General features: G+C 65.2%; 50 protein-coding genes (2 of these 50 only partly in view). 25 read left to right on the top strand and 25 right to left on the bottom strand.

The window, feature by feature from the left end:
- On the bottom strand, positions 1-3,158 hold the 5' portion of the coding sequence (locus P6U31_RS02910; protein ID WP_407186776.1) for a helicase-related protein. Its footprint begins 226 nt before the window's first position; only the first 3,158 of its 3,384 coding nucleotides appear in the window; it begins with the start codon at positions 3,156-3,158; its stop codon lies off the left edge, out of view.
- Between the two features lie 752 nt (positions 3,159-3,910).
- Complete coding sequence (locus tag P6U31_RS02905; protein ID WP_407186775.1) at positions 3,911-4,723, bottom strand: DUF3108 domain-containing protein; 813 nt, start codon at positions 4,721-4,723, stop codon at positions 3,911-3,913.
- A gap of 555 nt (positions 4,724-5,278) precedes the next feature.
- Between P6U31_RS02905 and rpmB the strand changes: the two genes are divergently transcribed.
- The 5 genes from rpmB (at position 5,279) to P6U31_RS02880 (ending at position 10,259) form a co-directional block, all read left to right on the top strand.
- Positions 5,279-5,587, top strand: coding sequence for a 50S ribosomal protein L28 (rpmB, locus tag P6U31_RS02900; protein ID WP_407186774.1), 309 nt, complete (start codon positions 5,279-5,281; stop codon positions 5,585-5,587).
- 557 nt (positions 5,588-6,144) lie between these two features.
- Positions 6,145-7,209, top strand: coding sequence for a glycosyltransferase (locus P6U31_RS02895; protein WP_407186773.1), 1,065 nt, complete (start codon positions 6,145-6,147; stop codon positions 7,207-7,209).
- Positions 7,161-8,186 carry a glycosyltransferase family 2 protein gene (locus P6U31_RS02890; RefSeq protein ID WP_407186772.1) on the top strand — a complete coding sequence of 342 codons (1,026 nt, stop codon included), beginning with the start codon at positions 7,161-7,163 and terminating at the stop codon, positions 8,184-8,186. Before P6U31_RS02895 ends, P6U31_RS02890 begins: the two co-directional genes overlap by 49 nt.
- A gap of 151 nt (positions 8,187-8,337) precedes the next feature.
- Entirely contained in the window at positions 8,338-9,669 is a 1,332-nt protein-coding gene (locus tag P6U31_RS02885) for a DUF2235 domain-containing protein (protein ID WP_407186771.1), read from the top strand.
- Positions 9,670-9,962: 293 nt separating this feature from the next.
- The gene (locus P6U31_RS02880) at positions 9,963-10,259 is read left to right on the top strand and encodes a PilZ domain-containing protein (RefSeq protein WP_164938080.1); all 297 of its coding nucleotides are present in this window, start codon (positions 9,963-9,965) and stop codon (positions 10,257-10,259) included.
- A gap of 229 nt (positions 10,260-10,488) precedes the next feature.
- Here the strand turns inward: P6U31_RS02880 and P6U31_RS02875 are convergent, their stop codons facing one another.
- The 5 genes from P6U31_RS02875 to cobS form a co-directional block, all read right to left on the bottom strand.
- Positions 10,489-10,896 (bottom strand): hypothetical protein, encoded by a 408-nt coding sequence (locus P6U31_RS02875; protein ID WP_407186770.1) that lies wholly within the window; start codon positions 10,894-10,896, stop codon positions 10,489-10,491.
- Positions 10,897-11,036: 140 nt separating this feature from the next.
- Positions 11,037-12,149: an NADH:flavin oxidoreductase/NADH oxidase gene (locus P6U31_RS02870; RefSeq protein ID WP_407186769.1), complete on the bottom strand. Its 1,113-nt coding sequence runs from the start codon at positions 12,147-12,149 to the stop codon at positions 11,037-11,039.
- Between the two features lie 279 nt (positions 12,150-12,428).
- Positions 12,429-13,514 carry an esterase-like activity of phytase family protein gene (locus P6U31_RS02865; RefSeq protein WP_407186768.1) on the bottom strand — a complete coding sequence of 362 codons (1,086 nt, stop codon included), beginning with the start codon at positions 13,512-13,514 and terminating at the stop codon, positions 12,429-12,431.
- Entirely contained in the window at positions 13,511-15,412 is a 1,902-nt protein-coding gene (cobT, locus tag P6U31_RS02860) for a cobaltochelatase subunit CobT (protein ID WP_407186767.1), read from the bottom strand. Before cobT ends, P6U31_RS02865 begins: the two co-directional genes overlap by 4 nt.
- Before the next feature lie 48 nt (positions 15,413-15,460).
- Positions 15,461-16,444, bottom strand: a complete 984-nt coding sequence (gene cobS / locus P6U31_RS02855) for a cobaltochelatase subunit CobS (protein ID WP_407186766.1) — start codon at positions 16,442-16,444, stop codon at positions 15,461-15,463.
- Positions 16,445-16,754: 310 nt separating this feature from the next.
- Here cobS and P6U31_RS02850 point away from each other — a divergent pair, with 310 nt between their 5' ends.
- Positions 16,755-17,417, top strand: coding sequence for a DedA family protein (locus P6U31_RS02850; RefSeq protein ID WP_407186765.1), 663 nt, complete (start codon positions 16,755-16,757; stop codon positions 17,415-17,417).
- 147 nt (positions 17,418-17,564) lie between these two features.
- On the opposite strand, the gene P6U31_RS02845 is transcribed toward P6U31_RS02850, so the two are convergent.
- Positions 17,565-18,785: a citrate/2-methylcitrate synthase gene (locus P6U31_RS02845; protein WP_407186764.1), complete on the bottom strand. Its 1,221-nt coding sequence runs from the start codon at positions 18,783-18,785 to the stop codon at positions 17,565-17,567.
- Between the two features lie 76 nt (positions 18,786-18,861).
- Between P6U31_RS02845 and P6U31_RS02840 the strand changes: the two genes are divergently transcribed.
- Positions 18,862-19,956, top strand: a complete 1,095-nt coding sequence (locus P6U31_RS02840) for a citrate synthase/methylcitrate synthase (protein ID WP_407186763.1) — start codon at positions 18,862-18,864, stop codon at positions 19,954-19,956.
- A 220-nt stretch (positions 19,957-20,176) separates the two neighbouring features.
- Here the strand turns inward: P6U31_RS02840 and P6U31_RS02835 are convergent, their stop codons facing one another.
- A complete protein-coding gene (locus P6U31_RS02835) occupies positions 20,177-20,806 on the bottom strand; it encodes a J domain-containing protein (RefSeq protein ID WP_407186762.1) in 630 nt (209 codons plus the stop codon).
- A 105-nt stretch (positions 20,807-20,911) separates the two neighbouring features.
- Here P6U31_RS02835 and P6U31_RS02830 point away from each other — a divergent pair, with 105 nt between their 5' ends.
- Positions 20,912-21,187 carry a BolA family protein gene (locus P6U31_RS02830; RefSeq protein WP_407186761.1) on the top strand — a complete coding sequence of 92 codons (276 nt, stop codon included), beginning with the start codon at positions 20,912-20,914 and terminating at the stop codon, positions 21,185-21,187.
- A 148-nt stretch (positions 21,188-21,335) separates the two neighbouring features.
- On the opposite strand, the gene P6U31_RS02825 is transcribed toward P6U31_RS02830, so the two are convergent.
- The 3 genes from P6U31_RS02825 to P6U31_RS02815 all read right to left on the bottom strand — a co-directional run bounded on the left by P6U31_RS02825 (position 21,336) and on the right by P6U31_RS02815 (position 24,498).
- A complete protein-coding gene (locus P6U31_RS02825) occupies positions 21,336-22,640 on the bottom strand; it encodes an HlyC/CorC family transporter (RefSeq protein WP_407186760.1) in 1,305 nt (434 codons plus the stop codon).
- 89 nt (positions 22,641-22,729) lie between these two features.
- A complete protein-coding gene (aroB, locus tag P6U31_RS02820) occupies positions 22,730-23,878 on the bottom strand; it encodes a 3-dehydroquinate synthase (RefSeq protein ID WP_407186759.1) in 1,149 nt (382 codons plus the stop codon).
- Positions 23,875-24,498: a shikimate kinase gene (locus P6U31_RS02815; protein WP_407186758.1), complete on the bottom strand. Its 624-nt coding sequence runs from the start codon at positions 24,496-24,498 to the stop codon at positions 23,875-23,877. Before P6U31_RS02815 ends, aroB begins: the two co-directional genes overlap by 4 nt.
- Positions 24,499-24,700: 202 nt before the next feature.
- On the opposite strand from P6U31_RS02815, the gene P6U31_RS02810 reads away from it, so the two are divergent.
- The 4 genes from P6U31_RS02810 (at position 24,701) to P6U31_RS02795 (ending at position 28,990) form a co-directional block, all read left to right on the top strand.
- On the top strand, positions 24,701-24,847 hold the full coding sequence (locus tag P6U31_RS02810; protein WP_014439243.1) for a hypothetical protein: 147 nt from the start codon (positions 24,701-24,703) through the stop codon (positions 24,845-24,847).
- A 17-nt stretch (positions 24,848-24,864) separates the two neighbouring features.
- Positions 24,865-25,824: a site-specific tyrosine recombinase XerD gene (gene xerD / locus P6U31_RS02805; protein WP_407186757.1), complete on the top strand. Its 960-nt coding sequence runs from the start codon at positions 24,865-24,867 to the stop codon at positions 25,822-25,824.
- Between the two features lie 212 nt (positions 25,825-26,036).
- Positions 26,037-26,999, top strand: a complete 963-nt coding sequence (locus tag P6U31_RS02800; protein ID WP_407186756.1) for an acetyl-CoA carboxylase carboxyltransferase subunit alpha — start codon at positions 26,037-26,039, stop codon at positions 26,997-26,999.
- A gap of 470 nt (positions 27,000-27,469) precedes the next feature.
- Positions 27,470-28,990 carry a L,D-transpeptidase family protein gene (locus P6U31_RS02795; protein ID WP_407186755.1) on the top strand — a complete coding sequence of 507 codons (1,521 nt, stop codon included), beginning with the start codon at positions 27,470-27,472 and terminating at the stop codon, positions 28,988-28,990.
- A 176-nt stretch (positions 28,991-29,166) separates the two neighbouring features.
- Here the strand turns inward: P6U31_RS02795 and P6U31_RS02790 are convergent, their stop codons facing one another.
- From P6U31_RS02790 to P6U31_RS02760, 7 genes are all read right to left on the bottom strand, one after another.
- Positions 29,167-29,862, bottom strand: coding sequence for an ABC transporter ATP-binding protein (locus P6U31_RS02790; protein ID WP_407186754.1), 696 nt, complete (start codon positions 29,860-29,862; stop codon positions 29,167-29,169).
- A complete protein-coding gene (locus P6U31_RS02785; protein WP_407186753.1) occupies positions 29,855-30,586 on the bottom strand; it encodes an ABC transporter ATP-binding protein in 732 nt (243 codons plus the stop codon). Before P6U31_RS02785 ends, P6U31_RS02790 begins: the two co-directional genes overlap by 8 nt.
- On the bottom strand, positions 30,576-31,631 hold the full coding sequence (locus P6U31_RS02780; protein WP_407190072.1) for a branched-chain amino acid ABC transporter permease: 1,056 nt from the start codon (positions 31,629-31,631) through the stop codon (positions 30,576-30,578). The genes P6U31_RS02785 and P6U31_RS02780 overlap by 11 nt, the downstream gene beginning before the upstream one ends.
- 114 nt (positions 31,632-31,745) lie before the next feature.
- Complete coding sequence (locus P6U31_RS02775; protein WP_407186752.1) at positions 31,746-32,963, bottom strand: substrate-binding protein; 1,218 nt, start codon at positions 32,961-32,963, stop codon at positions 31,746-31,748.
- Between the two features lie 2 nt (positions 32,964-32,965).
- Positions 32,966-33,823: a branched-chain amino acid ABC transporter permease gene (locus P6U31_RS02770; RefSeq protein ID WP_407186751.1), complete on the bottom strand. Its 858-nt coding sequence runs from the start codon at positions 33,821-33,823 to the stop codon at positions 32,966-32,968.
- A 36-nt stretch (positions 33,824-33,859) separates the two neighbouring features.
- Complete coding sequence (locus P6U31_RS02765) at positions 33,860-35,374, bottom strand: amidase (RefSeq protein WP_407186750.1); 1,515 nt, start codon at positions 35,372-35,374, stop codon at positions 33,860-33,862.
- A 189-nt stretch (positions 35,375-35,563) separates the two neighbouring features.
- Positions 35,564-36,748, bottom strand: coding sequence for a substrate-binding domain-containing protein (locus tag P6U31_RS02760; protein ID WP_407186749.1), 1,185 nt, complete (start codon positions 36,746-36,748; stop codon positions 35,564-35,566).
- A gap of 179 nt (positions 36,749-36,927) precedes the next feature.
- On the opposite strand from P6U31_RS02760, the gene P6U31_RS02755 reads away from it, so the two are divergent.
- Positions 36,928-37,362 carry a MarR family winged helix-turn-helix transcriptional regulator gene (locus P6U31_RS02755; RefSeq protein WP_128923076.1) on the top strand — a complete coding sequence of 145 codons (435 nt, stop codon included), beginning with the start codon at positions 36,928-36,930 and terminating at the stop codon, positions 37,360-37,362.
- 524 nt (positions 37,363-37,886) lie between these two features.
- On the opposite strand, the gene secA is transcribed toward P6U31_RS02755, so the two are convergent.
- Positions 37,887-40,727 carry a preprotein translocase subunit SecA gene (secA, locus tag P6U31_RS02750; RefSeq protein WP_407186748.1) on the bottom strand — a complete coding sequence of 947 codons (2,841 nt, stop codon included), beginning with the start codon at positions 40,725-40,727 and terminating at the stop codon, positions 37,887-37,889.
- 353 nt (positions 40,728-41,080) lie between these two features.
- Here secA and P6U31_RS02745 point away from each other — a divergent pair, with 353 nt between their 5' ends.
- From P6U31_RS02745 to P6U31_RS02735, 3 genes are all read left to right on the top strand, one after another.
- The gene (locus P6U31_RS02745; RefSeq protein WP_407186747.1) at positions 41,081-41,989 is read left to right on the top strand and encodes a peptidylprolyl isomerase; all 909 of its coding nucleotides are present in this window, start codon (positions 41,081-41,083) and stop codon (positions 41,987-41,989) included.
- A 101-nt stretch (positions 41,990-42,090) separates the two neighbouring features.
- Positions 42,091-43,332 (top strand): bifunctional glutamate N-acetyltransferase/amino-acid acetyltransferase ArgJ, encoded by a 1,242-nt coding sequence (gene argJ, locus P6U31_RS02740; protein WP_407186746.1) that lies wholly within the window; start codon positions 42,091-42,093, stop codon positions 43,330-43,332.
- A 4-nt stretch (positions 43,333-43,336) separates the two neighbouring features.
- Positions 43,337-43,747: a (deoxy)nucleoside triphosphate pyrophosphohydrolase gene (locus tag P6U31_RS02735; protein WP_407186745.1), complete on the top strand. Its 411-nt coding sequence runs from the start codon at positions 43,337-43,339 to the stop codon at positions 43,745-43,747.
- A gap of 11 nt (positions 43,748-43,758) precedes the next feature.
- On the opposite strand, the gene P6U31_RS02730 is transcribed toward P6U31_RS02735, so the two are convergent.
- Entirely contained in the window at positions 43,759-44,607 is an 849-nt protein-coding gene (locus P6U31_RS02730) for a methyltransferase domain-containing protein (protein ID WP_407190071.1), read from the bottom strand.
- Between the two features lie 64 nt (positions 44,608-44,671).
- Here P6U31_RS02730 and P6U31_RS02725 point away from each other — a divergent pair, with 64 nt between their 5' ends.
- From P6U31_RS02725 to P6U31_RS02710, 4 genes are read left to right on the top strand one after another with little or no spacing between them, the layout of a single operon-like run.
- Entirely contained in the window at positions 44,672-45,469 is a 798-nt protein-coding gene (locus P6U31_RS02725; protein WP_407186744.1) for a ComF family protein, read from the top strand.
- 47 nt (positions 45,470-45,516) lie between these two features.
- On the top strand, positions 45,517-45,792 hold the full coding sequence (gene grxC, locus P6U31_RS02720) for a glutaredoxin 3 (RefSeq protein ID WP_407190070.1): 276 nt from the start codon (positions 45,517-45,519) through the stop codon (positions 45,790-45,792).
- Entirely contained in the window at positions 45,789-46,667 is an 879-nt protein-coding gene (locus P6U31_RS02715; protein WP_025032686.1) for a carbon-nitrogen hydrolase family protein, read from the top strand. The genes grxC and P6U31_RS02715 overlap by 4 nt, the downstream gene beginning before the upstream one ends.
- On the top strand, positions 46,664-47,146 hold the full coding sequence (locus P6U31_RS02710; RefSeq protein WP_407186743.1) for a DUF1178 family protein: 483 nt from the start codon (positions 46,664-46,666) through the stop codon (positions 47,144-47,146). Before P6U31_RS02715 ends, P6U31_RS02710 begins: the two co-directional genes overlap by 4 nt.
- Before the next feature lie 91 nt (positions 47,147-47,237).
- Here P6U31_RS02710 and P6U31_RS02705 read toward each other — a convergent pair whose 3' ends face one another.
- The 3 genes from P6U31_RS02705 to P6U31_RS02695 all read right to left on the bottom strand — a co-directional run bounded on the left by P6U31_RS02705 (position 47,238) and on the right by P6U31_RS02695 (position 49,671).
- Positions 47,238-48,137: an EamA family transporter gene (locus P6U31_RS02705; RefSeq protein ID WP_407186742.1), complete on the bottom strand. Its 900-nt coding sequence runs from the start codon at positions 48,135-48,137 to the stop codon at positions 47,238-47,240.
- Positions 48,138-48,415: 278 nt separating this feature from the next.
- The gene (ubiG, locus tag P6U31_RS02700) at positions 48,416-49,189 is read right to left on the bottom strand and encodes a bifunctional 2-polyprenyl-6-hydroxyphenol methylase/3-demethylubiquinol 3-O-methyltransferase UbiG (protein WP_407186741.1); all 774 of its coding nucleotides are present in this window, start codon (positions 49,187-49,189) and stop codon (positions 48,416-48,418) included.
- Positions 49,190-49,203: 14 nt separating this feature from the next.
- Positions 49,204-49,671 carry a PH domain-containing protein gene (locus P6U31_RS02695; protein ID WP_407186740.1) on the bottom strand — a complete coding sequence of 156 codons (468 nt, stop codon included), beginning with the start codon at positions 49,669-49,671 and terminating at the stop codon, positions 49,204-49,206.
- 149 nt (positions 49,672-49,820) lie between these two features.
- Between P6U31_RS02695 and P6U31_RS02690 the strand changes: the two genes are divergently transcribed.
- From P6U31_RS02690 to P6U31_RS02670, 5 genes are all read left to right on the top strand, one after another.
- Complete coding sequence (locus P6U31_RS02690; RefSeq protein WP_407186739.1) at positions 49,821-51,077, top strand: aspartate kinase; 1,257 nt, start codon at positions 49,821-49,823, stop codon at positions 51,075-51,077.
- A 371-nt stretch (positions 51,078-51,448) separates the two neighbouring features.
- Positions 51,449-53,716, top strand: a complete 2,268-nt coding sequence (gene ptsP / locus P6U31_RS02685; RefSeq protein WP_407186738.1) for a phosphoenolpyruvate--protein phosphotransferase — start codon at positions 51,449-51,451, stop codon at positions 53,714-53,716.
- A 58-nt stretch (positions 53,717-53,774) separates the two neighbouring features.
- On the top strand, positions 53,775-54,860 hold the full coding sequence (gene prfA / locus P6U31_RS02680; RefSeq protein ID WP_407186737.1) for a peptide chain release factor 1: 1,086 nt from the start codon (positions 53,775-53,777) through the stop codon (positions 54,858-54,860).
- Entirely contained in the window at positions 54,857-55,750 is an 894-nt protein-coding gene (prmC, locus tag P6U31_RS02675) for a peptide chain release factor N(5)-glutamine methyltransferase (protein ID WP_407186736.1), read from the top strand. Before prfA ends, prmC begins: the two co-directional genes overlap by 4 nt.
- A gap of 461 nt (positions 55,751-56,211) precedes the next feature.
- Positions 56,212-56,964 carry a DUF4167 domain-containing protein gene (locus P6U31_RS02670; RefSeq protein ID WP_407186735.1) on the top strand — a complete coding sequence of 251 codons (753 nt, stop codon included), beginning with the start codon at positions 56,212-56,214 and terminating at the stop codon, positions 56,962-56,964.
- Between the two features lie 114 nt (positions 56,965-57,078).
- On the opposite strand, the gene P6U31_RS02665 is transcribed toward P6U31_RS02670, so the two are convergent.
- Positions 57,079-57,119: the 3' end of a methyltransferase domain-containing protein gene (locus P6U31_RS02665; RefSeq protein WP_407186734.1), read on the bottom strand. It continues 706 nt past the right edge of the window; only the last 41 of its 747 coding nucleotides appear in the window; the start codon falls outside the window, past its right edge — the gene reads right to left on this strand; its stop codon occupies positions 57,079-57,081.

Below are 57,119 nucleotides of genomic sequence, written 5' to 3'. Positions count from 1 at the left end.
TCCTTGTCGCGGTCCTTGCCCTGGAAGCTGCGATTGCGGTCGTCGCGGCGCTCGCCGCCCTCACCGCCGTCCCGGCCCCGGCGGAAGTCCTTGCCGCCATGGCGATGCCCGCCGTGACGATGCCGCTCACCGGGCTTGGCGCCGTCGGCCGCTTCGCCTTCTGCGGGCGCAGCGCCGGCTTGGGCACCGGCCTGCGGACGCTGGTTGTTGTGACGCGGGTGGCGATGGCGCTCGTGGCGCGGCTTGCGGTCCTCGTGACGGCCGCCCGGACGCCAGACCTCGATCAGCTCGGGCTCGGCGGGCGCGGGTGCGGCCTCAGGCGCGGCGGCGTCCGGTGACGCGGCAGCTTCCGTCGCGGCGGTCTCGGCCGGAGCGGCTTCGATCGGTGCCGCGGCCTCTTCGGCGGGCGGCGCGATGCCGGGAGCATCTTCCGGCGTGACGGGCGCCTCTGGCGACGCTTCGAGCACCGGCTCCTCGTGGGCGGGCTCGTCGTGCGGCTCCATGCCGGGCGCGTCTTCGACGCTGACGGCTTCAGCGGCAGCCTCAGCGGGCGCCGCTTGCTCCGGCAGGCCGGCCACGGCCTCCGCCGCCGTCTCGGTCGACGTGTCCGCGCTGCCCTCGGCGGGCGGCGTCTCGGCCGCGACCGTCTCGGCAGCGGGCACGGTGGGCTTCACCGGCAGCGGCGGACGCTTCTCCATGCGATAGCCGAGCGCGCGCAGCACCGAGGCGAAATCTTCGCCGGCAGATCCCGTGAGCGAGGTCATCGCCTGCGTCACGACAAAACTGCGGCCGTCGAAGGCGCCCGCCGGCTTTTCGCCGGACGCGGTCTCGCGCCAGGCCAGCGCCGGGCGGATCAGATCGGCAAGGCGCTCCAGGATGTCGACGCGCACGGCGCGCTCGCCGGCCTGCTTGTAGCCGAGCACGCGATAGGCATCGCGCGGCAGCGCCTTGTCGACCGGGAACGAGGTGCGCCCCGAGGAGGCCAGATGCTGCGCGCCCGAGAGCGAGGACAGATCGACATTGTCCTGCTTCAGCGCCCAGAGCAGCGCGGCGAGCGCGCGGGCGGCGGGCTTGAGCAGGCCGGGGAAATAGATGTGATAGGCGCCGAAGCGGACGCCGTATTTGCGCAAGGTCGCGCGCGAGGGCTGGTCGAGATCCTTCAGCTCATTGGCGATCTTGGGACGCTCGAGCACGCCGAGCGCCTCGACCAGCTGATAGGCGATGCCGCGGGCAATGCCGGTGACGTCCTCGGCCTTGGACAGCTCGAACATCGGCCCGAGCAGCTTCTCGATATGGGTCTTGAGCCAGAGCTCGAGCCGGGCCTGCACCTTCTCGCGGGGGCCGCCGGTCAGGCGCTCGTCGGAGATGATGCGGATGCGCGGATGCAGCGCGTCGTCTGCGGCAGACAGCCGCGCCACGGCATCGCCGGTCCAGCGGATGATGCCCTCGGAGGTCAGCACGAACTGATCGTCCGGCGCGTTGCCCAGCTTTTCGGCGCGCGTGTTGATCTCGCCGGCGAGCACCGCTTGCGCTGCAGCCTGCAAGGCTTTCGCATCCGAGCCGGCTTCCGCCGCGTCCGGTGCAAAGGTGAAGCCGTCGAGGCGGCCGATGACATGGCCTTCGACGATGACTTCGCCGGTCTTGCCGATTTCAGTATTCAAGCTCGTGTTCTCCCGCAGGCGGCGCATCAATACACTGGTCCGGCGATCAACGAAACGCTCAGTCAAGCGTTCATGGAGCGCATCCGATAATTTATTTTCGACCTCCCGCGTGATCCCCTGCCAGCGATCGGGGTCTTTCAGCCAGTCCGGGCGGTTGGCGACGAAGGTCCAGGTGCGGATCTGCGCGATCCGGGCCGACAGCGTGTCGATGTCGCCGTCGATGCGGTCGGCCTGGGTGACCTGGGCTTCGAACCAGGCATCGGGAATGCATCCCTTGCGCATCAGGAAGCCGTACAGCGTCGTCACCAGCTCGGCATGGGCGGCGGGCGACAGTTTTCGATAATCCGGGACCTGGCAGGCCTCCCACAGCCGTTCCACTGCCTGCTTGCCGTGCGCGATATCGCGCACCTCGCCGTCGCGGGCGGCATGATCGAGCACGCGCATGTCCTCGGCGATCGGCGCGCGCGTCAGCGCCTCATGGCCGGGCGCGAGGTTGAGCGACACCTGCAGCGCACCGAGCGAGGAGAAATCCAGCTTCGCGTTGCGCCATTGCAGCATCTTCACGGCATCGAAGGTGTGGTTCTGCAGCGCGTTGACGAGCTCGGGCTCGAACGGCGCGCAGCGGCCCGTGGTGCCGAAGGTGCCGTTGCGCGTGGCGCGGCCGGCGCGGCCTGCGATCTGCGCGAATTCGGACGGCGTCAGCCGGCGGAACTGGTAGCCGTCGAACTTACGGTCGGAGGCGAAGGCGACGTGATCGACGTCGAGATTGAGGCCCATGCCGACGGCGTCGGTGGCGACGAGATAATCGACGTCGCCGTTCTGGAACATCGCCACCTGCGCATTGCGCGTGCGGGGCGAGAGCGAGCCCAGCACCACGGCGGCGCCGCCATGCTGGCGTCGGATCAGCTCGGCGATGGCGTAGACTTCATCGGCCGAGAACGCGACGATGGCGGTGCGGCGCGGCTGGCGCGTGATCTTGCGGTCGCCGGCAAATTCGAGCTGCGACAGGCGCGGCCGCGTGATCATGGAGACGCCCGGCAACAGCCGCTCGATGATCGGCCGCATCGTGGCGGCCCCGAGCAGCAGCGTCTCGTCGCGGCCGCGGCGGTTGAGAATGCGATCGGTGAAGACGTGGCCGCGCTCGAGATCGCTGGCGATCTGGACCTCGTCGACGGCGAGGAAGGAGAGGTCGAGGTCGCGCGGCATCGCCTCGACGGTCGAGACCCAATAGCGCGGATTTTTCGGCTTGATCTTCTCCTCGCCGGTGACGAGCGCGACCGCCTCGCTGCCGACCCGGCCAGCGATCTTGTTGTAGACCTCGCGCGCCAATAGGCGCAGCGGCAGGCCGATCATCCCCGACGGATGCGCCAGCATCCGCTCGATGGCGAGATGAGTCTTGCCGGTGTTGGTCGGCCCGAGCACCGCGGTGACGCCCGCGCCAGGCACTCGATCGTGAAGGGCGCGCTCGGAGGCGAAGGGGGAGGAAGAAAAAGCCATGTCTGGGGGATTAGGTAGTGCCGATTTAGGCGAATGTCAGTGCCGGATTGCGGCGGGACCTGCTCCTCATGCTGAGGAGCGCGTCAGCGCGTCTCGAAGGATGAAGGCCCGGCTGGCGCCATTGAGCCAAGCCCCTCGTCCTTCGAGACGGCCGCTTGCGCGGCCTCCTCAGGGTGAGGGGCACACCGGGCGTGTGGACATCCGCTCGCCAAATCCCGCGCAACTGTCTCACTTTGCGACGCTTTTCCCTCTGCCTTTAAGCTTCGGAACGACTCTAGAACGAATCGCGGCCGAATCGCTGACTCGCCGCGGAGTCCCGTTACGTTCACGCAACATCTCGCGGGAGGCTTGCGGGCTGCAACTAGATGGAGTTTTCGGCCGCCGTACAAGTGACGTTTCGATGGCGGAAAGGCTTAAGTTGGGGACGGCGCGGAGTCGAATCAGAATCGGGGAGGAGTCAAATGGATTCCTGGAACCGGCCGCCTCAATCTCATTTTCGCGAAAACAACCCCATGCACAGTAGGGATGTACTTGAAATTGCTGAATCTTTCTTACCCTCCCCTGGAGGGTCCGGGACGAGCGTAGCTCGCCCGTGGGTCGGCGGCCATCGCGCGTAAGCGAGATGGGCGACGGGGTGGGGTGATCTCTCCTCACGGGCAGTCTTCGTGTTGAGAGATCACCCCACCCCGCTCGCGCTGCGCGCGATCGACCCTCCCCCTCCAGGGGAGGGTAAACGCCGGCCGCCGCAGCCCCTACTGCGTCTTCGCCACCCGTGGCGGCTGGGCCGTGGTGATGAAGCTGGTGGCTTCCAGCATGGCCGGGCCGAGGGGCGTCGGCACTTTCAGCCAGAACGGGACCAGGATGCGGGTGCCGGCGACGGGCGCGAACGCGATCTCGATATTGCGCTGGGCGGCGAGGTATTTGATCACGGGGCGGTCGGGGATGTAGCCGGAGACGGGCACGAAATAGAGCGCGCAGACCACGACCGGGCCCTTGTACCCCTTCTCCGCCTTCACGGTCTCCATGCGCTTGAAATCGAGCTTCAGATCGTAGCGCATGCGGCCGTCGAACACGGCGGCCGAGCTGTGGCAGGCCTCAGGCGAGACGGGATCGCCGGTGCCGGGCACGCGCAGCAGCGAGGCCGTCATGGGGTCCCAGACGCCGCGGCGGTGCGCCTCGGTGACGACGATGCGGTCGGGATCGACCGGCGGCTCGGGGAGGATCGCAAAATCCTTCACATTGCCCTTGTCGAGCGTGATGCGGATCTCTTCGGTCTTCTTCGATGTGGTGGTGGAGGCCTGGTAGCCGGTCGCCACCAGCGCGCCGCCGACGACGCGCCCCTGGCTGGCCCCCGTGCCGGACCCGCCGGTGAACGATTTCAACAGGCCCGAGGTGCCGCCGGAGGCCGCGGCCGCGAACACGTCGTCCTGGATATCGATGTTCCAGGCGCCCTTGCCGACAGGAATGCCGGCGAGCGAGGCCTCATATTGCGCCTCGAGCTTGCCCTGCGCCGCCGCCGGCGCCGCGCCGAAGCCGAGCGCCAAGCCCAACGCCAAGCCCAGCATTCCGCCGCAAAACGCCGCCAGCGAGCCGGCCCAGAGCGGGCGGGCTGCGCGCGATTCTGGCGCAGGAGGAGGCATTATGGGCACGAAACAATCCAATCGGGGCGCGATGGCCGTTACTTAAGCCAAAACCCGCGCCAAACAATGTGCCCCCGGCATCTCTGCCGGGAACTCCACCGGAGTCTTCGGCGGCGAATACGCCCTTTATGTGATGGTAAGGCGCGACAATCATTGCCGTTTTGGTGATCGGGAGGTAGCCGCGGGTGCGGTCACCTCTCCCGCTTGCGGGAGAGGTCGCGCCGCAGGCGCGGGTGAGGGCTCTCTCCTCTGGGGGACACGACTGCCCCTCTGCGGAGACACCCTCTCCCCCACCCTCCCCCGCACGCGGGGAAGGAGCGCACCGCCCGGGCGGCCACGAAACCCGCCCCAAAACCTTGACGTCCCGCCCCTTCCCCCCTATACGTCCGCCCGCTCCCTCAAGGACAGAGAATTTGCCCCTGTGGCGCCCCGGATGGCGGCCGCAACTCGTTTGGGGCTCGAACTGTAAGGATTTCTACCATGTCTCGCCGCTGCGAACTGACGGCCAAGGGCCCCCTCGTCGGCCACAAGGTCAGCCACTCCAACATCAAGACCAAGCGCCGCTTCCTGCCGAACCTGGTCAACGTGACCTTCATCTCGGAAGCCCTGGAGCGCAACGTGCGCCTGCGCGTCTCCACCAACGCGGTGAAGAGCGTCGACCACAATGGCGGCCTCGATGCCTTCCTGCTCAAGGCCAACGCCGACAACCTCTCCCCGCGCGCCCTCGAGCTGAAGCGCGCCATCCTGAAGAAGGTCGGCGATACCGCGCCGGCGAAGAAGGCGAGCTGAGATTTTTAGAAGTTAGGGCGGGGGCTAGGTTGCGTCGCGTGGCGTAAGCTTAGCCAGTAGCGTTCTGCGTTTGCGGCCGGATCGAAAGATCCGGCCGTTTTTGTTTTTGTGGAGACGTAGGCCAGTAGCTCACTAACGAAAGCTCACTTGCCCGCAAGGGTAGAACCTAGCATCCTGCGGTTGAGACCTCTCAGGTCTGGGGCGGTACCACCACCAAGTCACCAACCTCATAACATTCTGTCGTCTTCCAATGACTTTGCTCGCGGACGATGTCGACCTCGGAAAGACAATCAGCGCAGGCCTGATCATTAGCGAACTTGTCGTTCGGTCTCGACTGTCGAAAGTCCTAATCGTTTGTCCGAAAATTCTCGCTCAGCGATGGAAGGAAGGACTAGGCGAAGTTCAATACTCCTGGAATTCTCACTTTGGGAGAGACCCACTTAAGGCTGAACCGAAGAAGGTGGCGCAGTAATCACGACATACGCCGATTGCGATCGCTCTCGCAGATCGAGGGAGAAAGCAATATCGCGCGCTAACAAAGTGTGAGAATAGTCTCAATGAGAGTTTTGTTCGCTCCTGACTATCGAGCTGGCAATCCTTACCAGCAAATGCTCGCGGACGCTCTCCGTGATCATAGCATTCAAACTGAATTCCTTTCTGACTACCGCAGACTCCTCCCACTGTGGCGTGGCGTCAAAGACTTTGATTGCGACCTGCTGCATCTTCATTGGCCAGAGAAGTACTATCAGCGGCGCGGAGATGGCATCGATCTGCTTAGGAGGCTGCGCTATCCGACGGACCTCAGGCTAGCCTTGCGCCGATTGCCACTGGTGTTTACCGCACACGATCTTTTGCCGCACAATCGGGCTGGGGAGTCATTTTTACAGTCGAACTATCAATACACGCTTAATCGCGCAAAAGTCGTGTTTGCCCACTCATCCGCTGCCGCAGCTGCATTGTCGAAGACATATAGATTTGACGATCGCAAGTGCCGCGTAATTCCGCACGGTGATCTCGCGAAGTCGGGACTTCACCTGCCAAATAGGATCGTATCTCGCGACTTACTCGGTCTTCCTCAAGATGAGGCGATTTGTCTGATGTTTGGCCGAGTGGAGCCTTACAAAGGGATCGAAGAAGTAATTAGGTGGTGGGTCAAAAGAGAGAGCGTCACACTCGCGATAGTTGGTGAACCTATCTCACTTCAATATAGCAACCGAATTCGGGACCTCGCCCACGCTAGCAGTCGCGTAAGACTCTGTCTCGAATGGCAGTCCGGAGAACAGTTGCGGAATTGGCTCGCAGCCGTCGACTGCGCACTATTCAACTATTCTGCAATACTCACGTCAGGCGCTGCTAGCGAGGCGAGATCTTATGGCGTCCCTATCCTTTTGCCTCATCGGCTCTCAACGATTGATCTCATGGAGCCTCATCCCCGTGTGTTCCGTTTCAATACAATGGAGAGCGATTTCGATACCAGCCTTCATCAAGCATTGGCGGTCGGCCACAGTTATGAGGGTGCTCGTGAGTGGCGGGAGTTGACCTCCTGGCGCAAGGTGGCTCAGGCCACGTCGGAATGCTACCGTTCGTTGATGAATGCAGAGCGAGCGTCGCGAGCGGAATGATAGCAGATCCAATCGTCACCATTGGCATTCCTTGTTACAACGGCGCACGTTGGGTTCGGCAAGCCGTTGAAAGCGCTCTGACACAGACGCTTTCCGAAAAGGAGGTATTGGTCATAAACGATGGATCAACCGATGAGAGCTTGCAAATACTGGAAAGCTTTAGAGGCGAGATCCGCCTTATCTCCACACCGAACCGAGGAGTTAACGTTGCTCGCAATTCGATCATTGAGCTCGCCCGCGGTGCATGGATTCAATATTTGGATGCGGATGATTACTTGCTTCCTGAGAAGCTAACGTCTCAGCTGACCGAGCTTAACAGCTCGAAGAAGGTTGATGTTATCTACAGTCCTGTATTCCTGGAGTATTGGACTCCTTGCGGAGCCCTACCTTTGATCAAGTCAGTCATCGATTGCTCAATCGACGTCTACGCCCAATGGTTTGGTTGGCAACTGCCTCAAACTGGCGGCTCTCTCTGGAGCAAGGACTTTCTTGAAAAGTTGGGAGGATGGAACCCCGATCGCGATCTTATATGCGATGAACACGAACTTTATATGCGTGCACTCCAGGCCGAAGGCTCTTTTCAATTCGTCCCCATTGCCAATGCAGTGTACCGCATTTGGTCAGATCAGACCCGAGCGCACCGACAGCCCATTTCTCTTATTTCCAACAAGTCTCGCTTGATTCAAGAAATGCGAGCGTGGCTGCTTCAGAGGGACCGTTGGAGTGCCAGTCACCAGTCAATTGCAGGTCAAGCCTGCTTCGAAATGTGCCGGACGCTCGCCAGGTATGATCTTTCTGCTGCCATTCGATTGTTCAGACATTGCCAGAGCTTGAAATTAATTACGCTCTCCGGTCCGGCTGCCCCCGCAAGGTATCAAGGAGCGTACAAGATCTTGGGCTTTGTAGGAGCTGAACTCCTGGCCAAATGGTCAAGGCGTGTCGCACCCCCTGCTAGTCTCGGTAAGTGGACGACTTAGCTCCCTTGCAGCGCAAAAGAACCCCTTTGCTGCCGATATCACTCCCATATGCGATATCCCTATCCTCCATGAAAGCTAAGCCAGCATCGTCTCCTCGCCGTCGCGCGGTTCGGCTATACTCGCCGGGGTAGCATTTCCCGGAGCGCGTCCCATGGATTACGCATCCAAAGCCGAACCCAAAAACCTCGTCATCTGCTGTGACGGCACCGGCAACGAGATCTCGGAGAACATCTCCAACGTCCTGAAGCTCTATCGCTGCCTGCGCAAGACGGAGAAGACGCAGCCGCGGCAGATGGTGTTTTACGATCCCGGCGTCGGCACGGTGACGAAGCCGACGACGTGGCATCGCTTGAAGGCCAATATCAACCTGGTGCTGGGGCTCGCCACCGGCTACGGGCTCGATGACAACGTGCTCTCGGCCTATTGCTTCCTGGTCGAGCATTACTCGGCCGGCGACAGGATCTATCTGTTCGGTTTTTCGCGCGGCGCCTACACCGTGCGCGTGCTGGCGGGGCTGATCCACAAGATCGGCCTGATCAGGCCGGAGCAGGCGAACCTCGCAGGCTCGGGCCTCGTCGCCTACAAGGAATATTCCGGCACCGGGCGCGGCAACGATATCGAGGACTTAGCGGGCGTCTCCTTCGACGACCAGGGGCCGCTGCCGAAGGACCAGTTCGACCTCGCCGCGCAGTTCGCGCGCATCACCTCGACGCGCTGGCCGACCATCCACTTCATCGGCGTGTGGGACACCGTGGCGAGCGTGATCGTACCGCGCGCCGACCGGCTGTTCTGGCCGAGCCTGGAGGAGCTCGCCTTCACGCTGCGCAATCCGAGCGTCCGGATCTTCCGGCAGGCGATCGCGATCGACGAGCGGCGCTGCATGTTCCGCCTGAAGCAGTACCGCGAGCCGCAGGAGTTCTGGAGCAACCGCTACGTGCCTGACGAGAAGAAGGTGCCGCAGGACATTTTGCAGGTATGGTTCGCCGGCGTGCACAGCGACGTCGGCGGCGGCTATCCGGAGGCCGAGAGCGGGGAGTCGAAATATCCGCTGCTCTGGATGATCGCGGAAGCGGAGAAGGCGGGGCTGAACTTCAACCCCGCGTCCGTGAAGCAGCTCGCCTGGGGCGTCCAGCGCAAGAACTCGCCGTTCAGCTATGTCGCGCCGGCCTTCACCGGCAAGACCGGCGTGCTGCACGATTCGATGACGCCGGGCTGGCGGCTGCTGGAATTCCTGCCGAAGCGCGCGACCTACAAGGAGTGGCCGGACCGGACCGTGGTGCTCGGCTTCTACATCCCCGATTGCGAGCCGCGCCTCATCCCCGAGGGCGCGCATGTGCATGAGAGCGTGCTGAAGCGGATGGCAGCGGAGCCGGCGTACCGGCCGGTGAACCTGCCGAAGGACTATGTGACGGTGCCCATGCCGCTGGAGCCGGGGGTGGATCTGGCCGCGGGCGCCGCGGCGGAGGAGATCGTGACGGGGTGATGGGGCGAGCGCTCTTACCCTCCCCTGGAGGGGTCCGGGACGAGCGGAGCTCGCCCGTGGGTCGGCGCGTGATCGAGCGAAGCGAGATTGCGTGACGGGGTGGGGTGACGGTCTCTCCACGGGTGCACTGCCCGTGTGGAGAGATCACCCCACCCCGCTCGCGCTGCGCGCGATCGACCCTCCCGCTCCAGGGGAGGGTGGCATTCCGCTACCGCCGCTTTCTGCCTTCGCCGACACTTTTCATTAAAATTCTCCCGCGCGGTTTAGCCGGATCGCATCTTCTGCACGTCATCATGGCGGTCCGAACACGCCGCGAAACCTGCGCAGCTGGAGGAGACGTGCCACACTATCCGCGCCGATTTGCCCGCGTGAAGCCTTCGGGCCTGGTGTCGCGCCAGGCCAAGATCATCACCGGCCCGCGCGCGCCTGTGATCAACTGCACGCTGATCGACTATTCGCCCGGCGGGGCCTGCGTCGATCTCGGCGGACAAGTGAGCATTCCCGATCGCTTCGAGCTGCTGCACGTCAACACCAAGAAGCGCTGCCGCATCGCCTGGAAACGCGGCTCGCGGATCGGCGTGGTGTTTTAGAGCGCGCTGCCTGCTTACCCTCCCCTGGAGGGGTCCGGGACGAGCGGAGCTCGCCCGTGGGTCGGCACGCGATCGAGCGAAGCGAGATTGCGTGACGGGGTGGGGTGACGGTCCCTCCACCTCGCACAGCGCCCGCGTTGAGAGATCACCCCACCCCGCTCGCGCTGCGCGCGATCGACCACGGGCGAGCTACGCTCGTCCCGGACCCCTCCAGGGGAGGGTGGGACGGCTACTTCCGCATCCTGGCCTTGGCGCCGGCCACGATCTGCATGGCGACGCCGGCGAGCCAGCCGATGAAGACGAGCCAGGTCCAGGCCATGTGCGGATCGAGCCGGAGCACGATGACGGCGACGGAGGCGAAGGCGGTGAGCGTGGCGCACAGCGTGCCGGCGGAGCTGAGGAATTCCGCGGCGTCGATCTCGCTATGCGCGTCGTCGAACGGCATCTGCGGCGTGTCGATGCCGAGATAGAAGCCGATGCAGCCGAGCAGCATCATCAGCAGCAGGAAGCCCTGCGTGGTGAGTTGCGGGATCGCCGATCCCACATAGGCGCCGATGAACAGCCCGCAGGCCGCGCCTGCCATCGCAAGGCCCACACGCTCGAACACATGAGCCGTCTTGCGGACACGAAAATGCATGGGCACGCCCTCCCGGCGGAGCTGGATGAGCGCAAGTTAGGCCAGTTTTGCGGTGCGTGGAAGCTGGGGAGATTTACGGAGGCAGGGTGGGCGGTGAGAGAGGTGCGGCGCAGGCGTCGCGCCGCACATGCAGCACGCCCTCACCGCGCTCCGAATGTGGTCTTGCCGAACAGCGCCTTCTGCGTCGAGGGCTGCGAGCGCCAATATTGCGGCGGGGCTTCGACCTCGCCGCCGAGCTCGGCGGCGGCGTGCCAGGGCCAGCGCGGGTCGTAGAGCATGCCGCGGGCGAGCGCGACCATGTCGGCCTTGCCGGAGGCAACGATCTCCTCGGCCTGCTTCGGCTCCGTGATCAGGCCGACGGCGATGGTGGGCAGGCCGGTCTCGCGGCGGATGGCGTCGGCGAACTGCACCTGATAGCCGGGGCCAAGCGGGATTTTTTGCAGCGGCGAGACGCCGCCGGAGGAGGCATCGATCCAGTCGACGCCGCGCGCCTTCAGCGCTTTCGCGAACGCGATCGTCTGCGCCAGATCCCAGCCGCCCTCGACCCAGTCCGTCGACGACACGCGCATGCCGACAGGCTTGTCGTGCGGGAAGACGGCGCGCACCGCGTCATAGATCTCGAGCGGGAAGCGCATGCGGTTCTCGAGCGAGCCGCCATATTCGTCGGTGCGCTTGTTGGAGATCGGCGAGAGGAATTGATGCAAGAGATAGCCGTGGGCGCCGTGCAGCTCGATGGCATCGATGCCGAGGCGATCCGCGCGCTTTGCGGCATCGACGAAGGCGTCGCGGATGCGCGTCAGGCCGGCGGCATCGAGCGCGAGCGGCGCGGCCTCGCCCTCCTTATGCGGCACCGCCGATGGCGCCACCGTCTGCCAGCCGCCCAGCCCTTCCGGAATCAGCTGGCCGCCGTCCCAGGGGCGCGCGCTCGAGGCCTTGCGGCCGGCATGGGCGAGCTGCATCGCGATGGCGGTGGAGGAATGCTTGCGCACCGAGGCGAGGATCGGCTTCAGCGCGGCCTCGCAGGCATCGCTGTAGAGCCCGAGGCAGCCCGGCGTGATGCGGCCGATCGCCTCGACATGCGTCGCCTCGATGCAGAACATCGCCGCGCCCGACAGGCTGAGATTGTTGATGTGGGTGAAGTGCCAGTCATTGGCGACGCCGTCGTCGGCCGAATACTGGCACATCGGCGACACCACGATGCGATTCTTCAACGTCAGGCCGCGCAGCTTGATCGGGGAAAACAGGACGCTCATGGGGGAGTTCCGGTGGGAGGTATGGAAGCTATTGCATGAAGTTTAGTAGGTGAACGGCGAATTGCTAGGCGTCTCGGAGGAATGGCGACCAATGAGGCTATGCATTGCAGAGAGGATTGGACACCGGCTGCCCGCCCCGTGTCATTGCGAGCCAACGGGTCCGCGCGAAGCGCGGCCCGATGACAGGCTCCGCGAAGCCAATCCAGAATCTCTCCGCGGAGGGATTTCCGGATTGCTTCGTCGCAAGGGCTCCTCGCAATGACGGAGGAGAGACCGCCCCTACTCCGCCAGCGTGAATTGCAGCAGCAGCGTGCGCTGGAGCATCGAAAAATTGTCGTCGGAGATCAGGGTCAGCACGGTCTCGCCCTCGCTCGTGACGTGGGCGTCGATGCCTTCCATGTTGTCGATCTCCTGGCCGAGATCGGCGACGAACAGCGCAGGGCCGTCGACCAGCGCGCCGGGCGCGATTCCCTTCAGCGGGATCGAGCGGATGCGGATGTTGACGCCGGTGAACCAGGAGAATTTGCGCTCCAGGATCAGGATCTCGCCGGAGGGCAGCAGCACCGCGTCGCTGATGTCGTATTTCTCGGTGCGGCGCACGCTGAACTGGCCGGGCGTGGGGCCGCCGATCAGAAAGGCGACGAGATTGCCGTCGGCGTCCAGCCCGCGCTCGGAGAAGGCGATCAGTGTGCCCGCAAGCGGCTGGCCCTGGCCCTTGTCCTTTTCCTTGGGCACGATGACGAGCGCCTCGAGCCCCTTGTTGGAGGGCAGCCTGCGCACGCCCGGCGGCACCGCGATCGCCTCGCCGCGCGCGTGCGTGCCGCCTTTGGAGAAATCGTAGCGCAGGATCTGGTTGACGCGCTCGAGCCCGACATAGGCGAAATTGCCGTCGCGCGCGAGCGATTCCGAATCCCACCACAGGCGCTTCTCCGTGATCGGCCGCCCCTCGGCACCGAGCAGCGGCGCGGCCTCGACGTCGTCGAGGCCGGCCATCTTGCCGCCGGCATAGCGGATGCGGCCGGTGAACCAGCCGCCCTGGTCGGAGACCGCGAGAAAACCCTCGCCCTTGGCATCGAGCCGGATGCCGGACAAGCCGCCGAAGCCGCGATAGGGCGAGGTCAGCACCAGGCCGCTGCGATACTCCAGCGAGCCGAAGCGCGTGCGCGTGCGGTCGCGCGGCTCGAAACTCGGAATGGCGCGCGCATTGACCTCGACCCTGACGGGCTCGGTGACGGCGTTCTCGATCGCAAGCGCGCGCGGTGGCTCGATCGCACCTTGCGCCAATGCGACGCGGGAGACTGCGAGAGTGGAGAATCCCGCCGCAGCGTACTGAAGGAAGCTGCGGCGGGATGAATGCGTGCTCACGAATGCAATTTGCGTCGCGGGCGACCGGCCGGCTGGCTGGGTGCGGTGTTGGTCTCGCTGAACAGCTCGGCGAGCTTCTCGGTGATGGCGCCGCCAAGCTCCTCGGCATCCACGATCGTCACCGCGCGGCGATAGTAGCGCGTCACGTCATGGCCGATGCCAATCGCGATCAGCTCGACCGGCGAGCGGGTCTCGATCTCCTCGATGATGTGGCGCAGATGCCGCTCGAGATAGTTGCCGGGATTGACCGACAGCGTGGAATCGTCGACCGGCGCGCCGTCCGAGATCATCATCAGGATCTTGCGCTGCTCGGGCCGGCCGAGCAGGCGCTTGTGCGCCCAGTCCAGCGCCTCGCCGTCGATGTTCTCCTTCAGCAGCCCCTCGCGCATCATCAGGCCGAGATTTTTCCGCGCACGGCGCCACGGAGCATCCGCCGATTTGTAGATGATGTGGCGGAGATCGTTGAGACGGCCGGGATTGGCCGGCTTGCCGGCGGCAAGCCAGGCCTCGCGCGATTGCCCGCCCTTCCAGGCGCGCGTGGTGAAGCCCAAAATCTCGACCTTGACGCCGCAACGCTCCAGCGTGCGCGCGAGGATGTCGGCGCAGGTGGCGGCGACCGTGATCGGGCGTCCGCGCATCGAGCCGGAATTGTCGAGCAGCAGCGTCACCACGGTGTCGCGGAACGTCGCCTCCTTCTCATGCATGAAGGACAGCGGGTGATAGGGATCGGTGACGACGCGCGACAGCCGCGCAGGATCGAGGATGCCCTCTTCGAGGTCGAACTCCCAGGCGCGGTTCTGCTGCGCCATCAGCCGGCGCTGCAGCCGGTTGGCGAGGCGGGCGACGATGCCCTGCAGATGCGCCAGCTGCTTGTCGAGATAGGCGCGCAGGCGCTCCAGCTCGTCATGGTCGCAGAGGTCTTCGGCGGCGATGATCTCGTCGAACTTGGGCGCGAAGGCGTGATATTCCGGCCCGCGCGGCTCGTTCTTGCCGTGCTGGTTCGGACGCGTCGCCTCGCCCGGCGTCTCGTCGTCGCCGAGCTCGCCGTCGTCGAAGGTGTCGGAGGTCGAGGCCTGCGCGCTTTCCATCGCGCTCTCGCTCATCTCCTCGGATGTCGCCTGCGCCTGGTCGGCGCTCATCTCCTGGGCGGCATCGGAATCGGGCGAGCCTTCGGCGCCCGACTGATCGTTGTCGCCGTCCTGGTTCTCGTCGTTGTCGTCGTTGTCCTCGCTGTCGGCGTTGCGCTCGTCGCCGAGCTCGAGCGCCGAGAGCAGGTCATGCACGGCATCGCCGAACCGGGTCTGGTCCTCGACCAGGCTATCGAGCCGGTCGAGCCGCTTGCCGATCTTGTCCTCGAGAATCGGCCGCCAGAGGTCGACCATCTTCTTGGCGGCCGTGGGCGGCGCGAGGCCGGTCAGGCGCTCGCGCACCAGCATCGCCAAAGCGTCCGCCAGCGGCGCGTCGGCGCGGTCGGTGATCTCGTCGAACTTGCCGCGGTGGAAATGGTCGTCGAGCATCGCGGTGAGATTCTTGGCAACACCCGCCATGCGGCGCGCGCCGATCGCCTCGACCCGTGCCTGCTCCACGGCCTCGAACACGCCGCGTGCCTGCGGGTTGCCCGGCATCAGCTTGCGATGCAGCTTGGCGTCATGACAGGCGATCTTGAGTGCGATGGAGTCGGCGTGGCCGCGCACGATCGCGGCATCGCGCTTGGTCATCTTGCGCGCGGGCTCGGGCAGCCGCGCCTTGCCCGGCGCAAGACCGGGCCGCTCGGCCGCGAAGGAGACGTCGAGCTCCGGCGACTTGGCGATCGCCTTCAGGCAGGACGCCACCGAGCGCTTGAACGGCTCGGTCGGCGCTTCCTTGTTGTTGCGGAATTTGGAGTTGGAGGTGGTCATGTCACCTTGATCCGTCGTCCCCGGAGACCGGGGACGACATCTCGAACCTTAGCTGAGCGCGACGTTCACCGCCGATTCCGGCAGCTCGGCGTTGAAGCAGCGCTGATAGAACTCGGCGACCAGGGGACGCTCGAGCTCGTCGCATTTGTTGAGGAAGGTGACGCGGAAGGCGAAGCCGATATCGCCGAAGATGTCGGAGTTTTCCGCCCAGGTGATCACCGTGCGCGGGCTCATCACCGTCGACAGATCGCCATTGGCGAAGGCGTTGCGGGTGAGATCGGCAAGGCGCACCATCTTGTTGACGATGTCGCGGCCTTCCTGGGTGCGATAGTGCTTGGCCTTGGCCAGCACGATCTCCACTTCCTCGTCATGGCTGAGATAGTTCAGCGTGGTGACGATCGACCAGCGGTCCATCTGGCCCTGGTTGATCTGCTGGGTGCCGTGATAGAGGCCCGAAGTGTCGCCGAGGCCGACCGTATTCGCCGTGGCGAAGAGGCGGAACGCCGGGTGCGGCTTGATCACCTTGTTCTGGTCGAGCAGCGTCAGGCGGCCGGAAACTTCGAGCACGCGCTGGATCACGAACATCACGTCCGGGCGGCCGGCGTCGTATTCGTCGAACACCAGCGCGACGTTGTGCTGGAGCGCCCAGGGCAGGATGCCGTCGCGGAATTCGGTGACCTGCTTGCCGTCACGGACCACGATGGAGTCCTTGCCGACGAGGTCGATACGGCTGATGTGGCTGTCGAGGTTGACGCGCACGCAGGGCCAGTTCAGGCGGGCGGCGACCTGCTCGATATGGGTGGATTTGCCGGTGCCGTGATAGCCGGTCACCATCACGCGGCGGTTCTTGGCAAAGCCCGCGAGGATGGCGAGCGTGGTGGCGCGGTCGAAGCGGTAATCGGAATCGACTTCGGGCACGTGAGGATCGACTTCGGAATAGGCCGGGACTTCGAGATCGCTGTCGATCCCGAACACCTGGCGCACCGACACCTTCATGTCGGGCAAACCGGAAACTTCCTCAACTTTGGACATGGCGGCGGTCGTCATCAATCCTCCGAGGTCCCGGGCGGTCCCGAAACCGGTTATTCGCACGTTGGCTGCGGCTGGGTGCTGAAAATCAACCTATCAGAGACAAGTGGCCGGCAGAAGCCCGCCCACCAATCAAAGTTCCGTTGTCTTTTCATTTAGATAAGCAAGGAACGCAGTTTTTGGAGGGCTGCCTTGCGAATCACGCCGAAATTCGGGCGGGTCACGCCCGCTCCCGTGCGAATGGCGCTTTGGCCCTATGCAGCTACTTATGTAGGGTCCAAAGTCCCATGCTCCAGCCCTTTCAAGAGACGACGTGACGTCCTTTCTCGATCCCCTCATCGCCTTCGTTTCCGCCCATCCGTGGCTGGCCTATCTGACCCTGTTCCTGGCGGCCCTGCTCGAAGCCGTTCCAGTTGTGGGATCGGTGATCCCCGGCTCGACCATCATCCTGGCGCTGAGCGCGCTGGTTCCGGGCGGCGAGCTGGCGCTGCCATGGGTGCTGCTGGCGGCAGCTAGCGGCGCGGTGCTCGGTGACGGCTCGGCCTATTGGATGGGGCACCGGCGCCAGCGCGAGATCCTCAACACCTGGCCGCTGACCAATTATCCGCGCGTGGTTGCCGAGAGCGAGAGCTTCTTCCACCGCTTCGGCACCTGGGCCGTATTCTTCGCCCGTTTCGTGCCGCCGATCCGCGCCTTCGTCCCGGTCACGGCCGGCGCGCTCGGCATGGCCCCCGCAAAGTTCTACGCGGTGAACATTCCGGCGATCCTGGTCTGGGCGCCCGCCCATGTGCTGCCCGGCGTGCTGGCGGTGTCGGCATTGCACGAATATGCCGGGCTGCATCACCACGGCCATGTCGGCAAGCACATCTGGATGCTGACGGTGGTGGGCGTCGCGATCGTGGGGGGTGTGGGCGTGTGGATCTATCGGCGGCGGAATGCTGGCGCTGTCGCGGAAGCGGAGCCGCGGGGTGATTGACCCTGGATGCTTGCCGCGATGGAGGTGCGCTCCCTCTCCCGCTTGCGGGAGAGGGTTGGGGAGAGGGTGTCTCCTCGTTGGGATTCCCCAAGAGGTGAGAGCCCTCACCCGCGCCTCCGGCGCGACCTATCCCGCAAGCGGGAGAGGTTAAGAACCCGTCCCCACCCTGCGCCCCGGCGCGGGTCCCACATACCTTGCCCGCGGCCTGATCAACTTGCCGAACTGCAATTGCTCGCTGGCATGGGCGATCCAGCCGACGCTGCGGGCCATCGCGAACAAGGCGAGCTCGCTGCCTGCGGGCAGGCGCAGTGCGTGCGCGAGCACGGCGAGCGCATAGTCGATGTTGACGAACTCGCCGGTGGCTTCCGCGATCCGCTCGGGCACTTCCTTGGTGAACTTGCGCGGAGCGCCGGCGCGCGAGAGCGCGTTGAGGAGCGACTGCGCGCGGGGATCGCCGCGCTTGTAGACGCCGTGGCCGAAGCCGGCAAAGCGCTCGCCGAGCGCGACGCGCTCGCGCACAACAGGCGCAACGTCGCGATCGATCAACGTTTTCACGAGCTGCGAGGCCAGCACGCCGGCGCCGCCATGCTTCGGGCCCTTCAATGCGGCGAGGCCGGCGATGACGGCGTCGTAGAGATTGAGACCTGTCGAGGCCGCGCAGCGCGCGGTGAAGGTCGAGGCATTCAGCTCGTGATCGGCAAGCAGCACCAGGGCGCGGCGGATCAGGTCGGGCGCGTGCTTGTTGTCCGCCGCCCAGGCTGTTGCGATCTGCTGATGCAACGGCGAGGGCGAGGGTTCGGCATTGAGCATGGTCGCAACCAGCAGACGGACGATGCGCCCGCCGACCATGGCGCGACCGTCGGGTGCACGGGTGAAGGCGCGGGGATCGACGCTGGCGGCCAGTGCAAGCACGGCGATGGCACGGTCGATCGGTGCCGCCCGGCGTGCGGCCTCCGCGATGACGCGCATTTCTTCGGAGAGCTCAGGTTGATTGTCGGGGGCGAACGGATCGACGTCGGCGACGTCCCAAAGCAGCGTCGCGGTGTGCTCCAGCGTGTCGTTCTCGGCGAGATCGACGCAGTTGACGCCGCGGTAGATCGCGCCCTCCTCGGTGATGGTCGAGATCTCGGTGTCCATCACCGGCAGATCAGCATCAAAGCTGCGCAGGCCCCGCGGCTCCGGCGACGGCACGCGGCGCTCCTTCAGGGCGCGAACGTCCTCGGCGCGGTAGCGGTTCTTCCTGGAGTCGGGGGTCGGCTCGGAGCGGATCAGGCCGCGGCTGACATAGGCGTAGAGCGTGGCCGGCGAGATCGCGAGCTCGGCGGCGGCCTCGCGAGCGGACAAATAGAGCGCCGAAGAATTTTTCATATTGATTTATGTAATCAAGATTGATCAATGTGTCGAGAGGCCTGACCTTGTTCTCCGTGAACAGGAGATTTGGGCCATGAACATCCACCTCACCAAAAGCCAGATCGGGCTGGACGGCGTTCCCGCGGCCGAGACCGTGCTGAGCCATGTCGACGGCGAACGCGGCGAGTTGATCATCGCCGGGGAGCATGTCGGACGGCTCGCCGCCCTCTCGAGCTTCGAGGGCGTCACCGCCCGGCTCTGGAACGGCGCCAGCAAGACCACCCTCACCGAAGCCAATGTGCGCTCACAGCTGGGCGCGGCGCGCGAGCGCGCCTTCGCCCGGCTGCCGGACCTGCTGCCGGCCACGCGCGGCATGGGCATCATCGATGGGTTTCGTGCGGCCGTCGCCGGACTGCGCGCCGAGCACGGGCTGGAGCACGAGGCGACGATCGTCGGCGCATTTCCGGTGATCGCGGGCGCGCTGGTCCGGCGCGCCAAGGGGTTGGAGCCGGTCGCGCCCGATGCGAATGTGAGCCATGCCGCCGACACGCTGCGCATGTTGCACGGGCACGCGCCCGAAACGCGCGAGGTCACGGCGCTCGACGCCTATCTCGTCACCGCCAGCGACCACGGCATGAACGCCTCGACCTTCACCGCGCGCGTGGTGGCCTCGACGCAGGCCGATCTGTTCGCGGCCGTCACCGCCGGCTATTGCGCACTCACGGGCCCGCTGCATGGCGGCGCGCCAGAGCCGGTGCTGGAAATGCTGGACGCAATCGGCTCGCGCGAGCGCATCCAGCCTTGGGTGGATGCGGCGCTGGCCCGCGGCGAGCGCATGATGGGCTTCGGCCACCGCGTCTATCGCGTCCGCGATCCGCGCGCCGACGTGCTCAAGACCGCGGTCGAGGCGCTGGCGGCTAATGGCACCGATCTGCCGTTTGCCGGCGAGGTCGAGGCCTATATCCGCAGCGCGCTGCGCAAGAAGAATCCGGAGCGGCCGCTGGAGACGAACGTCGAGTTCTTCACCGCGATCCTGCTCGATGCGCTGGCGATCCCGCGGCAGGCGTTCACGCCGATCTTCGCGGTCGCGCGCGCCGCAGGCTGGACCGCGCATGCCCGCGAGCAGCAGCGCACGGGGCGGTTGATCCGGCCGAGCTCGTCCTATGTCGGGGCGATGCCGGAGGCGTAGGTGCGCAGCAGGGCTGGGTGAGGCGATGGCGGAGCCAATCCTCCGCTGTCGTCCCTGCGAAGGCAGGGACCCATATCGCGTGATTTATCGATGAAATGAAGGTGTCAGTACCAGCGAAGACTTTTTCACTACGAGTCTTCGCCAAACTGCTCCCTGGAGTTATGGGTCCCGGATCTGCGCTTCGCTTGTCCGGGACGACACCGAGAATGTGGTGAGAGGCTCAGGCCTCGCGCACCACGGTCTTCAGATAATTATACGCCTTGATGATCTCGATCAGGCGATCCTCGGTGGAGCGGTCGCCGCCGTTGGCGTCGGGGTGGTGCTGCTTCACCAGCGCCTTGTACTTGGTCTTGACGTCGGCGAGCGTGGCGCTGGGGCCGAGGCCCATGACCTGGAGCGCCTTGCGCTCGGCGTTCATCACCTTGCGCGTCTCGGCCTTGGGCGCAGCTTCGGGGCCCTTGCGCCAGCTGGCGCGGCCGTTGATCTCGCTGAACATGCTGAAAGGATCGGACGCCATGTCGATCTCTTCGGCACCCTTTTTGCCGCCATTGGCGCCCATCTTCCAGGTCGGGCGGTGGCCGGTCAGCGCATCCTTCTGGTAGCGCGCGACGGCTTCGGCATTCATGCCGGAGAAGAAATTGTAGTTCTGGTTGTACTCGCGCACGTGGTCGAGGCAGAAGTGCCAGTACTCGCGCTGGTTCTCACGGCCCTTCGGCGCGCGGTGCGGGCCCTTGTTGGCGCAGCCCGCCCACTCGCAATTGACCGCGGTGTCGCGCGGTTTCAATTCCGGCTGCTTGCCCCGCGGCTTCACGCGGATGGAGTCGAAGAATTTTGATGAATCGATCGGCATGGCTGACTTTGACTACGCAATGCAAAAACCTTCAAGTCTTGACATTGCAATTCGCGGCAAACCCGGCAAATAACGGGTGCGACCTCTGCACCCGAATGGCACAACATGGTTATGCGCGACACTATCAGCAACAAGTTGCAGGAAGCTTTCACGCCGGAAAGCCTGCAAGTCGTCGACGAGTCACATTTGCATGAGGGCCATGCCGGCCATCGGCCCGGCGGTGAGACGCACTTCCGCGTTTATATTGTGTCTGATGCCTTCAAAGGGAAGAGCCGGGTCGAGCGCCATCGCATGATAAATTCGGCGCTGGCCGCGGAACTTGCCGGCAGCGTGCACGCGCTGGCGATCCAGGCCAAGGCGCCGGGGGAAGGCGGGAGCTAGCTTCGCCAATTCGCAAGGCAAATCACGCCATTTCCCCTCATCCTGAGGAGCGCGCTCTTGCGCGCGTCTCGACGGATACAGGCCGAGATGTCGCAGCCGGGCCTTCATGGTTCGAGACGGCGCTCACGCGCCTCTTCACCATGAGGATCTAGAACGACGTCCCCGCCCGCCTCGGCTTGGCCTCTTCCAGCTCCGCCTCGCGCGGCACCGGCGAAATACGGAGCGCGGTGATGCGGTTGCGCTCGCGGCGGAGGACGCGGAAGCGGAAGCCGTGGAAGGTGAAGCTCTGGCCGCGGTCTGGGATCGAGCGCGCCTCGTGAATGACGAGGCCGGCGACCGTGGTTGCCTCTTCATCGGGCAGATGCCAGTCCATGGCGCGGTTGAGGTCGCGGATCGGCACCGAGCCGTCGACCACGACCGAGCCGTCCGGCTGGGCGCGCACGCCCGCGACCACGACGTCGTGCTCGTCGGAGATGTCGCCGACGATCTCTTCCAGAATGTCTTCCAGCGTCACGAGACCTTCGACTTCGCCGTACTCGTCGACGACAAGCGCGAAATGGGTCTTGCGGCGGCGGAAGGCCTTCAGCTGATCGGACACCGGCCGCATCTCCGGCACGAACCAGGGCGGCAGCGCGATGGTCGAGACGTCGATCCGCGAGGTGTCGCCATCCGCGGCTCGTATCGCGCGCAGGAGATCCTTGGCGTGGAGCACGCCGATAATGTTCTCCGGCTTCTCGCGCCACAGCGGAATGCGGGTGTATTCGGTCGCCAGCACCTCGCGCACCAGCTCTTCCGGCGGCAGGTCGGCGTTGATCATCATCATCTCGGTGCGATGGATCATGACGTCGGAGACCTGGAGCTCGCGCAAGTCGAGGAGACCGCCGAGCATGTCGCGGTCCTGCTTCTCGAACTTGCCCTCGTGGTGCAGCAGGTCGACCGCGCCGCGCAGACGCTCGGTCGGCGACAGGATCGCCTGGTGCTCGCCGGCGAGGCCGAACAGGCGCAGCAAGAGGCGCACGACGACCTCGACGATGCGCAGCAGCGGCCCCAGCACGTACATGGTGAGCCGCATCGGGCGCGCCACCGCGAGCGCGACGCGATCGGGCGCGTTGATGGCGATGGTCTTGGGCAGCACCTCCGCGAAGATCACGACCAGCGCGGTCATCACGCCGGTCGCATAGAGCACGCCGACGTCGCCGAACCAGGCGGTGAAGATGGCGGTCGCGATCGCCGAGGAGCTGATATTGGCGATGTTGTTGCCGAGCAGCAGCGCCCCGATCAGGCGCTCGCGCATGTCGAGCAGATCGGAGACGACGTCGGCGTCGCGATTACCCTGCTTGGAGAGCCTCAGCATGCTGGCGCGCGAGGCGCCTGTCAGCGCGGTCTCGCTGGCGGCGAAGAACGCCGAGACCAGGAGGCAGAGGACGACGATGGTGAATCCGAGCCAGTCCATGCACCACTCGAGTTTCCTTTAATGCGTTTTCCAGTCGCGAACCGGTATCCACTTCGCTCGAAAACGCTTTGGCACCAATCAGCCGCGCATCAAGCCTTCTGCGCGAGCTTCTCCTTGAGGAAGTCGCGCACGGGCCCCGGCTCGACATCACCAGCGATCACGGCGCGCCCGACCGCCTCCAGCAGGATGAAGGTGAGCTTGCCGCGCTTGACCTTCTTGTCCTGCGCCATCAGGGTCATCAGCGCGTCGGCATCGGCAAGCCCTTCCTGAGCAAAGCCCGCGATGTCCTGCAGGCGCGTCGGCAGGCCGGCCTCGATCAGGTGGCGCTCGATGCGTTCGGCATCGGCCGCGCCGATCATGCCGAGCTTTGCCGAGAACTGCGCCGCCAGCGTCATGCCGATCGCGACGCCCTCGCCATGGAACAGGCGGTCGGAGAAGCCGGTCGCCGCCTCCAGCGCATGGCCGAAGGTGTGGCCGAGATTGAGCAGCGCGCGCTCGCCGGTCTCGCGCTCGTCGCGCGACACCACACCGGCCTTGGCGCGGCAGGAGGTTGCGATCGCGTGCTCGCGCGCCGAGCCGCCCTTGAAGATCTCGGAATGGTTCTTCTCCAGCCAGCTGAAGAAGGCTTCATCCCCGAGCACGCCATATTTGGCGACCTCGGCATAACCGGCGCGGAACTGGCGCGGCGACAGTGTGTCGAGCACGGCGGTGTCGGCGATGACAAGCACCGGCTGGTGGAAGGCGCCCAGCAGGTTCTTGCCTTGCGGCGAGTTGATGCCGGTCTTGCCGCCGACGGATGAATCGACCTGCGCCAGGAGCGAGGTCGGCACCTGCACGAAATCGACGCCGCGGCGCAGGATTGCCGCGGCAAAGCCGGCGAGATCGCCGACCACGCCGCCGCCGAGCGCGATGACGAGATCGTTGCGCTCGATCTTCGCGGCGATCAGGGCTTCGCTGACCTTTTCCAGGCCGGCATAGGTCTTCGAGATCTCGCCTTCCTCGACCACGACGCGCGCGGTCGGAATGCCGGCGGCCGCGAGCGAGGCCTCGGTCGGCTCGAGCCAGTGCTTTGCAACGTTGCGATCCGTCACGATCGCGGTGCGCACGCCCGGCCGCAACGCGGCGACCCGCTCGCCAAGCGATGCCAGCACACCGCGGCCGATGACGATGTCATAGGCGCGATTTTCCAGTGCGACTTCGACATTGACGGGATCGGAATGTTTCAACGGCGCAGTCATCTCAACGCACTCGCAACGTCGGCAGATGGTTCGGCGGCCCGCTCGCCGCGAAGATGGGCGCGCAGCGCCTCGATGCATTCCTCGACGATCCGGTCGTGCGGCACGTCGCGCGAGGCGATGGTGAGGTCGGCATGGCCATAGACCGGCTCGCGCTCGGTGAGCAGTCGCGTCACGGTTCCCTCGGGATCGGCGGTCTGAAGCAGCGGACGGTCGGCGCGGCGGCGGACGCGGCGCATGATGACGTCGTGATCCGCCTTGAGCCAGATCGAAACCGCCTTTGCCGCGATGCGTGCGCGCGTCTCCTCGCGCATGAAGGCGCCGCCGCCGGTCGCCAGCACCACCGGCCCGCCGTCGAGCAGCCGTGCGATCACCCGCGCCTCGCCATCACGGAAATAGGGCTCGCCGTGGCGCTCGAAGATCTCCGGAATGGACATCTGGGCCGAGGTCTCGATCTCGGTGTCGGCATCGACGAACGGCAGCTTGAGCCGGGCCGCCATGCGACGGCCGATGGTGGATTTGCCCACCCCCATCATACCGACGAGCACGATCGACCGCGTTCCCAGCGCCGACAGGATGTCGGCCTCAGGCGAAGCGGGTATCGGCAACGCGGCGTCGGACATGTCTCGCTCGATTGGATCTCGCTCGATCTGCCGCCCAAGGCGGCAGGCTTGGGCCACCTATACGACCCCAAAGGGGCCCTCGCCAGAGGACTCTTGCCACGAAACGGCGAACATGTTGGATGATTTCATTGGTTAATTTGCCCGCCAAGGGCTGACGAAAAGCGCCGGACCGAAAAGTCCCTCTAGCCGAGACCCTGCAACGATGCCCAGCCTGTTCCGCTTCCTGACGGTCGTCGCCGTGATCGCCGGCATCGTCTATGGCGTGGTCTTCGCACTGGCCAATTTCGTCAGCCCCAAGTCGCGGGAAATGACGGTGACGATTCCACCTGACAAATTTCTCAAGAAATAGGAGCTAGCCTCCGGGGCATGCGCAACCCGCCCTCAGACGCCAAGCTCACCGGCCTGTTCCTCGACATGCTCGCCGCGGAACAGGGCGCCGGCCCCAATACGCTCGACGCCTATCGCCGCGACCTCACAGATTTCTCGGAATTTTTGGGCCGCGTCGGCCACAGCTTTGCGGACGCCGAGACGCAAACGCTGCGCGATTATCTCGCCGATCTCGACAGCCGCGGCTTCAAATCCACCAGCGTCGCGCGACGGCTGTCGGCGATGCGGCATCTCTATCGCTTTCTCCTGAACGAGCGCATCCGAGCTGAGGATCCCGCCGCGATCCTGTCCGGCCCGAAGCGCGGCCGCGGCCTGCCCAAGGTGCTCTCGATCGCCGATGTCGACCGCATGCTCCGCCGCGCCAAGGAATTAAGCGAGGCGGAGGATGCCTCGCCCGCCAAGCGGCTGCGCGCTTTGCGGCTCTACTGCCTGCTCGAGCTGCTCTATGCCACGGGCCTGCGCGTCTCCGAGCTGGTGGCGCTGCCGCGCTCGGCGGCCAAGCGCGACGCGCGCATGATCGTGGTGCGCGGCAAGGGCAACAAGGAACGCCTGGTGCCGCTCAACGAGGCCTCGCGGCAGGCGATGGCGGATTATCTCGCCGCGACGGAGGCCGCGAAGACCGAGAAGAAGAAGGACAGCCTCGCCGCCTCGAAATGGCTGTTCCCCTCGTTCGGCGAGAGCGGGCATCTGACGCGCCAGCACTTTGCTCGCGACCTCAAGGAGCTCGCGGTGGCCTCCGGCCTGCAGGCCCGGCTGGTCTCCCCGCACGTGCTGCGTCACGCCTTCGCCAGCCACCTCCTGCACAATGGTGCCGATTTGCGCATCGTGCAGACCTTGCTCGGCCACACCGACATCTCCACGACCCAGATCTACACCCATGTCGTCGAGGAGCGGCTGAAGAGCCTGGTGCGGGACCTGCACCCGCTGGCGGAGAAGTAGGCCTGCGAGACGCGCGCCCCTTTTTAAGCAAGCGGCAGAGGTGAACTAATCCACCTTGACTTCGGCCACATCTCCGCAGAAAGAGCCGGGGCCTTTCGACTGATTTGGCTCCCGCCCACGAGCACACAAGCCAACCCGTTGAAGAAGCTACACTTCTTTCCGCGACCCCAACCTCGCTTCGCTCTCAAGCCCCGTCCCCCTATATTGAGTTGATGCAAGACCAGATGCGCAGCTATCTCGACTTCGAAAAGCCCGTCGCCGAGCTCGACTCCAAGGTCGACGAATTGCGCGCGCTCGCCGCCTCGGGCACCGACATCACCGACGAGATCGGACGGATCGAGGACAAGGCAGCGCAGGCGCTGGCCGACCTCTATCAGAACCTGACGCCGTGGCAGAAGACGCTGGTGGCGCGGCATCCGCAGCGGCCGCATTTCAACGACTTCATCAAGGGCCTGATCACCGAGTTCACCCCGCTCGCCGGCGACCGCAAGTTCGGCGAGGACGAGGCGCTGGTCGCCGGCTTCGGCCGCTTCCGCGGCGAGCCGATCTGCGTGATGGGCCAGGAGAAGGGCGATTCCACCGAGAGCCGGATCCGGCACAATTTCGGCATGGCGCGGCCCGAAGGCTACCGCAAATGCGTGCGGCTGATGGAGATGGCCGAGCGGTTCGGCCTGCCGGTGCTGTCGCTGGCCGATTCAGCCGGCGCCTATCCCGGCATCGGCGCCGAGGAGCGCGGCCAGGCCGAGGCGATCGCGCGCTCGACCGATGCGTGCCTCGCGCTGACCGTGCCGAACGTCGCGATCATCACCGGCGAGGGCATGTCGGGCGGCGCCATCGCCATCACCACCGCCAACAAGGTCTTGATGCTGGAGCACGCGATCTACAGCGTGATCTCGCCGGAGGCGGCATCCTCGATCCTCTGGCGCGACGGCACCAAGGCGCAGGAAGCCGCCAACAACATGAAGATCACCGCCCAGGACATGCTCCGTTTCGGCGTGATCGACGCCATCCTCAAGGAGCCGGTCGGCGGCGCCCACCGCGACCCCGCCGCCATGATCGCCACCACCGGGGATGCTATCGCCAAGGCCTTTGACGAGCTGCGGGGCCTGGACGGCGATGCCATCCGCAATCAGCGCCGGCAGAAATTCCTCGATATCGGCCGGAAACTGGGCTGATTCGGCCTTTTTGGGACGTCATTCCGGGGCGCCCGCAGGGCGAGCCCGGAATCTCGAGATTCCGGGTTCGGTGCTTTGCACCGCCCCGGAATGACGGCTGGCCCGCCGGTAACCCCGCATTAACCCTTTTTTTGCCCAAATCGGCGATCTGAGTCCCGATGGGCGCGAAAAGCCCAAGTTCCGTCCCAAGTCGCGTCCATTCAGTCTTCGTTGACCATGCCAATGGGCCAACGGGCTCGTGATCCCCGCTCGGGTTGCGACCACATGACCCAGAGGTTAGAATTTTAATCAATGGCTTCAGGGCATAAGCGCTGGGGCGTGAGCTGAAAAAGCCCGTCATGACGGGTCCGGTTCGCCGGTCGGATCATGCTTCGAAACAATCGGGGTTTGCGCTCTCTGCCCGGCACGGTGTGGGGTCCATCTTGATTTCTCGTTCGCTTGCCCGCGCGCTCTTGGCGTCGGTTGCGCTGATGACGGCCAGCGTTCTGCTCGCCGGCTGCGACACCGACCAGGTCTCGCTCGCGACCAATGCCAAGGCCAATCAGCCGGTGCCGCCGAAGCTGATCGCCGCGATGGCCGAGAAGGACATGGATCTGCAATCGCCGATCCTGGTGCGCCTGTTCAAGCAGGAGGCCGAGCTCGAGGTCTGGAAGCAGACCCGCTCGGGCCAGTTCGCGCTGCTCAAAACCTATCCGATCTGCCGCTGGTCGGGCGACCTCGGCCCCAAGGTGCGCGAAGGCGATCGCCAGGCGCCGGAAGGATTCTACTCGATCAACCCGAGCCAGATGAATCCGCAATCGGCCTATTACCTGTCGTTCAACACCGGCTACCCGAACGCGTTCGACAAGGCGCTGGGCCGCACCGGCTCGCAGCTGATGGTGCATGGCGACTGTTCTTCGCGCGGCTGCTACGCGATGACCGACGAGCAGATCGCGGAGATCTATTCGCTCGGGCGCGAATCCTTCTTCGGCGGCCAGAAGGCGTTCCAGCTGCAGGCCTATCCGTTCAAGATGACGCCGGTGAACATGGCCAAGCACCGGAACAACCCGAACATGCCGTTCTGGAAGATGATCAAGGAAGGCTATGATCATTTCGAGGTGACGCGGCAGGAGCCGAAGGTCGATTTCTGCGAGAAGAAGTACGTGTTCGACGCCGCCAAGCCGGCGGATGCCAAGCGCGATCCGGTGTTCGACGCCTCCGCCAAGTGCCCGGCCTACGTGATCCCCGAGGAGATCGCGAGCGCCGTGCGCGAGAAGCAGGCGAAAGACGAAGTGGAATATGCAAGGCTCGTCGCCAAGGGCACGCCGGTGGCGCGCATGAACACCGGCATCGACGGCGGCATGAACAAGATCTTCGCCGCGAAGATTCCGGAAGGCTCGACCGGCCTGTCCGAAGGCGCCGAAGGCACCACGCTGCAGATGCTGGCGATGGCGAAGGCCCCCGGCACGATCCCCGGCCACGTCAATCCGCCCAAGCCGAATCTCGATGCAGTGGCGTCCGCGCCTGCGGCGCAGGAAGAGCCCGTCGTCGCCGTCAGCGCGCCCGCGACCAGCACCCGTGTCGCCTCGGCCCAGCCGGCCGAGAAGTCGGGCGGCTTCTTCTCCAACCTCGGCCGCAAGATCGGCCTCGGCACCGCCGACACCACGGCGACCACCCCGCCGCCTCAGGCCACCGCCTCCGTGGCCCCGGCCGCCACGACGCCGACGCCGACGACCGCGGCGTCCAGGCTGAAGGCTGCCGTGACCCGCTTCGTGCCGGGGCACGACAAGCCCAAGGATGCGACAAAGGATGCCGCGAAGGAACCGCCGAAGCCGGCAGTTGCTGCGGCCAAGCCGGCAGAGCCTGCGAAGCCCGATACGCGGCTTGCCCAGACGCGCCCCGCATTGAAGCCGTCGGTAAGCGATGGCGCGGCTGAGAGCGGCCAGATGGCCGGCGCTGCACCCGTGGTGTCGTCGAACTCGTTCGACAGCCGCTTCGGGGCGATGAAGTAAGACACGGCGACTTTCGCTCTCTTCCCACACTCAACGGTCATCGCCCGCGAAAGCGGGCGATTCAGGTTTCCAGAGGCTCTTTTGGATTGAACCGCGAGGCCGAGGCGTACTGGATGCGCCCCCCGCTGCAGGCATGACCGAAGATCGGGGTAGGAGCGTCGCGCTTCAGTCAGCCACTACGGCGCCAGATAACGCATCAGCTCGGGATTGCCCCTCACCTCGCTCGCCTCGCCCTGCAGCGCGACGCGGCCGCGGTCGAGCACATAGGCGTAGTCGGCGACCCGCAAAGCCAGATCGAGGTGCTGCTCGACGATGATGACGGCGATCGTCTTGGCGAGCTCGATCAGGCGCTCGGTGATCTCCTCGATCACGCCGATCCAGACGCCTTCGGTGGGCTCGTCCAGCAGCAGCAGCTTTGGATCGCCCAGCATGGCGCGGCCGATCGCGAGCATCTTGCGCTCGCCGCCGGACAGCGTGCCGGCGGGCTGGTCGAGACGCTGGCCGAGCTTGGGGAAGATGGCCAGCACGCGATCGACCGCGGAAGCATCCTTGTTCGCCAGCGAGCCGACGGCGAGATTGTCGCGCACCGACAGGCGCGCGAACACCGAATGCTCCTGCGGCACATAGCCGATGCCGGCGCGCACGCGCTCCTGGGTGGCGCGGCGGCTGATGTCGCGGCCGTCGAAGGCGACCTCGCCCTTCCACGCCGGCAGCTCGCCGACGATGGTCTTCATCAGCGTGGTCTTGCCGGCGCCGTTGCGGCCGAGCACGGCGACACCGCCGCGCCAGGGAATGCCGAGCGTGACGTCGAACAGGACCTGACTGCGGCCATAGCCGGCGTCGAGATGCTTGATGTGCAAAAATTCAGCCACGGCGCAGATAGATCTCCTGGACGGATGTGTTGGCCTGGATCTCCGACACCGTGCCTGATGCCAGCACCTTGCCCTGGTCGAGCACGGTGAGGCGATCGCAGATGTCGCGAATGAAGTCGAGGTCGTGCTCGACGATGACGAGCGAGCAATGCTGCTTGATCGGCTGAAGCAATTCGCCGGTGACGCGGCGCTCCTCCAGGCTCATGCCGCCGGTGGGCTCGTCGAGCAGAAGCAGTTTCGGCTTGCTCGCCAGCGCCATCGCGATCTCCAGCCATTGCTGCTGACCGTGCGACAGCGCCGCCGCGGCCTCGAAGGCACGGTCGGCGAGACGGAATTGCCTCAGCATGGTCATGACCTGATCGTGCAGGAGCCCGCGCGTGCGCGAGAACACGAGATCGATCAGCGACGATTGCGCCTGCAGTGCGAGCAGGATGTTGTCGTACAGCGTCAGGGACGGCAGCACGGATGTGATCTGGAACTTCAGGCTCATGCCGGCCCGCGCGCGCTCGGTCGGCGTGAACGCGGTAATGTCGGTGTTGACGAACGACACCTTGCCCTGCGTCGGCACCTCGGCACCGGCGATGCATTTCATCAGCGTGCTCTTGCCGGAGCCGTTCGGGCCGATCAAGCCGTGAAATTCGTTCTCGCCGACGGTGAGCGCCGCGCCGTCGAGCGCGGTGAGCTTGCCAAAGACTTTCTTGATGCCCGCGGCTTCAAGGAGCATTGCGCTTCTCCTTGACTTTCTCCTTAGCGTTCTCCTTGGGCTTGGCGCCGAAGCTGCCGACCCGCTCGCGCTCGCCGAGGACAAAACTGATCAGACCGAGCGGCCGGAACAGGATCACCAGCAGCAGCAATATGCCGAGGATGATCGGCCAGATGTCGCGGTAATTGTCCGACAGCCAGAAGCTGACGCCTTCGACGATGACGGCACCGATGACGGCACCGATCAGCGTGCCGGAGCCGCCGAACAGCACGTAGAGCACCACTTGCGTCGAGACCACGACGCCGACCATGTTGGGCCAGACGAAACCTTCGTGGAAGGCATAGAGGCTGCCGGCGAGGCCTGCGATGGCGCCGCCGATGGTGAAGATGATCGCTTTCAGGTGCTGCGCCTTGTAGCCGAAGAAGGCGATGCGCTGCTCGTTCTCGCGGAGCCCGGCGAGCGCAAGGCCGAACTGCGAGCGCACCAGGAAGCGGCAGAGCAGATAGACCACGACGAGGATGCCGAGCACGAGATAATAGAACGCGGGACCTTCCGAGAATTCGTAGCCGCTGAGCGACATCGGCGCGATCGAGGGGATGCCGTTCTGGCCGCCGAGATAATACCAGCCGCGCGCCAGGCGATCGGCAGCGTAGGAGCCTGTCAGCGTGCCGAGTGAGACGAAGATCACGCTGGAGGGATGCCGGCCGAGCAGCAGGAAGCCGCCGAGCAGCAGCGCGAAGGTGAGGCCGATTAGCGTGCCGGCCGGCAACACCAGGAAGATGTTGGTGATGTCGAGGTCGCGCGCGAGCAGCGCCACGCCATAGCCGGCCGAGCCGAAGAACAGGGCCTGGCCGAAGCTCATGATGCCGGCATAGCCCCAGACCAGGTCGAACGACAGCGCGAACAGCGCCAGGATGATCACGCGCGTCGCGAACACCGTGAGATAATCCTGCAGCACCAGCGGGGCGAGCAGCGCCGCAACGAGCACGACACCCTCGACGATGGGTAGGACCTTTCGTCCTGCCGAACGTTCGGTGGACACGTCTTCGGCCACCGAAACGTCCATCTCGTCCCCGACGTCGGCGTGGATCGCTTGCTTGGCTGCACCCATGGATTTCAGCATTCCGAATTCAACGCTTGTTGGAGCCGACACCTCTCCCCAGCGGGGAGAGGTGAAGATTCAGCATTCCTTGGGATCGACGAGGCCGTTGCTGCGCGCGACGATCTCGTAGTTTCCGCCCTTGGCGACCGCGGTGTACATCTTCATCTTGCAATGCCGCTTGCCCGGCACCATCTCGGCCGGTCCCCCGGGACCCTCCGCAATCTTGGCGTGGTCGAGCGCGGCGGCAACCGATTCGCGATCGAGCTTGCCGGCTTCCTTCACCGCAGCTTCCCACAGCTTGAGGCCGCGATAGGTGCCGGTGGCCGCGCTGCCGGCGGCGAACAGGAAGTTGCCGGGGAAGTCCTTTTCATAAGCCGCCTGAATCTTGGCGTCGAACGGGTTCTCCTTGGTCAGCACCTTGAAATAGTCGAGGCAGCTGGCGAGGCCCTCGATCTCGGCGGCCTGATTGATGTTGAGCGTGTTCTCGTCATAGTAGACGCAGGCGAGCCGCCCGCCGTTCTTGAGGAAGCCGGCTTCATAGAGCTGCTTGAAGAACGGCCCGACGCCCGGCGGAATGACGGTGTTGAAGACGACGTCGACCTTGTTGGAGATGATGCGGTTGACGGTCGCGGAGAAGTCGACCTGGTCGAGCGGATAATATTCCTCGAACACGACCTCGCCGCCGTTGGCCTCGATCACCTTGCGGGCATAGACATTGAGCGTGTGCGGCCAGACATAGTTGGCGCTCGGCAACGCGAACTTCTTGCCGCCGTTCTTGATCAGCCAGGGGATGAACTCGTCGCATTGCTGCGCCGGCGTCGGCCCGGTACAGAACAGATAGGGCGTGCACTCTTTGCCCTCGTAGAGCTGCGGATAGATGTAGAGCGTCTTGCCGCGCGCCACGATCGGATCCTTGATCGCGTTGCGCATCGAGGACGTAATGCCGCCGAGCACCATGTCGACCTTGTCGCGCTGGATCAGCTTGCGGACGTTGCCGACGGCAACGGATTCGTTGGAGGCGGTATCCTCGATGTAGAGTTCGAGCGGACGGCCGAGCAGGCCGCCGGCCGCGTTGATCTCCTTGATCACCATCTTGGCGACATTGGCATCGGCATTGCCGGCATAGGCGATCGGGCCGGTGAGGTCGGTGGCGATGCCGACCTTGATCGGGGCTTCGGCCGCATTGGCCCAGGGCGCCGGGATCACCCAGCTGCCGACGCCGGTCGCGACCGCGCCGGAGGCAAAGGCGAAATTGGAGAGGAAGCGCCGGCGTGAAAGCTGCGTGCGATCGAACATGACTAAACCCCTTTTCCAGCGATGAGGCCCTGCGGGCGGAATTTGATGAAGACAATGGCGAGCACGAAGACGAGCACGTCGGCGACGACGGGCGCCATCACCCAGGGCAGCGCCGCGCTGAGCGTGCCGATGACGCCGGCGCCCGCGACCGGGCCGATGAAGGAGCCGACACCGCCGACCATGACGGCAACGAAGCCCTGGATCAGGAAGCGCAGGCCGAGATCGGCGAACAGGCTGAACACCGGCACGATCAGCGCGCCGGCAAGGCCGGCCAGCGCCGCACCGAAGGCGAAGGTCGCACCGTAGATCAGCGGCGTGGAAATGCCGGAGGCACGCGCCAGCGACGGGTTCTCCAGCGTGGCGCGCACGCGCAGGCCGAAGCTGGTGCGCGACAGCAGCAGATAGCAGAGGCCCATCACCAGCAGCGTGATCACGATGATGGTGAAGCGCCAGGCCGAGATGTGCATGGCGCCGATGTCGATCGAGCCGCCGATCGGCTCGGGCACGGTGAGATAGAAGCCGCCGATCAGGCCGCGCACGGATTCGCGGATGATCAGACCCAGCGCATAGGTGCCGAGCATCGCCACGATCGGCGCCGCGTAGAAGCGGCGGATGATCAGCGCCTCCAGCACGAAGCCGAGCCCGCCGACCAGGAAGGGCGCCGCGACCATGCCGGCCCAGATCGGCAGGCCCTTGGCATAGGCGAGATAGGTGATGTAGGCCCCGAGCAGGACGAACTCGCCCTGCGCGAAGTTGAAGATGCCCATCATGCTGGCGATGATCCCGAGCCCCAGCACGATCAACACGATGATCGCGCCGAAGCTCAGGATTTCGAACGCGGCGACGAACGCGTTAGCCATGTGGTGGTGTTCCGTCCGTCCGCATGAGTTTCTCTCTCACATCTTCTTCCAGTCGCCGATCTGCTCGAAGGCGTGCGCGGCGCGATAGATGGTGGATTCCTCGAACATGCGGCCGACCAGCATCAAGCCGACCGGCAGGCCGTCGACCATGCCGCAGGGCAGCGACATCGCGGGATGATGGGTGATGTCGAACGGCGCAGTGTTGGAGATCATCTCGAGCGCGCGGGCAACGTACTCTTCGCGGCTGGCAGTGGGCTCCGGCAGCTTGGTCGCCTTCATCGGCGTGGTCGGCATCAGCAGCAGATCGTAATCCCCGAAGGCCTTGTCGTAGGCCGCGGTCAGCCGGCGGGAGATGTTGAGCGCCTTGCCGTAGAAGCGTGGACCGAAATTGTTGTTGATGTAGGTGCCGAGCATCATGAACAGCTTCGTGGTCTCGGACAGCGAGTCCGCCTGCCGGCGCCAGCCGCGATGGAAATCCATCAGCGAGGTCGAATAAAGATCGCCGCGGCTGAGGCCGTAGCCGTCGCCGAACATCATGGTCTGGGTCAGGCCCTCGGTGCCGATCGGGGTCCAGATCGCGCCGCCGAGCAGATGCATCGGAATCGAGACGGTCTCGACGGTGGCGCCGAGGTCCCTGAAGCGCTTTGCCGCCTCGCGCACGCTTTCATTCACCGCGGCCTCGGCGGTCGGCTGCTCGAAGCCTTCCTTGAGGATGCCGATCTTCATGCCCTTGACGCCCTGGCCGAGCGCCTTGGTGTATTCCTCGACCTTCGGTGCCTTGATGCGCGGATCGTAGCCGTCGTCGCCGGCGAGCACTTCGAGCAGCAGCGCGTTGTCGGCGACCGTCGCCGTCATCGGGCCGGTATGGTCGACATAGATCTCGATCGGCATGATCCCGGTATAGGGCACGAGGCCCCAGGTCGGCTTCATGCCGTAGACGCCGCAGAACGAGGACGGCATGCGGATCGAGCCGCCCTGGTCGCCGCCGATCGCCATGTCGACCTCGCCGAGCGCGACCACGACGCCCGACCCCGACGAGGAGCCGCCGGCCGAGTAGCCCATCTTGTGCGGATTGTGCACCGGCCCGTAGGAGCCGGTGTGGCTGCCGCCGGACAGGCAGAAATGCTCGCAATGCACCTTGCCCTTGATCTCGGCACCGGCATCCAGCATGCGCGTGACGATCGTGGCGTCGAAATCGGGCACATAGCCTTCCAGCGTCGACGAGCCGTTGGTCATGGGCACGCCAGCCAACATGATGTTGTCCTTCAGCGCGACGGTCTTGCCCTTGAGCTTGCCGCTGGCGGCGCCCTTCACGGTCGACTTGCGGTACCAGGCATTGCGCGGGTTCTCCTCAGTCGAGGGCCGGTAGCCAGGCGTGCGCGGGTATTTCACCTCGGGCAGCTCGTCCGGCATGGCGGCAACGAGATTGTAGGCCTCGATCGAGCCCTGCATCAGGCCGCGGAACGAGGCGACGTCCTCATCGGTGAGCGAAAGGCCGCATTGCTCGGCGACACTGCGAAGCTGGGCTGGCGTGGGAAGGACAACTGTCACGGCGCTCTCCTGAAGTTTCTTGAAACGATCCTTGAAACGGTCCTCGGAACGATCCTTGGAAAGATCCTTGGGCGCGGCCGCCCAGGCGCGACGCACGCACCACCGGCCTCGCCAAAACATTCAAAACGGAAATATTTTCCTTTTCAAGTATTATTTTGCAATTGCGCCTGCGCCGATTGCCGCGCCGTGTCAGATCGGCTTGATCAGTTTGAAGTCGAGACCGTCGGCTTCGGCGAGATGCATCGGCATTCGTGCGTGCCCGTTGCGAACGGTGACCGGACCGCGCGCGCCGCTGTAGACGATGTTGCGGCCGGCCGCGAGCATCGGCGCCCGCGCCAACGAGCCGGCCTTGTTTGCGACGGCTTCCAGAAAACGCAGGCCTTCGTAGCTGGATTGTCCGACCGAGCCGATCGGCGGCGCATTCGGCCCGAACATGGCGTGATAACGGCTCTGGAAATCGTCATTGGCGCGCGCGCCGGTGCCGGTGAAATAGCCCGAGGCGCAGAACATGTTCTCGCTGTTGTCGGCGCCGATGCCGAGCAGCACGGTTTCGTCCATCGCCCCGGCCAGGCGCAGCGTGGTGGCGCCGAGACCGCATTCGCCGAAGGCACGATTGAAGGTGATGCTGTCGGTGCCGATCAGCGAGATCAACACGACGTCAGGCTTTGCAGCTCGGATGCGCGCCAGATGCGGCTCGTGATTGTCCTCGCCGAGCGGAACGAACTCTTCGCCGACGACGTGGCCTCCGGTTTCCCTGATGTAATTCTTGACCGCGCGGTGCGATTGCCAGGGCCAGACATAATCGCTGCCGATCAGGTACCAGCGCTTGGCCTTCTTGACGTCCGCGAGCCAGTGGATCGACGGCCGGCTCTGCCAGCGCGGCGTCTCGCCGATCGCCATCACGCCGGGCGTGCGCTCGCCGCCCTCGTAGACCGGCGTGTAGATATAGGGGATCCGATGACGCGTGGTGACGTCGCGCAAGGCCACGCGGACCGCGCTGGTGTGCAGGCCCACGATCAGATCGACCTCGTCGAACGCGACCGCCTGCTCGGCGCGGCTCAGGACCTCATCGAGCGGCCCGCCGGCATCGTAGATCGAAAGCTCGACCTCGCGGCCGAGGATGCCACCGCGCTTGTTGATCTCGGCGACGGCGAGCCTTGCGCTGTTGGTGGCGCAGGGCCCCCAGACGCCGGGCGAGCCGGTGCAGCAGATGAAGCCGCCGACGCGGAGCTTGCTGGTGCCGCGCCGCTTGAACAAGGCCTGATCGTGCGGCGACAACGCGCCGTCAGCTGCCGGTGACGACAGATTCCTGAACAGCAAGGACGGCGGCAACGCCGGACCGCCGTGAGCCGGGAAGTTTACCGTCGCGCGCACGCCAACTCCTGTCTGGTACCAGACCTGAAAGCACATTGTTCGGGCGGCCGCGGCTTCCGCCCTTTTGTTGGGCAATGATCCTATTTTGAAAATATTGAATATTCAACAATTGAAGTGCATATAGATGCAGCATTGATTGCAAGACATTCACTCATTTGGGTCAAGACGAAGTCTTAGCCGTGGCAAAATCGAACGCACCCATCACCGAACACCTCGCTTATCTGCTCGCGCAAGCCAACCGGGAGATCAACCGGCAGCTCGAACTGCGGTTGAGCAAGGAAGGTGTTCCCGTCGAGCAGTGGCGCATCCTGAAGGTGCTGTCGGACGGCGACGGCCATTCGATGGGCGAGCTCGCCGACGCCGTGCTGCTCAACCATCCGACGCTGACCAAGATGATCGACCGCATGGTCTCCGACACGCTGGTCTATCGCGTGCAGGACCCGAACGACCGCCGCAAGGTGCTGATGTTCATCTCCGAGCGCGGCAAGGTGCTGAGCAAGAAGCTCAACTCGCTCGCAGTCGACCAGGAGGAGCACATCCTGGAGAGCTACGGCGACAAGTCGACGAGCGAGCTCAAGCGGCTGCTGGAGAGCTTGATCGACAGCTCGAATTGAGAGCGTGTGAATTGAAACGCCAGCTTGGCGAGTACTCAACAGTCGTCGTCCCGGACAAGCGCAGCGAAGCGGAGCGCAGATCCGGGACCCATAGCCACAGGCCGTGATTGTTTTAATGACTGGTAGTGACGCTTATGCGCGGTACGACGACTGCGCGCTCTCGATAGATTCCGCGGTATGGGTCCCTGCGTTCGCAGGGGACGACGATGTGGAGAGTCTCGCGCCATACGCGCAACTGTCATCGCCCGATTTAATCGGGCGATCCAGTACTCCAGAGACCGTCGTGATTGAATCGGGAAGCCGCGGCGTACTGGGTCGAGCCGGGCGACGACGGCAAAGATCTCAACAATTCCTGCCACGACACCGTCATTGCGAGCCAACGGGTCCGCGCAAGGCGCTGCCCGATGACAGGCTCCGCGAAGCAATCCAGACTCTTTCTGCGGAAAGAGTCTGGATTGCTTCGTCGCAAGAGCTCCTCGCAATGACGGAGAATGGGGGCGGCGATGTGCCGCCTCAATCAGGTCTTACGCGTACCGCCCGTGGCAGTGCTTGTACTTCTTGCCCGAGCCACAGGGGCAGTCCTCGTTGCGGCCGACCTTGCCCCAGCTCGCCGGGTTCTTCGGATCGCGCAGCGCCGCGTCGGTGGCCTGCGCGCCGAGGGTGACGCTCGCAAGCGCCATCTCGTCCTCGCCGGTGTTGGGATCGAACTTGTGCGCTTCCATCGCCGGCAGCACCGGGGCTTCCTGCTCCGGCGGGACGATCTCGACGCGCATCAGCTGCGCCGTGACGGCCTCGCGCAAGTGGGCACTCATCTCCTGGAAGAGATTGAAGGCCTCGGTCTTGTACTCCTGCAACGGATCGCGCTGGCCGTAACCGCGCAGGCCGATGACCTGACGCAGATGGTCCAGCATGATCAGATGCTCGCGCCAGAGATGGTCGAGCGTCTGCAGCAGGATGGTCTTCTCGACGTAACGCATCACGTCGGGACCCCATTGCGCGACCTTGGCCGCCATATGCTCGTCGGCCTTGGTCTCGATGCGCGTGAGCAGCTCCTCGTCGGCGATGCCCTCTTCCTTGGCCCAGTCGTCGACCGGCAGGTCGAGGTCGAGCACGCGCTTCAATTCGTCCTTCAGGCCCGCAACGTCCCACTGCTCGGCATAGGCATGCTCGGGCACGTGCTTGGCGACGAGGTCGTCGATGAAGGCGTGGCGCATGTCGGTGACGGTCTCGGCGACGCTCTCGTCCTTCATCAGCTCGACGCGCTGGTCGAAGATCACCTTGCGCTGGTCGTTCTGGACGTTGTCGAACTTGAGCAGGTTCTTGCGGATGTCGAAGTTGCGCGCCTCGACCTTCTGCTGCGCCTTCTCAAGCGCCTTGTTGATCCAGGGATGGATGATGGCCTCGCCCTCTTGCAGGCCGAGACGCTGCAGCATGCTGTCGAGGCGGTCCGAGCCGAAGATGCGCATCAGATCGTCTTCCAGCGACAGGAAGAACTTCGAGCGGCCGGGGTCGCCCTGACGGCCGGAACGGCCGCGCAGCTGGTTGTCGATGCGGCGGGATTCGTGGCGCTCGGAGCCGATGATGTAGAGGCCGCCGGGCTTCTTCACGGTCTTGGCGGGCTTGTTGCCCTTCGCCGGCTCGACCTCGACGGTCTCCTCGGCCTTCAGCACGATATCGCGGAAGTGCTCGATGTCGGCCTTGATCTGCTCGATCTTCTTGGCCTTCTCGGCTTCGTCGGTGATCCCGGCCGTTTCCTGCTGGATGCGCATCTCCAGCGAGCCGCCGAGCTTGATGTCGGTGCCGCGGCCGGCCATGTTGGTCGCGATCGTGATCGCGCCGGGCACGCCCGCTTCCGCGACGATATAGGCTTCCTGCTCGTGGAAGCGCGCGTTCAGCACCGCGAACAGCTTTGCCGGCTTGCCGGCGCGGGCGGCGGCGTAGAGCTTGTCGAGCGCACCCTCCTTGCCGAAGTCGATCTGCTTGTAGCCGTTCTTCTTGAGGAATTCGGCGAGCACTTCCGACTTCTCGATCGAGGCCGTGCCGACCAGCACCGGCTGCAGCCGCGCATTGGCGCGCTCGATCTCGGCGAGGATGGCCTGATATTTTTCCTTCTGGGTGCGATAGACCTCGTCGTCCTCGTCGAGGCGCGCGATCGACAGATTGGTCGGGATCTCCACGACCTCGAGCTTGTAGATGTCGAACAATTCATCCGCTTCGGTCGCGGCGGTGCCGGTCATGCCCGCGAGCTTCTCGTACATGCGGAAGTAGTTCTGGAAGGTGATCGAGGCCAGCGTCTGGTTCTCGGGCTGGACCTGAACGTGCTCCTTCGCTTCCAGCGCCTGGTGCAAGCCTTCCGAATAGCGGCGGCCGGGCATCATGCGCCCGGTGAACTCGTCGATGATGACGACCTCGTTGTCGCGGACGATGTAGTCCTTGTCGCGCGTGAACAGCGTGTGGGCGCGCAGCGCCTGGTTGATGTGGTGCACGACGGAGACGTTCTCGACGTCGTAGAGCGACTCGCCCTTGAGCTGGCCTGCATCGCGCAGCAGCGTCTCGATCTTCTCCATGCCGCCTTCGGTGAGCGTCACCGTGCGCTGCTTCTCGTCGACCTCGTAGTCGGACTTGTCGAGCTTGGGCAGGAAGCCGTCGATGGTGTTGTAGAAGTCGGAGCGGTCGTCGAGCGGGCCGGAGATGATCAGCGGCGTGCGCGCCTCGTCGATCAGGATCGAGTCGACCTCGTCGACGATGGCGAAGAAGTGCGGCCGCTGGACCATGTCCTCGAGCCGGTACTTCATGTTGTCGCGCAGATAGTCGAAGCCGTATTCGTTGTTGGTGCCGTAGGTGATGTCGCAGGCATAGGCCGCCTTGCGCTCGGCATCGTCGAGACCGTGCACGATCACGCCGGTGGTCATGCCGAGGAAGCCGTAGATCTGACCCATCCAGCCGGAGTCGCGGCGGGCGAGATAGTCGTTGACGGTGACGACGTGGACGCCCTTGCCGGCGAGCGCGTTGAGGTAGACCGCCAGCGTTGCGACCAGCGTCTTGCCTTCGCCGGTCTTCATCTCGGCGATGTCGCCCTCGTGCAGGACCATGCCGCCGATCAGCTGGACGTCGAAATGGCGCTGGCCGAGCGTACGCTTGGCGGCCTCGCGCACGGTGGCGAAGGCGGGCACCAGAAGGTCGTCGAGCGTCTTGCCCTCGGCGAGTTGCTTCTTGAATTCCGCGGTGCGGGCCTTGAGCGCCTCGTCGGAGAGCTTCGAAAGCTCGGGCTCAAGCGCGTTGATCGCGTTGACGCGGGACTGATATCCCTTCACCCGCCGGTCGTTGGCGGAGCCGAAAAACTTGCGGGCGAGCGCGCCGATCATGCCTAGTTCCTGTGTTCGCGATTCAACCGCGTTGGCCTAAGAAGTTGTCACCCGCCTGCCTATCAACTCACCGTGACGCCTCGCGGCGTCAGAGCCCGGACTGCGCGGGGTCATCCGCCATATGGGTGGGAATTGGGCAAGTCTGGGTTCAACGGCCAAAAACGCAGCAAAATAAACGCCATCGCCATGGTCGCGACCGGGCAGAGATATGGCCCGGTCAGGGCCTTGTCAACGGCGGGTGCATTGCGGCTAATTCATCATTTTGACAGACTTTTCGCGTTGCCAAGCCCCCCTGATTGGGCGAGTGTCCGCCCCGCTTCGAGCAGCCCCCTGCTTCAACATAAGGATTTTCCATGACCACCTCGTTCCCGGTAACCACCGGCCAGCGTTTCCGCCATGCCTCCGCCCTGGCTGGCAGCCTCGCGCTGGCGCTGTCCCTGGCGTTCGCGGGCCCGCTCCGGGCTGCCGACGATCCGGTGCTGGCGAAGGTCAATGGCGCGGAAATCAAGAAGAGCGACGTCGCCATGGCCGAGGAGGAGCTCGGGCCGAGCCTCGCCCAGATGGACCCCGCGACCAAGGATGAGAACGTCCTGTCGTTCCTGATCGACATGAAAATCGTCAGCAAGGCTGCCGAGGACAAGAAGGTCGCCGACAGCGAGGAGTTCAAGAAGCGCCTGGCGTTCGCCCGCAACCGGCTGCTGATGGACAGCCTGCTCGCGGGCGAGGGCAAGGCCGCCACCACGCCGGACGCCATGAAGAAGGTCTATGAGGAGGCCTCCAAGCAGATCACCGGCGAGCAGGAGGTGCGCGCCCGCCACATCCTGGTCGAGACCGAGGACGAGGCCAAGGCGGTGAAGGCCGAGCTCGACAAGGGCGCGGATTTCGCCGAGCTGGCCAAGAAGAAGTCCAAGGATCCCGGCTCGGCCGACGGCGGCGATCTCGGCTTCTTCACCAAGGAGCAGATGGTGCCGGAATTCTCCGCCGTGGCCTTCTCGCTGGAGCCCGGCAAGATTTCCGACCCCGTGAAGTCGCAGTTCGGCTGGCACATCATCAAGGTCGAGGAAAAGCGCAACCGCAAGGCGCCGGACTTCGAGCAGGTCAAGGCCCAGATCGAGCAGTACGTGACCCGCAAGGCGCAGGCCGAGTATGTCGCCAAGCTGCGCACCGAAGCCAAGGTCGAGCGGCTGGACCAGCCGGCAGCCGACGCCTCGAAGGACGCCAAGCCCTCCGACAGCAAGATGGCGCCGCCGGCGAAGAAGTAAGAATTCGCTGTCACTTCGCGGACGCCGAGAGTATCTAACGTCGCAATGGCCGGGGCTCCCCCGGCCATCTGCATGTCCAGACCCTATCAAGGCGCCTCGCGATGTCCTCCTCCGTCTCTCCCCTCGCCCCCAAAAACGTCCCCGACATGCCCGTGATCGCGGGCGTCCGCCTCGCGACGGCCGAAGCCGGCATCCGCTACAAGAACCGCACCGACGTGCTGCTGGCGGTAATGGACAAGGGCACGGCGGTCGCCGGCGTCTTCACCAAGTCGAAATGCCCGTCCGCACCGGTTGAATGGTGCCGGGCCAAGCTGAAGGGCGGCAAGGCGCGCGCGCTGGTGGTCAATTCCGGCAACGCCAATGCGTTCACCGGCAAGACCGGCCGTGCCTCCACCGCGCTGACCGCCAAGATTGCGGCCAAGGCGGTCGGATGCAGCGAAAGCGAGATCTTCCTGGCCTCGACCGGCGTGATCGGCGAGCCGCTGGATGCAACCAAGTTCGACGGCGTGCTGGGCCGCATGGCTGAAGCCGCCGCGCCCGGCGACTATCTCGCCGCGGCCAGGGCGATCATGACCACCGACACCTTCCCGAAGGTCGCGACCGCGACCGTCAAGCTCGGCAAGGCCAAGGTCACCATCAACGGCATGGCCAAGGGCGCCGGCATGATCGCCCCCGACATGGCGACCATGCTGTCCTTCATCTTCACCGACGCGCCGATCGCGCCCGCCGCGCTGCAGGCGCTGCTCAAGAGCGGCGTCGAGGACACCTTCAACGCGGTCACCATCGACGGCGACACCTCGACCTCGGACACGCTGCTGGCCTTCGCCACCGGCGCCGCCGCCGAGCACGGCGCGCCGAAGATCAGCCGCGCCGGCGATCCGCGCCTGAAGGCTTTCGTGAAAGCCTTCAACCAGGTGCTCGCCAATCTTTCCGAGCAGGTCGCCCGCGACGGCGAAGGCGCGCGCAAGCTGGTCGAGATCACGGTCGAGGGCGCCAAGACCAAAGCCTCGGCGCGCAAGATCGCGATGTCGATCGCCAACTCGCCGCTGGTGAAGACCGCGATTGCCGGCGAGGACGCCAATTGGGGCCGCGTCGTGATGGCCGTCGGCAAGGCCGGCGAGCCGGCCGACCGCGACAAGCTCTCGATCTCCTTCAACGGCATCCGCGTCGCCAGGAACGGCGCGCGCGATCCCTCCTATGACGAGGCCCAGGTCTCGGAGGCGATGAAGGCGCCGGAGATCGCGATTCGGGTCTCGCTCGGCCTCGGCAAGGGCCGCGACCGGGTCATGACCTGCGATCTCACCAAGGAATATGTGGCCATCAACGGGGATTACAGGTCGTAGCTGAATGGCCGATCTCAAGCTGACATTGGTGGTAGCCTGCGCCCTCGTGGACGCCGACAAGCGCGTCCTGATCGCCCAGCGCCCCGAAGGCAAGGCGCTGGCCGGTCTCTGGGAATTTCCCGGCGGCAAGCTGGAACCGGGCGAGCGGCCGGAGCAGAGCCTGATCCGCGAGCTTCACGAGGAGCTCGGCATCACCGTCGCCGAGCCGTGTCTCGCCCCGCTGACCTTCGCGAGCTACGGCTATGAGGGCCTCCATCTGCTGATGCCGCTCTACATCTGCCGGCGCTGGGAAGGACAGGTGACGTCACGTGAAGGCCAGGCCCTGGCCTGGGTCCGCGCCAACAAGCTGCGCGACTATCCGATGCCGCCGGCGGATATCCCGCTGATCCCGCATCTGATCGATCTGCTGACGTGACGGTGCAAGGCTTACGTCTCGCCCGCCTTCTTCACCGCCTCTGCGAGACTCGCCTTGGCCGATCCCGGCTTGAGCGGCTGCTGCTGGCTCGCATGCGGAGCCCAGCCGGAGAGCCAGACGATGTCGAACGTCGCACGGATGCGGCCATCGGCATCGGCAAAGCGCTCGGCATAGATCTCGGCCATCCGCAGCAGCGTCGCGCGCCGCGACGGCGTCCGCCGCCGCTCGATCAGCACGTTGGCCGCGCCCATGCGGCGAAGATCCTGCATCAATGCGAACGCATTGGCATAGCGCACCACGACGCGATCGACATCGGTGACAGGCAACGCAAAGCCGGCGCGCTGCAACAGCGCGCCGATGTCGCGCAGGTCCGCGAACGGCGCCACGCGCGGCGACACGCCGCCCTCGCATTCGGCCTCCGCCGCGGCAAAGGCCTGACGCAGCTCGGTCAGGCTGTCGCCGCCGATCATCGCGGCGAGCAGCAGGCCATCCGGTTTCAGCGACCGACGGATTTGCGCGAGCACGCCCGGCAGGTCGTTGACGAATTGCAGCGCCAGCGCCGAGACGACGAGATCGAGACTTTCGGGCGCGAAGGGCAGCTTCTCCACACCGGCCGCATCGAGCGCGATGTGCTCGCTGGACGGAAGCCTCGCGCGCAGGGCGGCGAGCCCCGCGCCGGGCGTCCAGAGATCGACCGGCGCATGAAACTCCCGCATCACCGCCGCCAAGCGGTCGGACATGTCCTCGGCGACCCGATCGAGCAGGAAGCTCGCGGCACCTTGCACCTGCGCGCGACGTTGCCGCGCGTGCAGCAAGGCACGATCGAACAAGGCGGGCGGGATTTGCGGGTTGTGGGCCATGCCGCTGGTTACGCCGATCTCCACGGTTCTGGCAATCCGCTGCGTGCAGCGCTAGCCTCTCCTCATGGAAGCCGATACCGCCCCTTCCCGTTCCATCACCGCACCGCTGCGAGCCGCATGGACGGCCGGCCGCCACGCGCTGGCGCGTGCGGCGCGGCTCGCGCTCGACATCGCGCTGCCGACACTGTGCGTGTCCTGCCGCGAGCCGGTCGAGGGCGAGGGCGTTTGCGCGTCGTGCTGGGCGCGGCTGTCGTTCATCGAGCGACCCTACTGCCCGCGGCTCGGCATTCCCTTCGTCTACGATCCCGGCCCCGACATGCTGTCGATGGAGGCGATCGCGAGCCCGCCGGCCTACATGCGGGCCCGCGCGGCGGTGCGCTATGACGACGTCGCGCGCACGCTGGTGCATGCGCTGAAATACCAGGACCGCACCGATCTGGCGCCCGCCATGGGCCGCTGGATGGCACGGGCGGGCGGCGAATTGCTGGCGGGCGCCGACATGCTGGTGCCCGTTCCCCTGCACTGGCGGCGGGCCTGGCGCCGCCGCTACAACCAATCCGGGGCGCTGGCGCGCGTGATCGAGCGGCAGAGCGGCGTCAGGGTCCGGGGCGACGTCCTGCGCCGGGTGCGCGCGACCGAGCAGCAGATCGGCCTGTCGCGAGCCCAGCGCGCGAGCAATGTCCAGGGCGCGTTCCAGGTATCTCCCGACCGCCAGGCTGACGTCCAGGGGCGCCGCATTGTCCTGATCGACGACGTCCTGACCTCAGGTGCCACATTGGATGCCTGCGCGCGTGCCCTGCTTCGCGCCAAGGCAACCCAGGTCGACGTGCTGGTGTTCGCCCGGGTTGTGGAGGTCAGGTGAAATCCCATATAATTCAACGAATTCATGACATGAGAGCGCCAGACAAGATGACTGCTGCTGTCGAGATCTACACCCGGCCGGGCTGCGGCTATTGTTCCGCCGCCAAGTCGCTGCTGAGCCGCAAGAAGGCGGCCTTCACGGAATTCGACGTCGCCAAGAATCCGTCCTGGCGGGCCGAGATGTACGACCGCGCCGGCGAGGGCTCGACCTTCCCGCAGATCTGGATCGGCGGAACCCATGTCGGCGGCTGCGACGACCTCTACGCGCTCGATCGCGAGGGCAAGCTCGACGGCATGCTCGAAAACGTGAAGGCAGTGTCATGAGCGAGAACCGCACGTTCACGGCCGCCATGGTGCAGATGCGCACCGGCCTGATGCCGGGGCCAAGTCTCGAACAGGCCACGAAGCTGATCCGGCAGGCTGCAGCCAATGGCGCCGATTACGTGCAGACGCCCGAAGTCAGCAACATGATGCAGCTGAACCGCAAGGCGCTGTTCGAGCATCTGCAGAGCGAGGAGGACGACGCCTCGCTGAAGGCCTACCGGGCGCTCGCAGCGGAGCTGAAGATCCATCTCCATGTCGGCTCGCTGGCGCTGCGCTTCTCGCCAGAGAAGGCGGTCAACCGCTCCTTCCTGATCGGGCCCGAGGGCAATGTGCTCGCGAGCTACGACAAGATCCACATGTTCGACATCGAGCTGCCGGACGGCGAGAGCTATCGCGAATCCGCCAACTACCAGCCGGGCGAGACCGCGGTGATCTCCGACCTGCCCTGGGGCCGCGTGGGCTTGACGATCTGCTACGACGTGCGCTTTCCCGCGCTCTACCGCGCGCTCGCCGAAAGCGGTGCCTATTTCATTACCGTGCCCTCGGCCTTCACCCGCAAGACCGGTGAAGCGCATTGGCACGTGCTGCTGCGCGCCCGCGCGATCGAGACCGGCTGCTTCATCTTTGCCGCGGCGCAGGCAGGCCTGCACGAGAACAAGCGCGAGACCTATGGTCACTCGCTGATCATCGACCCCTGGGGCGAGATCCTCGCCGAGGGCGACGTCGAGCCCGGCATCATCATGGCCAAGATCGATCCGGCCAAGGTCGAGACCGCGCGCCGCGCGATCCCCTCGCTCCAGCACGGACGCCGCTTCGGCGTCTCCGACCCCAAGGCGGGACCGGATCATCTGCATCTCGTGCGGGGCTCGGCATGATCCGCTACGCGCTTCGCTGCGACCGGGACCACGATTTCGAGAGCTGGTTCCAAAGCTCGTCGGCCTATGAGTCGCAGGTCAAGCGCAAGCTCGTGACCTGCCCGATCTGCGGCTCCGCCAAGGTCGAGAAGGCGATCATGGCTCCGCGCATCGTCGGCAAGAAGGGCCGCGGGGCCGCCGCGCCGCCGCCCGAGCCCGCTGCCGCGACCGCGACCGGGGCTGCGCCGTCAGGACCGACCTCGCTGCTGATGGCGCAGGAGCGCGAACTGCGCGCCAAGCTGAAAGAGCTGCGCGATCACATCGTCAAGAACGCCGACAATGTCGGCGAGCGCTTCGCCAACGAAGCCCGTGCAATGCATTACGGCGACAAGGAGCATCGCCCGATCTACGGCGAGGCCTCGCCGGAAGAGGCAAAGTCGCTGATCGACGAAGGCATCGAGGTCTCGCCGCTGCCGACGCTGCCGGAAGACCGGAACTGAGGCTTGCGGCCGTTCCGGGGCGATGCGAAGCATCGAACCCTGAACCTCGAGATTCCGGGTTAGCCCTGCGTGCGCCCCGGAACGACGTTGCTTACACTCCCACCAGCACCGCAACGCCGATCACGATGAGCGCGATGCCAAGAATCTCGCGCAGCGCGATCGGCTGCTTGAACGAGTAGTAGGCGACGCCTTGCGCGAACAGCACCTCGATCAGCGCCAGGGTGCGGACATTGGCCGCCGCGGTCAGCGCGAAGGCCAGGAACCAGAACTGCGAGGCGAAGGCGCCGGTGAAGCCCGCCAGCATCGACGGCCGCCATAGTCCGAGGATGCCGCGCAGCACGTCCGGCGCGCGCCAGAGCAGGTAGATCGTCAGCACCAGCGTCTGCACGAATAGTCCGAGCACCAGCGTGAACGATGAGGCCGTCACGAACGACACGTTCGGCACGGTGATGATGGCGCCGCGGAAGCCGACTGCGGAGAGCGCGAAGGCCGCCGCGGCGACGAGGCCGGTGATGGTCGGCTTCAGCTCGGCAAAGCTCTTCTCGCCGCCAGGCCGCAGCGCGGTGATGACGACACCGACTGTCGCAATCACGATCGCCAGCACATTGAGCCAGGTCAGGTGATCGCCGAGGAAGACGAAGCCGAAGATCGCGGTCTGGATCGCCTCGGTCTTGAGATAGGCCGTGGTCACCACGAAAGAGCGGTCGTTCATCGCCAGCAGCATCAGGCCGGTTGCGACGATCTGGCTGAGTGCGCCGAGCAGCAGCCACGGCCAGAACGCAGCCGGCGGCATACCGATATGATCGCCGGTCGCGACCAGCACCACGCCGAGGAACAGCAGCGAGAACGGAAAGCCGAACAGGAAGCGGATATTGGTCGCGCCCCAGGTGCCCAGCGGCTTCGTCAACGACCGCTGCATCGCATTGCGCGCGACCTGGCCGAGCGCAGCGATGATGGTGAAGGGAATCCAGAGGCTGGTGACGGCGAGCATGGGGGTGAGGATGAGCGTTACGAAAAGAGTTCAGCCAACCTGCAAGCTGAGACCGGCGCGGTCAACCGCGGCAATGTCATGGGAGCGATGCCCGCACCACAAACTCGGTGTCGTCCCTGCGAACGCAGGGACCCATAACCCCACCAGGGAGTCGTTTTGCGGAGGCTGCCAACCCGCGCATCCAATACCACGCCCCATCGATAGATTCCGCGGTATGGGTCCCTTCGTTCGCAGGGACGACGGCATTCTCGGAGCGACAGCTCCATCCCGCTGCGCCCTCACACCATCGCTTCGGCCACCACCATGTAGTTCACGTCCATGTCCGACGAGAGCGACCATTTGTCGGCGAAGGGCGAGTAGACCACGCCGGTCTGCTCGGTGATGACGAGACGGTTGTCGAGCAGATATTTCGTCAGCTCGTCGGGGGTGACGAACTTGTTCCACTCGTGCGTGCCGCGCGGCAGCCAGCGCAGGACGTATTCGGCGCCGACGATGGCGAGCGCGAAGCTCTTCCAGTTGCGGTTCAGCGTCGAGACCACCATGAGGCCGTTCGGCTTCAGCATCGCGGCGCAGCGCTTCAGGAAGACGCCGACGTCGACGACGTGCTCGACCACTTCCATCGCCAGCACGATGTCGAAGCGCTCGCGCGGATCGATCTCCTCGACCGTGGTGCAGCGATAGTCGATCGCAAGATGGCCCTTGTCGGCATGCAGCTTCGCCGCGGCGATGTTGCTCTGCGAGGGATCGACGCCGACGACCTGCGCGCCAAGGCGCGACAGCGGCTCGCACAACAGGCCGGCGCCGCAGCCGATGTCGAGCACGCGCAAGGACCCGAGGCAGTTGAGGCTGCGCGCATTGCGCTCGAACTTGCGGCAGGCGGCGTCACGGATATAGCCGAGCCGCAGGGGATTGATCCGGTGCAGCGGCGCCATCTTGCCGTTGGGGTCCCACCACTCTGCCGAGAGCTTCGAGAATTTGGCGATCTCGGCGGCATCGACGGTCGAACCCTGCTGCGGGTTCGCTGAGAGGGAAGTATTTTGCTGCATGCTCATGGTCAGGCGCGGTCCTACCGCGTGGTGATCGAACTACGGAAGGCGAGCGGCGAGGCAATCGTTTTGATCGTCTCGATCCCCTCGCCGACGCCGCGAATCGTCACGTCGCCGTAGTTGAGAATACGTCCAAGAATGGTCTGGTCGACATCGACACTCTCGACCTTGTCCAGCGCCATCTCGAAAGTGCGGCGCTTGATGAACCCGGTCTTGTGCACGACCCGGAGGTTGGTGACATCTGTCTCGGTGGTGAAGCGATGGAACCAGCCCTTGATGGTCCAGTACAGGGCCGCCAGCGCCGCGAGGGCCGCCGCTCCCAGGCAAAGCAGAACGAGCCAGTCGACGGTTGACTGTCGCGACAGGATCAGCAGGGCCAGCGTCGCGATCCAGGCCAGAATCGCCGGAAAATAAAAGATCCAGTGCGCATTGGTCGAATACAGCACCCGCTCGCCCGGCTGCAGGATCTCGTCAATATAGCGCGCCATAACCTCGATCGACCCATTGCCCGGATTGGCCGGAGCAGGAACCCGCTTGCCCCCGGCCCCGCCCCTCTGTATACGCGCGGTCGGGTGTCCCCGGCATTGCCTCGCGCGGGTCACCATACTGATCCTTATGAAGGAATGCACGCGTCGTCATGAGCCGCCTCGTGATGAAATTCGGCGGCACATCCGTCGCCAACATCGAACGTATCCGCAACGTCGCACGCCATGTGAAGCGTGAGGTCGATGCCGGCCACGAAGTGGCCGTGGTCGTCTCGGCGATGTCCGGCAAGACCAACGAATTGGTGGCCTGGTGCACCGAGGCCTCGCCAATGCACGACGCGCGCGAATACGACGCCGTCGTCGCCTCGGGCGAGCAGGTGACGTCCGGTCTGCTGGCCATCGTGCTTCAGGGCATGGGCATTCAGGCCCGCTCCTGGCAGGGTTGGCAGATCCCGATCAAGACCAGCGACGCCCATGCCTCGGCCCGGATCGAGGACATCGACGGCAGCGAGATCATCAAGCGCTTCAGGGAGCGCAAGGAGGTCGCGGTCATTGCCGGCTTCCAGGGCATCGAGCCCAAGACCAATCGCATCACCACGCTCGGCCGCGGCGGCTCGGACACCTCGGCCGTGGCGGTTGCCGCAGCCGTCAAGGCCGACCGGTGCGACATCTATACCGACGTCGATGGCGTCTACACCACCGACCCGCGAATCGTGCCGAAGGCCAAGAGGCTCGACAAGATCGCGTTCGAGGACATGCTGGAACTGGCCTCCCAGGGCGCCAAGGTGCTGCAGGTCCGCTCGGTGGAACTCGGCATGGTCCACAACATGCCGATCTTCGTCCGCTCGAGCTTCGACAAGCCCGAGGATATCGACCCGCATGCCAACCAGCCGCCCGGCACGCTGATCTGCAGCGAGGAGGAGATCATGGAAAGCCACGTCGTCACCGGTATCGCCTTCTCCAAGGACGAGGCCCAGATCTCGGTGCGCCAGATCGAGGACAAGCCGGGCGTTGCCGCGTCGATCTTCGGCCCGCTGGCCGATGCCAACATCAACGTCGACATGATCGTTCAGAACGTTTCTGAAGACGGCAAGACCACCGACCTCACCTTCACGGTGCCGGCCGCCGACTACACCCGCGCCAAGGATACGATCACCGCGGCCAAGGCCAAGATCGGCTATGCCCGGCTCGATACCGCCACCGACGTCGCCAAGATCTCGGTGATCGGCAGCGGCATGCGCAGCCATGCCGGCGTCGCCGCCCAGGCGTTCTCCGCCCTCGCGGGACGGAATATCAACATCCGGGCCATTACAACCTCCGAGATCAAATTCTCGGTTTTGATCGACACCGCCTACACTGAGCTGGCGGTGCGCACCCTGCACACGCTCTACGGGCTCGATCAGGCCTGAATCGCGGCCCGTCGCCGCGCTTCAGATTGCTGTTCGCGCATGGCCTGTCCGGAAAACCGCTTCGCACTTTTCCGGACCACGCCTGAACGAATTTTCTCTTAGCGGTCGCAGCAAACGCCGAGGTGTCCACACATTCGCGTTTGGCAGGCGTTTTGCTTGGCAAAACAAGCCCCAATTCGCTATACGGCGGACGGGTGGGCTGCCGCAGACTGTGTCCCAGTTCAGGCCGCTGATTCGGTGCAAGCACTAAATTTCAAGAAGATTTGGGTTTGCGCCTGCGCCGGACGAACAATTTGGTTGTTTTTCTGGAATTTTGGACCAGCCGCCGGCCGATATCGCCGGGCCCGGCAGACGGAGGAGATTGACGGTTCATGCGGAGCGCGTCGGGAGGTCCCCGCGTCTTGTTGAGACGGCTCCGCGAAACCATGGCGGAGCAGGTCTCGGCCCAGGAGCGGCTGGACAAGATCGTGGTGCTGATCGCCGCCAACATGGTGGCCGAGGTGTGCTCGGTCTATGTGCTGCGTATCGACAACACGCTGGAGCTCTACGCCACCGAGGGCCTCAACCGCGAGGCCGTGCACCACACCGTGCTGAGCGCGCATGAGGGCCTGGTCGGTCTCGTCGCCAGCGAGGCGACGCCGCTCAATCTGAGCGACGCGCAGAGCCACCCGGCCTTCTCGTTCCGCCCCGAGACCGGCGAAGAGATCTATCACTCCTTCCTCGGCGTGCCGATCCTGCGGGCCGGCAACACGCTCGGCGTGCTGGTGGTGCAGAACCGCGCCAAGCGCAACTATGTCGAGGAGGAGCTCGAGGCGCTGCAGACCACCGCGATGGTGCTGGCGGAGCTGATTGCGTCCGGCGAGCTCTCCGCGCTGGCGCAACCGGGCCAGGAGCCGGCCGCGCGTCATTCCGCGCAGAAGGTCGGCGCCATCCTGTCGGAGGGCATCGCGCTCGGCCATGTCGTGCTGCACGAGCCGCGCGTCGTCATCAAGGACTACATCGCCGAGGACCTGCCGAAGGAAATCAAGCGGCTGGACACCGCGCTCGCCAAGCTGCGCGCCGATCTCGACCGCATGCTGGAGCGCGGCGACGTCGCCGAAGGCGGCGAGCATCGCGAGGTGCTGGAAGCCTACCGCATGTTCGCCAACGACCAGGGCTGGTCGCACAAGCTGCACGAGGCGGTCGCCACCGGCCTCACCGCGGAAGCCGCGGTCGAGCGCGTCCAGTCCGACACCCGCGCGCGCATGCTGCGCTCGACTGATCCTTACCTGCGCGACCGGCTGCACGATCTCGAAGACCTCGGTTACCGCCTGATGCGGCAACTGGTCGGCCAGGACCACGCGCCTTCACGCGAGCAATTGCCCGACAACGCGATCGTCATCGCGCGCGCGATGGGCCCGGCGGCGCTGCTCGATTACGACCGCAAGCGCCTGCGCGGTATCGTGCTGGAAGAAGGCACCGCCAACTCCCACGTCTCGATCGTGGCGCGCGCGCTCGGCATTCCCGCGGTCGGCGAGGTGCCGAACGCGCCCGGCATCGCCGATCCGGGCGATGCCATCATCGTCGACGGCACCTCGGGCTCGATCTATGTGCGGCCCTCGCAGGAGATCGAGGCGGCGTTCGCCGAACGCGTGCGCTTCCGTGCCCGCCGCCAGGCGCAATATCTGGCGCTGCGCGACCGGCCCTGCGTCACCAAGGATGGCCAGAAGGTCGAGCTGATGATCAATGCGGGTCTCGCCATCGACCTGCCGCATATCGAGGACACCGGCAGTGCCGGTATCGGCCTGTTCCGCACCGAGTTGCAATTCATGGTGGGCCAGAGTCTGCCCCGCACCAGCGACCAGCTCGCGCTCTATCGCACCGTGCTCGATGCCGCCGGCATCAAGCCCGTCACCTTCCGCACCCTCGACATCGGCGGGGACAAGGCGCTGCCGTATATGGAAGCGGTGATCGAGGAAAATCCCGCGCTCGGCTGGCGGGCGATCCGGCTCGGGCTCGACCGCCCCGGCCTGTTGCGCGGCCAGATCCGCGCGCTGCTGCGCGCCGGCGGCGGTCGCGCGCTGCGCATCATGTTCCCGATGATCTCGGAGGTCGCCGAATTCGATGCCGCCAAGGCGCTGGTCGAGCGCGAGCTCACCTATTTGCGCCAGCACGGCCACACGCTGCCTGAACGAATCGACATCGGCACCATGGTCGAGGTGCCGGCCTTGCTCTACCAGCTCGACGAGCTCCTGAAGAAGGTCGACTTCATCTCGGTCGGCTCCAACGACCTGTTCCAGTTCCTGTTCGCAGTCGACCGCGGCAATCCCAAGGTCTCCGAGCGCTTCGACACCATGTCGGCGCCGATCCTGCGTGCGCTGCGCGAGATCGCGCGCAAGTGCCATGCGGCGAAGAAGTCGCTCTCGCTCTGCGGCGAGATGGCATCCAAGCCGATCGGCGCACTGGCGCTGATTGCGCTGGGCTACCGCTCGCTGTCGCTTTCGGCAACCGCGCTCGGCCCCGTCAAGGCCATGGTGCTCGACCTCGATGCCAGGAAGGCCGAGGCGATGCTCGATCCGTTGCTGGATGCGCCCGCAGGCAGCGTCTCGATCCGGCAGAAGCTGACGGAATTTGCCGAGGCCGAAGGCCTGGCGTTGTAGCGGGCCTCGCGCCCCTGCCTGCCCGCTCGCCGTCGTCCGCCCATCCGAGACTGAACCGATGTCGTCACTCCCCGAAGCCAAACTGGATCTCCTGCTCGCGCATCACGCCTCGCTCGAGGCGGAATCGCTGGGTCAGCTCGCCTCCGAACGCTACGTGCAGATCACCCGCGAACTCGCCGAGATCACGCCGCTGATCGAAGCGGTGAAAGCCTACCGTTCTGCCGTCAAGGAGCTCGCCGACACCGAGGCGCTGATCGCCGATCCCGCAACCGATGCCGACATGCGCGCCATGGCGGAAGCCGAACGCGACGAGCTGGCGCCGAAGATCGAGGAACTGGTCCAGAAGATCCGCGTCGCGCTCTTGCCCAAGGACGCCATGGACGATCGCAACGTCGTGCTGGAAATCCGCGCCGGCACCGGCGGCGACGAAGCCTCGCTGTTCGCCGGAGACCTGTTCCGGATGTACGAGCGCTTCGCTGCCTTGCAGGGCTGGAAGGTCGAGGTGATCTCGGCCAGCGAGGGCACCGTCGGCGGCTACAAGGAAATCATCGCGGAGGTGCAGGGCCGCGGCGCGTTCTCCAAGCTGAAGTTCGAATCCGGCGTGCACCGGGTGCAGCGCGTGCCCGACACCGAGACGCAAGGCCGCATCCACACCTCGGCGGCGACGGTCGCCGTGCTGCCTGAGGTCGAGGACGTCGACGTCGACATCAAGAACGAGGATCTGCGCATCGAGACCATGCGCGCGCAAGGCGCCGGCGGCCAGCACGTCAACAAGACCGAATCGGCGATCCGCATCACCCATATCCCGACCGGCATCGTGGTGATGATGCAGGACAGCCGCTCGCAGCACAAGAACCGCGCCTCCGCCATGAACATCCTGCGCTCGCGCATCTATGACGCCGAGCGCCAGCGCGTCGATGCCGCGCGCTCGGCCGAGCGCAAGGAGAAGGTCGGCTCCGGCGACCGCTCCGAGCGCATCCGCACCTACAATTTTCCGCAGGGGCGCGTCACCGATCACCGCATCAACCTGACGCTCTATAAGCTGCCGCAGGTGATCGCGGGCGAAGCGCTCGGCGAATTGATCGACGCGCTGACCACCGAGCATCAGGCCGCACAGCTCGCCGCGCAGGGCGCGGCGGCGTGACGCTCCGCGTGAAACATTCCTTCACCGGACAATCGATCGAGACCGCACGCCGCGCGCTGGCCGCGCAGCTGCGATCCGCGCAGCTCGACGAAGCCGAGCTCGACGCCCGCATCCTGCTCGGAGCGGCGCTCGGCCTCGATCTCACCGGCCTGATCGCGCAGGGCGCCCGGGCGCTCACGGACGCCGAGGCGATGCAGCTTGAGCAATATGCGCAGCGCCGGATCGGGGGCGAGCCGGTGGCGCGCATCCTCGGCACGCGCGAATTCTGGGGCCTGCCCTTTCGTCTCTCGGACGCGACCCTGGTGCCGCGTCCCGACACCGAAACGGTGGTGGAGCGCGCGCTCGAGCTGTTTCGCGAACAGGCGACGAGCCTACGTCCGCGCATCGCAGATATCGGCACCGGATCGGGCGCGATCCTGCTCGCTCTGTTGCACGAAATTCCCGATGCCTTCGGCGTCGGCACGGATGTCAGCCTGACCGCACTCGGCACCGCGCGCGACAATGCCGCCGCGCTCGGCCTCGCCGACCGCGCTGCCTTCGTCGCTTGTTCCTATGCGTCGGCGCTCGGCGGCCCGTTCGATCTCATCGTGTCGAACCCGCCCTATATCCCCTCGGCCGAAATTGCGACATTGAGCATCGAGGTGCGCGAGCACGATCCGCATCTGGCGCTCGACGGCGGCAATGACGGATATGACGCCTACCGCGCCCTGATCCCACAGGCGAGCGAATGCCTCGCCCCCGGTGGGGCGCTCATCGTCGAGGCCGGACAGGGCCAGGCGAGAAATATTGAAACCCTGATGGTGGCTGCGGGGTTAACGGTGGACAGGCCACCCAAGGCCGACCTGGCGGGCATTCCGCGGGCCGTTTCGGCCCGAAAAATGCCCCCATAAAAGCCGGATTGGCCTGCAAAAAGCTCTTGGAATATCCCTTGGGAACGACTACGTTCCGGTCAACACATCGGTGCCGGCCCCGTAGACCTACGGGTGAAAGCCGGGCTCTCGGGCGAGAGCTTTACTGATTATAGGTTCCAAGCCGCAGGTCCTGTTGAGCGCGATGGCCAGTAGAGCTGCGCTGCTCTCCGACCGCAACGTGAACGAAAGCCTGATATTGCGCTTGAAGACTTACGCAAGAAAGCTGGGCTTGTTTCGGCAAGCGAAATGAATGGTTCGCTGGCAATCAATGCTGGCGGGTGGGGAACGCGTCTTTGTTGAGCGCGACGGTCGACGAACATTGGCAGGGATCAATCCGCTCTTGCGCGCGGTGCGCATGAGCAATGTGAGCTGCTGTCATCAGGTCACTCCTAGCAATCAGTAATGCGTGCAACCTTTAGGGCTGGAATTAAAGGCAGGACATGAGAAACGGTCAGAACAAGCAGCGGATGCGCAACCGCAACAACAATAACAACAACAATCGGCGCAGTCAGAACCCGATGACCCGGGTCTACGAGTCCAACGGACCCGACATCAAGATTCGCGGCACCGCCTCGCACATCGCCGAAAAGTATCTCCAACTCGCGCGCGACGCGCGCTCCTCCGGCGACCCCGTTGCGGCCGAGAATTACTACCAGCATGCCGAGCATTATTTCCGCCTGATCGCGGCGGCCCAGGAGCAGTTCCGCCAGAACCAGCAGCCGCGCGGCGACGATCCAATCGGCAGCCATGGCGACGACGGCGACGACGACGGCGAGAATTTCTCGGCTTTTGGCCAGGAGCCTGGCTTCGTCCCGCAGCCGCCGCAGCAGCCCTTCATGCGCGACCGCGACGGCCAGCGCGATCACCACCAGCGTGACCATCAGCCCCGCGAGGGCCAGCCCTATCAGCGCGAACAGCAGCAGCCGCGCGAGCACCGTCCGCAGCCGCAATATCAGCCACAGCCGCAGCCTGCGAACCAGCCGCAGCCGGTCATCGCCGATGCCGGCGGCGTCGACCGCCTGCCCTCCTTCATCACCGGCGCGCAGCCGCAAGTGAATGGCGGCCAGCCCGGCTTCGAGGGTGGCGGCGGTGGCGAGCGCTATCCGCGCCGTCGGCGCCGGCCGCATGGCCCCCGCCCCGATCGTGAAGCGGCGCCCGCCGCGTCCAGCGACGAGGTCGCCCCCGGCGAGTAAGTCTGTTCTGATGTTCTGACCACGATCGTCCCGGCCTCGCCGGGACGATTTTTTTTGCCGATCATTGATGGCCCCCAGGCGCGGATCAGCTCTCTGCGTCGAGGAGAGGTGAAGCTAGCTGCGCGTCACGGTGGTCGAGGACGGCACCAGCACGG

The organism is Bradyrhizobium centrosematis (genome assembly GCF_045571495.1).
In the GTDB taxonomy this organism is placed as follows: Bacteria; Pseudomonadota; Alphaproteobacteria; order Rhizobiales; family Xanthobacteraceae; genus Bradyrhizobium; species Bradyrhizobium centrosematis.
The sequence above is the reverse complement of the archived record's forward strand: the minus strand, read 5'-3'. Positions and strand labels throughout refer to the sequence as shown.

Bases quoted from the DNA above. Each gene is read 5' to 3' on its own strand.
- P6U31_RS02745 (WP_407186747.1), top strand. From the start codon at position 41,081: ATGACCACCTCGTTCCCGGTAACCACCGGCCAGCGTTTCCGCCATGCC.
- P6U31_RS02870 (WP_407186769.1), bottom strand. From the start codon at position 12,149: ATGAGCGTCCTGTTTTCCCCGATCAAGCTGCGCGGCCTGACGTTGAAG.
- P6U31_RS02730 (WP_407190071.1), bottom strand. From the start codon at position 44,607: ATGGCCCACAACCCGCAAATCCCGCCCGCCTTGTTCGATCGTGCCTTG.
- P6U31_RS02705 (WP_407186742.1), bottom strand. From the start codon at position 48,137: ATGCTCGCCGTCACCAGCCTCTGGATTCCCTTCACCATCATCGCTGCG.
- secA (WP_407186748.1), bottom strand. From the start codon at position 40,727: ATGATCGGCGCGCTCGCCCGCAAGTTTTTCGGCTCCGCCAACGACCGG.
- P6U31_RS02715 (WP_025032686.1), top strand. From the start codon at position 45,789: ATGAGCGAGAACCGCACGTTCACGGCCGCCATGGTGCAGATGCGCACC.
- grxC (WP_407190070.1), top strand. From the start codon at position 45,517: ATGACTGCTGCTGTCGAGATCTACACCCGGCCGGGCTGCGGCTATTGT.
- P6U31_RS02725 (WP_407186744.1), top strand. From the start codon at position 44,672: ATGGAAGCCGATACCGCCCCTTCCCGTTCCATCACCGCACCGCTGCGA.
- P6U31_RS02895 (WP_407186773.1), top strand. From the start codon at position 6,145: ATGAGAGTTTTGTTCGCTCCTGACTATCGAGCTGGCAATCCTTACCAG.
- P6U31_RS02710 (WP_407186743.1), top strand. From the start codon at position 46,664: ATGATCCGCTACGCGCTTCGCTGCGACCGGGACCACGATTTCGAGAGC.
- P6U31_RS02785 (WP_407186753.1), bottom strand. From the start codon at position 30,586: ATGCTCCTTGAAGCCGCGGGCATCAAGAAAGTCTTTGGCAAGCTCACC.
- P6U31_RS02690 (WP_407186739.1), top strand. From the start codon at position 49,821: ATGAGCCGCCTCGTGATGAAATTCGGCGGCACATCCGTCGCCAACATC.
- P6U31_RS02800 (WP_407186756.1), top strand. From the start codon at position 26,037: ATGCAAGACCAGATGCGCAGCTATCTCGACTTCGAAAAGCCCGTCGCC.
- aroB (WP_407186759.1), bottom strand. From the start codon at position 23,878: ATGACTGCGCCGTTGAAACATTCCGATCCCGTCAATGTCGAAGTCGCA.
- P6U31_RS02830 (WP_407186761.1), top strand. From the start codon at position 20,912: ATGGTTATGCGCGACACTATCAGCAACAAGTTGCAGGAAGCTTTCACG.
- P6U31_RS02885 (WP_407186771.1), top strand. From the start codon at position 8,338: ATGGATTACGCATCCAAAGCCGAACCCAAAAACCTCGTCATCTGCTGT.
- ptsP (WP_407186738.1), top strand. From the start codon at position 51,449: ATGCGGAGCGCGTCGGGAGGTCCCCGCGTCTTGTTGAGACGGCTCCGC.
- P6U31_RS02840 (WP_407186763.1), top strand. From the start codon at position 18,862: ATGAACATCCACCTCACCAAAAGCCAGATCGGGCTGGACGGCGTTCCC.
- P6U31_RS02890 (WP_407186772.1), top strand. From the start codon at position 7,161: ATGCTACCGTTCGTTGATGAATGCAGAGCGAGCGTCGCGAGCGGAATG.
- P6U31_RS02845 (WP_407186764.1), bottom strand. From the start codon at position 18,785: ATGAAAAATTCTTCGGCGCTCTATTTGTCCGCTCGCGAGGCCGCCGCC.
- rpmB (WP_407186774.1), top strand. From the start codon at position 5,279: ATGTCTCGCCGCTGCGAACTGACGGCCAAGGGCCCCCTCGTCGGCCAC.
- P6U31_RS02815 (WP_407186758.1), bottom strand. From the start codon at position 24,498: ATGTCCGACGCCGCGTTGCCGATACCCGCTTCGCCTGAGGCCGACATC.
- P6U31_RS02670 (WP_407186735.1), top strand. From the start codon at position 56,212: ATGAGAAACGGTCAGAACAAGCAGCGGATGCGCAACCGCAACAACAAT.
- xerD (WP_407186757.1), top strand. From the start codon at position 24,865: ATGCGCAACCCGCCCTCAGACGCCAAGCTCACCGGCCTGTTCCTCGAC.
- P6U31_RS02810 (WP_014439243.1), top strand. From the start codon at position 24,701: ATGCCCAGCCTGTTCCGCTTCCTGACGGTCGTCGCCGTGATCGCCGGC.
- P6U31_RS02775 (WP_407186752.1), bottom strand. From the start codon at position 32,963: ATGTTCGATCGCACGCAGCTTTCACGCCGGCGCTTCCTCTCCAATTTC.
- P6U31_RS02795 (WP_407186755.1), top strand. From the start codon at position 27,470: ATGACGGCCAGCGTTCTGCTCGCCGGCTGCGACACCGACCAGGTCTCG.
- P6U31_RS02770 (WP_407186751.1), bottom strand. From the start codon at position 33,823: ATGGCTAACGCGTTCGTCGCCGCGTTCGAAATCCTGAGCTTCGGCGCG.
- cobT (WP_407186767.1), bottom strand. From the start codon at position 15,412: ATGACCACCTCCAACTCCAAATTCCGCAACAACAAGGAAGCGCCGACC.
- ubiG (WP_407186741.1), bottom strand. From the start codon at position 49,189: ATGAGCATGCAGCAAAATACTTCCCTCTCAGCGAACCCGCAGCAGGGT.
- P6U31_RS02880 (WP_164938080.1), top strand. From the start codon at position 9,963: ATGGCGGTCCGAACACGCCGCGAAACCTGCGCAGCTGGAGGAGACGTG.
- P6U31_RS02780 (WP_407190072.1), bottom strand. From the start codon at position 31,631: ATGGACGTTTCGGTGGCCGAAGACGTGTCCACCGAACGTTCGGCAGGA.
- argJ (WP_407186746.1), top strand. From the start codon at position 42,091: ATGTCCTCCTCCGTCTCTCCCCTCGCCCCCAAAAACGTCCCCGACATG.
- prfA (WP_407186737.1), top strand. From the start codon at position 53,775: ATGTCGTCACTCCCCGAAGCCAAACTGGATCTCCTGCTCGCGCATCAC.
- cobS (WP_407186766.1), bottom strand. From the start codon at position 16,444: ATGTCCAAAGTTGAGGAAGTTTCCGGTTTGCCCGACATGAAGGTGTCG.
- P6U31_RS02735 (WP_407186745.1), top strand. From the start codon at position 43,337: ATGGCCGATCTCAAGCTGACATTGGTGGTAGCCTGCGCCCTCGTGGAC.
- P6U31_RS02875 (WP_407186770.1), bottom strand. From the start codon at position 10,896: ATGCATTTTCGTGTCCGCAAGACGGCTCATGTGTTCGAGCGTGTGGGC.
- P6U31_RS02835 (WP_407186762.1), bottom strand. From the start codon at position 20,806: ATGCCGATCGATTCATCAAAATTCTTCGACTCCATCCGCGTGAAGCCG.
- P6U31_RS02905 (WP_407186775.1), bottom strand. From the start codon at position 4,723: ATGCTGGGCTTGGCGTTGGGCTTGGCGCTCGGCTTCGGCGCGGCGCCG.
- P6U31_RS02695 (WP_407186740.1), bottom strand. From the start codon at position 49,671: ATGGCGCGCTATATTGACGAGATCCTGCAGCCGGGCGAGCGGGTGCTG.
- P6U31_RS02825 (WP_407186760.1), bottom strand. From the start codon at position 22,640: ATGGACTGGCTCGGATTCACCATCGTCGTCCTCTGCCTCCTGGTCTCG.